The sequence below is a fragment of the Streptomyces rectiviolaceus genome, from assembly GCF_039533825.1.
Taxonomy (GTDB): Bacteria; Actinomycetota; Actinomycetes; order Streptomycetales; family Streptomycetaceae; genus Streptomyces; species Streptomyces rectiviolaceus.
The window spans coordinates 1-56,857 of record NZ_BAAAUG010000111.1; the positions used below are offsets into that span (position 1 = coordinate 1).

The window sequence follows — 56,857 nt, forward strand, 5'->3', positions numbered from 1 at the left end:
GTGCTCCCGCCGACGACCCCTGGGCGACCGGTGCGCCGGCCGGCGGCGGTCAGCAGCAGGGCGGCGGCGGTGGCTGGGGCGGAAGCTCCGGCGGCTCCGGCGGCTCTGGCTCTGGCGGCGGCTACTCGGACGAGCCCCCCTTCTAGGCCTCAGGGCCAAGGGTGGGCCGTTCCCACACTTCTTGATCACACAGGAGAAACACCATGGCGAAGCCGCCTGTGCGCAAGCCTAAGAAGAAGGTCTGCGCATTCTGCAAGGACAAGGTCACGTACGTGGACTACAAGGACACGAACATGCTGCGGAAGTTCATTTCCGACCGCGGCAAGATCCGTGCCCGCCGCGTGACCGGCAACTGCACGCAGCACCAGCGTGACGTCGCCACGGCCGTGAAGAACAGCCGTGAGATGGCGCTGCTGCCCTACACGTCCACCGCGCGATAAGGGAAGGGTGACCGACTAATGAAGATCATCCTCACCCACGAGGTCTCCGGCCTCGGTGCCGCCGGCGAGGTCGTAGACGTCAAGGACGGCTACGCCCGCAACTACCTGATCCCGCGGAACTTTGCGATCCGCTGGACCAAGGGTGGCGAAAAGGACGTCGAGCAGATCCGTCGTGCTCGCAAGATCCACGAGATCGCGACCATCGAGCAGGCCAACGAGGTCAAGGCCCAGCTCGAGGGCGTCAAGGTCCGTCTGGCCGTCCGCTCCGGCGACGCCGGTCGTCTCTTCGGTTCCGTCACCCCGGCTGACGTCGCTTCGGCGATCGCGGCCGCTGGTGGTCCGAAGATCGACAAGCGCCGTGTCGAGCTGGGCGCGCCGATCAAGACGCTGGGCGCCCACGCGACGTCCGTGCGTCTGCACCCCGAGGTTGCCGCCAAGGTCAACATCGAGGTCGTCTCCGCCTAAGCACTGCGCTTGGCAGGGCTGAAGCAACCGTTGGGCCGCACCCTCAGGGTGCGGCCCAACGTGTTTCACGGATGTGCTGCCGTACGGGGGCGCCGTGTTTCTCGGGACGCGTTGTTTCACGTGAAACCGGTGCGTGGGGATCAGCAGTCGGGATCAGCAGTCGGGATCAGCGGGTGGCGCCGGTGACGATCCAGTGGCCGGAGCGCATGCGCAGCCAGAGGGTCACCATGCGGACCGCCATCATCAGGGTCATCGCCCCCCAGACGGCAGTCAGGCCGCCGCCGAATACAGGCACGAGAAGCGCCACCGGAGCGAAGACCGCCAGCGTGGCCAGCATCGCCCAGGCCAGATACGGCCCGTCCCCCGCTCCCATCAGGACGCCGTCGAGGACGTAGACGATGCCGCAGATCGGCTGGGAGATGGCCACCACCACGAGTGCGGGCAGGGCGGCGTCCTGCACGACGGAGTCGCTGGTGAAGAGCGGGATGAACAGCGGCCGGGCGAGGACGACAAGCCCGCCGAGCACGACCCCCGAGGCGATGCCCCACTGCACCATGCGACGGCAGACGTCTCGCGCCCTCTGGGGATCGTTCGCCCCCAGATAGCGACCGATGATCGCCTGACCGGCGATGGCGATGGCGTCGAGTGCGAAGGCCAGCAGGCTCCACAGGGACAGGATGATCTGGTGGGCGGCCACATCGGCGTCGCCGAGGCGCGCGGCCACCGCGGTTGCGATCATCAGGATCGCCCGCAGCGAGAGCGTACGGACCAGGAGCGGTGCGCCCGCTTGGGCGCAGGCCTTGATACCGGCGGCGTCGGGGCGCAGTGAGGCGCCATGGCGTCGGGCGCCGCGTACGACGACGAAGAGGTACACGGCGGCCATCGCGCACTGGGCGATGACGGTGCCCCAGGCGGAGCCGGCGATGCCCAGGCCGGCGCCGTAGACGAGCCCTACGTTGAGGACGCCGTTGGCGATGAAGCCGCCGATCGCCACGTACAGCGGGGTCTTTGTGTCCTGCAGTCCGCGCAGGACGCCGGTGGAGGCGAGTACGACCAGCATGGGCGGGATGCCGAGCGAGGAGATGCGCAGATACGTGATCGCGTACGGCGCCGCGGTGTCCGATGCGCCGAAGAGCTCCACGAGCGCGGGTGCGGTGGGCAGGACGACGGCGACGACGGCGACGCCGAGAAGGAGGGCGAGCCAGATGCCGTCCATGCCTTGGCGGATGGCGGACTGGAGATCTCCGGCGCCGACCCGGCGGGCGACGGCTGCCGTGGTCGCGTAGGCGAGGAAGACGAAGACGCTCACGGCGGTCGTGAGGAGCGCCGAGGCGACGCCGAGACCGGCCAGTTGTGCGGTGCCGAGGTGGCCCACGATGGCGCTGTCGGCCATCACGAAGAGAGGCTCGGCGACGAGTGCGCCGAAGGCGGGAACGGCGAGGGCGATGATCTCTCGGTCATGCTGTCGCCGAGCGGCCTTGGTCGCCGCGGGAGCCTGTGTCATGGACACCAATCTAATCTTCCACAGGTAAGAGATGCAATGGAGTAGGGACCCTTACTCGGTCTCGAGTGGGACACTCTTCGGAACGCTGTTTGGCACGATCTTGGCCCGACTGGGGAAGTTTTTCTTCTGCACAGCCGGTGGATGGGAAAGTCGCAGGTCAGATCGTGTTTGCGGAGAGGGCTGAGTGCTTGTTCACAGGCCTGTCCACCGAGCCGTGCACAGGTTTGGCGGGGTTCTCCACAGCAACGCGCCCGTCATCCACACCGCCTGTGGATAACCAGATTGGCTGACGGTGGCCACGGGCCTACCGTGGTGCGGCGCCCCCCTCGTGATCCGGCCTCGGAAAGCCCGTAAATCCGACGCGTCAGAACCGGAGTTGGGCAGCTTATTTGTCAGTGTCGTGCCGTAAGAAGGAAAGGCACGGCTAGGTCCGCGCGGCGGACATGAGGGAGGTGGCCCGGTGAGTATTTCCGAGCCCTTGGACGACCCCTGGGCCGACAGCGGTCCCAGTGACCGTCTGCCCGCCTCCCGGCAGCGCCGTGACGGAGGCAGGGGCCGCGACGAGCAGCATGACCGCGGCCGTGAAGGCGGCGGCTGGGACGGCGGCGGAACCGCCTTCGAGCGCGTACCGCCGCAGGATCTCGACGCCGAACAGTCCGTGCTCGGCGGCATGCTGCTCTCCAAGGACGCCATCGCCGATGTCGTCGAGGTGCTCAAGGGCCACGATTTCTATCGGCCCGCACACGAGACGATCTACACGGCGATCCTCGACCTGTACGCCAAGGGCGAGCCGGCCGACCCGATCACCGCGGCGGCCGAGCTCACCAAGCGCGGCGAGATCACCAAGGTCGGCGGGGCCTCGTATCTGCACACGCTGGTGCAGACGGTGCCGACGGCTGCGAACGCCGAGTACTACGCGGAGATCGTCCACGAGCGGGCGGTCCTGCGTCGCCTCGTCGAGGCGGGCACGCGCATCACACAGATGGGATACGCGGCCGACGGCGACGTCGACGAGATCGTCAACAGCGCCCAGGCCGAGATCTACGCGGTCACCGAGCAGCGCACCAGCGAGGACTACCTCCCGCTCGGCGACATCATGGAGGGCGCGCTCGACGAGATCGAGGCGATCGGTTCGCGCAGCGGCGAGATGACCGGTGTGCCGACGGGCTTCACCGACTTCGACTCGCTGACGAACGGCCTGCACCCCGGCCAGATGATCGTCATCGCCGCCCGCCCCGCCATGGGTAAGTCCACGCTGGCGCTCGACTTCGCACGTGCCGCGTCCATCAAGCACAACCTCCCCAGCGTCATCTTCTCCCTGGAAATGGGACGCAACGAGATCGCGATGCGTCTGCTGTCCGCGGAGGCACGGGTGGCGCTGCACCACATGCGCTCCGGCACGATGACGGACGAGGACTGGACGCGGCTCGCGCGCCGGATGCCCGAGGTCTCGGCGGCTCCGCTCTACATCGACGACTCCCCGAACCTGTCGATGATGGAGATCCGCGCGAAGTGCCGCCGCCTCAAGCAGCGCGCAGACATCAAGATGGTGATCATCGACTATCTGCAGCTGATGCAGTCTGGTGGTTCCAAGCGTGCCGAGAGCCGCCAGCAGGAAGTCTCGGACATGTCGCGAAACCTGAAGCTGCTCGCCAAGGAGCTGGAGGTCCCGGTCATCGCGCTCTCGCAGCTGAACCGTGGTCCCGAGCAGCGCACGGACAAGAAGCCACAGGTCTCCGACCTGCGTGAATCCGGATCGATCGAGCAGGACGCGGACATGGTGATCCTGCTGCACCGCGAGGACGCGTACGAGAAGGAATCACCGCGCGCGGGCGAGGCGGACATCATCGTGGGCAAGCACCGTAACGGCCCGACGGCGACGATCACGGTCGCCTTCCAGGGGCACTACTCGCGCTTCGTGGACATGGCGCAGACCTGATCCGGCGCAGTCCTGATCCGGCGTAGTCCTGATCCGGCTCAGCCCGGCCGGAGGTTCGTGACCGGCAGGCCGTGCTCGGCGCGTAGGCGCGCGGCCACCAGCGAGCGGTGGCATGCCTCGGGATCGCGCTCGACGCAGAAAAGGGCAGTTGTCGAGTCGCTCGGAAGTCCGGCCACGAGCGCGCCGAGGTCGAACGGGGCGAGGATCTCACGGGTGTAGCGCTCGGCGTACTCGGGCGCCAGTGCGATGCGGTTGCGCTTGCCCACGCCCTGGCGGTCGTCCTCGCGGTACTGGAGCCGGCGCAGCTCGGTCGTCGGCGCCAGCTCCTTCACGTGCCGGTAACCGATGTCCGCCGAGGCGAGCGCGCGCTGGAGCCGCGCCGAGTTCGCCCAGGAGTAGTCGGGCCCCCGAACGCCGCGTCGCTGGCGGAGGTCGAGCAGCAGCCCCACACCCCCGTCGGCGAGCTCCGCAAGGAAGGCTTCGGCCGTGAAGCCGTAGACGCCGATCGTCGCGACGCGCCTCATCGCGTCCGCGTTCCGCTCGTCCGCACGCCGCCGAGCGGCGGTGGGCTCGGTCGCGCCGGCCCACCGCCGCCCCGCTACGGCGCGAGTGTCGGCTGGTCCGCGGCCCACAGCCACGACCCGTCCTGCTGGCGACGGGCGATCTCGACGGTCACGTCGCCGTTGGTCAGCGTGGCCGCGGTCATGGCCAAGTCGCCGGTCACCAGCGCCGGATGCTGCCTGCCCGGCGAGAGCACCGGCGCGGCCGCGACGAACTGCTCGTACACTTTGCGGATTTCCGCGTGTCCGGTCGCGAGGTTGCCCGGCGGGAACGCCAGCACGGCGTTCGGCTCGTACAACGCCACCAGCCCGTCGACGTCGCCCGCGTTGGCGCGCTCGATGAAGTACTTGCCCAGGTCGTTCGGCTCAGTGGCCGTCTTCTTGTTGGTCATGCGGGAAGCCTCGCAATGAATACGCGACACCCTGTGTCATGTATTCAGGTAGCGTTTTCCCGTGCGCGCCGACCGGTTGGTATCGCTGGTGCTGCTGCTTCGGCAGCACGGTCGACTGTCCGCGACCGCGCTCGCCCGCGAGCTGGAGGTGTCCACCCGCACCGTGCTGCGCGACATCGAGGCGCTGTCCGCAGCAGGCGTCCCCGTCTACGCCGAACGCGGTCGGAACGGCGGCTTCGCCCTGCTGCCCGGTTTCCAGAGCGAGCTCACCGGACTGAACCACGACGAGGCACTTGCCCTGCTGGTCGCCGGATCGCGGCGTGGCGCGCAGACGTTCGGCCTCGGCGCGGCGCTTGCTTCGGCCATGCGCAAGGTGGTTGACGCGCTGCCCGAAAGCCATCGGGCCACCGCGGCCGGCGCGGTTCAGCGATTGCTCATCGACCCGGAGACCGACCTCCTCGCACGTCGGCTGGTTGCCGAGGAGGTGCCTGACACCATCGTGGCCGAGGTCCGGCGTGCGGTGTTCGCCGGACACAAGCTGCGTATCCACTACGCGGCCCTGGACCAGACCCCGAAGTGGCGCACGGTGGACCCGATCGGCCTGGTGACTGTACGCGGCCAGGGCTACATGCTGGCCACGAGATCCGGCGCGGACCGTACCTACCGGCTGTCGCGCATCCTGGCCGCCGAGGAACTCGCCGAACCGGCACAGCGACCGGACCGGGTCGATCTGGACCGGGCCTGGCAGGAACGGAGCACGCAGTTTCGGACCGGCGGCGACCAAGTCGCCGTGCTGGTACGGGTGGACCCGACGCGGCGGCAGGAGCTGGTGGGCACCGCGCTGGCCGTCCTCGGCGAAGAGACCGACGCAGACGGTTGGCTGCGGCTGGAGGTGACCTTCCAAGATTCGAGACATGCCGAATGGGCGCTGTGGCAGCTCGCCACGAAGGCGGAAGCCCTGGCCCCGCAATGGTTGCGCAACTCCCTGCGCGACCGCGCCGCCGCGATCGCCACCCGCTACGGAGCGACGTCCTGAGAACGGACTCCCGGGCACTGGGCCAGCGCTCTCTGTTGCCGCATGCAGGGACGGCAGCGCGTCAGGGCAGGTGCCGCAAGGCCTCGCCGAGGGTTGCCATGCCCTCGGTGATGTCGGTGGCGGTGGGTGCGGCGTAGCCGAGCACCAGGCCAGGGCGCTGCGGTCGTTGGCTGTGCCAGGACAGGGGCTGGACCTTCACACCGCGGGCCAGGGCCGCCGCCGCGAGATCGGTGTCACGGAAGCCGGCGTCGAAGGTGATCGTCAGGTGCAGGCCCGCCGCGGCACCGTGCACGACGGCGTGCGGCAGATGGGTTCTGACGGCGGCGATCATCGCGTCCCGGTGGCGGCGGTGGCGTGCGCGCAGGAGGCGCAACTGGCGTTCCAGGGCGCCCGATTCCATCAGCTGAGCCAGGACGAGCTGCGGCAGTGCGGCGTTGCCGAGGTCGGCGAAGCGCTTGGCGGCGACCAGCGCGTCCCGGTACTTCGGCGGCGCGAGGACCCAGCCGATGCGCAGCGCCGGCGCGAGCAGCTTGGACACGCTCCCGGCGTAGCAGACGTGTTCGGCGAGCAGGGAGCGCAGAGCGGGGACCGGGGCGCGGTCGTAGCGGTGCTCGGCGTCGTAGTCGTCCTCGATGATCAGCCCGTTGCGCTCGGTGGCCCAGCGCATCAGGTCTCGCCGCCGTTCGCCGCCGAGGACCACCCCGGTCGGGAACTGGTGTGCCGGAGTCAGCAGGACCGCGGGGGCGTCCGTGGCACGCAGCTCGTCCACGCGGATGCCGTCGGCGTCGACCGGGACCGGCGGGGTGCCGAGCCCGCAGTTGCGCAGATGCTGGCGGGCGCCGAGTGAGCCGGGGTCCTCCACGGCCACGGCGCGGATGCCGTCGCCGTGCAGCACCTGGCCGAGCAGGGTGAGGGTCTGGGCGGTGCCCGCGACGATGACGACATCGCCCGGGTCGGCGCGGATTCCTCGGTTGCGGGCCAGCCAGTCGGCGACGGCCACGCGCAGGGCCGGGGCGCCGCGAGGGTCTCCGTATCCGAGGGCGGACGCCGACAGCTCTCCGAGTACGGCGCGTTCGGCGCGGAGCCACGCGGCGCGGGGGAACGCGGCGAGATCGGGCACGCCGGGCGAGAGATCGATCCGGGCGGGGGCCGCCCGCAGTGCGTCGAAAATGTCCGAGCCGGGCGGGGCGTCGAACAGGGCGCCCGGAGGCGGGGGAGGCATGGGAGGCAGGGGAGGTGGGTCCGCCGGCGTGGCGGGCCGGGCCTTCGCCGGGGCGGCGACCACCACGGTTCCGTTCCGCCCGCGCCCGGCGACGTGCCCGTCCTCGCTCAGGCGCTGGTAGGCCTCGGTGATCACACCGCGGGATACGCGGAGTTCGGCTGCCAGGACCCGGGTCGCCGGGAGCCTGCTGCCCACCGGCAGGTGGCCGTCGGCTATCGCGACGCGAAGGCGCCGGGCCAGCCAGTCCGCGCGTCCGCCGGACGGGGCGTCGTCGATGTTCAGCTGGAGGAAGTCGGCGCCGGACAGTGCTTCGTACGGTGTGGATCCGTGGGCCGGGGATCCTGTCCCGTGCGGTATGGACCGGTCAGTGGCGCGGTCATTGGACCTGTTCACCAGGCCATAGTGGCAGCAGGGTGAAGTCATGCAGACAGCCGCAGCCGCAGCCGCAGCCACCGACACCACCACAACGACACCGGATCCCCCCGCCCGACCGGCAGTTGAGTACGTCCACGGATACTCGCACCGTGAGGCCCGCAGGCTGGGGGACCAGGCGAACACCCTTGCCGAGCTGCTGCACGACGGCACGGTGTATCCGGCGGGGAGCCGGGTCCTGGAGGTCGGCTGCGGGGTCGGCGCCCAGACCGTCCACCTGGTCGACTCCAGCCCTGGGGCCCACTTCGTGGCCGTCGACCGGTCGGCGGACTCACTGGCGAAGGCCCAGGCCCGCGTCACGGCGCACGCGCCCGACGCGCACGTGCGGTGGCGCCGTGCCGACCTCTTCGCTCTCCCTTTCCCGGACGGCGAGTTCGACCACATCTTCGTGTGCTTCGTCCTGGAGCATCTGGCCGCGGCCCAGCGGGCACTCGCCGGACTGCGGCGTCTGCTGCGGCCCGGCGGGAGCATCACCGTCATCGAAGGGGACCACGGATCGGCGTTCTTCCATCCCGACAGCGCCTACGCCCGTGCCGCGATCGACTGCCTCGTCCGCCTCCAGGCCGACGGTGGTGGAAACGCCTTGGTCGGGCGGCAGTTGCAGCCGCTCCTCGCGCAGGCCGGATACGACGGCGTCAGGGTGCGGCCGTGCACCGTCTACGCGGACCGGACCCGTCCCGAGCTGGTCGAAGGCTTCACCCGCAGCACGTTCATCGCCATGATCGAATCCGTCAGGGACGACGCGCTGGCCGCGGCCCTCATCACCGAAACCGACTGGGACCGCGGGATCGCCGATCTGCGCAGGACCGCGGACGACGACGGGACTTTCCACTACACATTCTTCAAGGCCACGGGCACGCGCTCCGCATAGCGCCGCCGACCGCTGCCGATCGTCGCCGGCCGCCGCCAGTGGAATTCGCTCGACTCGCGGCTTCTCCGCGGGTGGACTAGGGCCATGACATCACCCCGTGAAGAGCTGCTGCCCACCACCCGCCGAGCCCTGCTGCACCGTGTCGCCACAGCTCAGGCGGAGGGACGGGCGCCCTCGCTCGTCGCCTCGGTGCTCAGGGACGGCGAGTTGGTGTGGACCGAGGGGCGTACCTGCGTCGAGGGGCACGCACCGGACGAGAACGTTCAGTACCGCATCGGCTCGATCACCAAGACTTTCACCGCCGTGCTGGTGATGCGGCTGCGCGACGAGGGCGCTCTTGATCTCTCCGACCCCCTGGAGAAGCACCTTCCGGGCACTGCGGCGGGCGACGTCACCATCGCCGAACTCCTCGCTCACACCAGTGGGCTGGCGGCCGAGACCCCCGGTGAGTGGTGGGAGCGTACGCCCGGGTCGCAGCGCCCCGAACTCGGGGACGTACTCGGCGAGCAGCCCTTCAAGCACCCCAACGGACGCCGATTCCACTACTCCAACCCCGGCTATACGTTGCTCGGTTCGCTGATCGAGGCGTTGCGGGGCGATTCCTGGGAAGCCGTGCTGCGCCGCGAGATCCTGGAGCCGCTGGGCCTGGACCGTACGAGTGCGCAGCCGCAGGCCCCGCACGCGGGTGGCTGGGCCGTCCATCCGTGGGCGGACGTGATGATGCCCGAACCCTCCGAGGACCTGGGCCTCATGGCTCCGGCCGGGCAGCTGTGGTCCACGACGGAGGATCTGGCGCGCTTCGCCGCTTTCCTCCTGGAGGGCGATGACCGGGTGCTGTCCGCCGATTCGGTACGGGAGATGCGGGCGCCGGCGTCGCCTCTGCCTCCGGGGGACTGGGACGTGACGTACGGCCTGGGAACGCAGCTGATCCGTGGGGAGGGGCGCACCTTTGTCGGGCACGGGGGATCGCTGCCGGGCTTCATGGCCGGGCTGTGGGCGAGCGCGGAGGACGGGCTGGTGGCGGTCACGCTGACCAACTGCACCTCCGGTCCTGCCGTGACAGCGCTGGCTCTCGACCTGCTGAAGATCGTGGCCGAGGCCGAGCCGCGCATTCCTGAGGCGTGGCGGCCCCTGCCGGAGCTGGACGGGGCTCTGCTGGAGCTTGCGGGGCCTTGGTACTGGGGGACGAGCACCTTCGTGCTGCGACCGCGGGCCGAGGGGGCGCTTGAGCTGTCGCCCCTGACGGGCTGGGGCCGCGGTTCGTGGTTCCGGCCGAACGGTGACGGCGCCTGGGCCGGGCTGGACGGCTACTTCGCCGGGGAGGCTCTGAGGGCGGTGCGGCGCCCCGACGGGTCGGTGAGCCATCTCGACCTGGGGTCGTTCTTCTTCACTCGGGAGCCGTACGAGGCGGGGACTCCGGTGCCGGGCGGGGTGGACCCGGAGGGATGGCGGGGGCTTCCTTTGTAGGAGCTTCGGAGGCTCGAACAGCGGTGGGGCGTCGTGTTTCACGTGAAACACGACGCCCACCGGTGCGACACATCAACGGCAGCGTCAGAGCTGCAGCTTGAAGCCCAAATGCGATGCCGTGAACCCGAGCCGCTCATAGAAGCGGCGCGCATCGGTGCGGGTGGCATCGGAGGTCAGCTGTACCAACTGGCAGCCCTGGCGCCGGGATTCATCCACAGCCCACTCGATGAAGCGGGTGCCGAGACCGCTGCCGCGCTCGTCGGCGTGGACGCGTACCCCCTCGATGATCGACCGTAGCGCTCCCTTCCGGGACAGGCCCGGAACGATGGTGAGCTGCAGTGTGCCGACGACGCGTCCCTCGCGCACGGCGACGACCTGGTGCTGGTTCGGGTCTCCGGCAAGGCGCTCGAACGCGGTGAGGTACGGAGTGAGGTCGTCCGGCGACTCGCGCGTGCTGCCCAGTGGGTCGTCGGCGAGCATCTCCACGATGGCGGGGATGTCGTCGGCGACCGCCGGGCGTATCTCAAGATCTCCCATGAGACGCAGCCTATGCAGCCACGGGCCTTTCGGGCGGGCCACTTGGCTCGCAGACGCCCTATGCCGGGACCCGCACCGCTTCCACGGCCCTGACCAGCGGTGCCAGCTCCGGGCTCAGCGCCGCTTCGTCGAGCGCCTCGCGCAGCGCGGCGTCATTGGTGGGACGCGCCTCGGCGAGGAGCGCGGCACCCGACTCGCTGACGTCCGTGTAGATGCCGCGGCGGTCGGTGGGGCACAGGTAGCGGGACAGCAGCCCGCGGTCCTCGAGCCGGGTGACCAGGCGCGTGGTGGCGCTCTGGCTGAGTACGACGGCGTCGGCGACCTGCTTCATCTGCAGATGGCCGCCCTCCCCGTCGTGCTGGCGGCTAAGGACATCGAGCAGGGAGTACTCGCGCACGCTGAGGTCGTGTCTGGCCTGCAGGGCGCGCTCGATGTGGGTCTCGATCTTCCCGTGGAGCAGGGAGAGCGCGCACCAGCCCTGCGCAAGGGCGGTCAGTGCGGGGTCCGTCGCTGTCATGGCTCTTGTTCCTCCGTCCCGGAGCTACTGAGGACCAGGATAGTCCACCGATGCAATATCCAGCGGTTGCAATTAACCCGCGTCTGCAACTATTGTGAACGCAAGCTAAGCGCACCTGCAACCGTCTTGGAAGGTAGAACCATGCCTCTCGCGCTATTGGCCCTCGCGATCGGGGCCTTCGGAATCGGGACCACAGAGTTCGTGATCATGGGACTGCTCCCTGAGGTCGCGGGTGACTTCGGCGTCTCCATCCCCACGGCCGGTCTCCTCGTGACCGGCTACGCACTCGGCGTCGTACTCGGCGCTCCCCTGATGACGGTCCTCGGCACCCGCATCTCGCGCAAGCGGATGCTGATGCTGCTCATGGGCCTGTTCATCGCGGGCAACCTGCTCTCCGCCGTGGCCCCGGTCTTCGGCGTCATGCTGGCGGGCCGTGTCGTCGCCTCGCTCGCCCACGGTGCCTTCTTCGGCATCGGCTCGGTCGTCGCAGCCGAACTGGTCGCACCGGAGAAGAAGGCCGGAGCCATCGCCATGATGTTCACGGGCCTGACCGTGGCCAACGTCGTCGGTGTGCCGCTCGGCACGCTCGTCGGGCAGACCCTCGGCTGGCGCATCACCTTCGCCATCGTCGCGGGCCTCGGCCTCATCGGTCTTGCCGGTATCGCCAAGCTCGTGCCGGACCTGCCCAAGCCCGAAGGCGTACGGCTGCGCCACGAGCTTGCCGCGTTCCGCAACGTGCAGGTGCTGCTCGCCATGGCGATGACGATCCTCGGCTTCGGCGGTGTCTTCGCGGCCGTCACCTACCTCGCGCCGATGATGACGGACGTCGCCGGCTACGCGGACTCCTCCGTGACCTGGCTTCTCGTCCTCTTCGGCCTCGGCATGGTCGCGGGCAACCTGATCGGCGGAAAGTTCGCTGACCGCGCCCTGATGCCGCTGCTCTACATCTCGCTGAGCGCCCTGGCCGTCGTGCTCGCACTGTTCACCCTCACCGCGCACAACAAGATCGCGGCAGCCGTGACCATCGCGCTGATCGGCGCCCTGGGCTTCGCCACCGTGCCGCCGCTGCAGAAGCGGGTGCTCGACCAGGCCTCCGGTGCGCCCACGCTCGCCTCGGCCATGAACATCGGCGCCTTCAACCTCGGCAACGCGCTCTCGGCCTGGCTCGGCGGCCTCGTCATCTCCGCCGGCCTCGGCTACACCGCCCCGAACTGGGTGGGCGCGGTACTCGCGGGCTCCGCGCTCGTCCTGGCCGTCGTCTCGGCCACGCTGGAGCGCCGCTCAGCCACTCCCAGCCCGGTCGTCGCGGGCGTGGCCCCCGTCGAGCAGGCGACTCCGGTCCACCACTGACTACCCCTAAGCCCCCCCCGCACAAGCACCACCGCACAAGGAGAACCCCATGAGCACCACCACCCCCGCCGTCGCCCCGCTGACCACGCAGGACGCCGAGGCACTCGTCACCGCGGCCCGCCGCGCGGCCGAGGCGGCCGATGTCACCGTCAGCGTCACCGTCCTCGACGCGGGCGGCCACCTGCTCGCCTTCCGGCGCGACGACCGGGCCGTGCTGATCTCCGGCGAGACCAGCACCCGCAAGGCGTACACGGCGCTTCAGCTCAACGCCCCGACCTCCGACCTCGTCGATCTGGTCAAGCCCGACGGCCCCTTCCACACCCTGCCCACCGCTCTCGACCGGCCGTTGCTCTTCATCGCCGGTGGCGTCCCGGTTCACCGTGACGGCCGTCTGATCGGCTCCATCGGCGTCGGCGGCGGAGCGCCCGAGCAGGACCACGGGTTCGCCACGGCGGCCGTCGAGGCCCTCGCGTAGTACGACACCGCTAGTACGACACCGCTAGTACGGCAGTACGGCACCGCGCGAGGTCATGACAGAGGCCCGCCCCCAAGTACCGGTAACCATCCGGTGTTTGGGGGCGGGCCTCAGCGCGCGGTCAATGCGGTCAGCCGGCCGCGACCGTCAGCGGCGCGAAGCGACGGGTCCAGTCGCCGGGCAGCTCGGGGATGCCGTACGTCATCACGGCGTTGAAGGCGATCGGTTCGAGGCCGCGCTCCTTCACCCAGGCGAGCAGCTCTTCATGGCGTACGTCGATATCGGTGCGCAGCGGCCGGTCCGAACCTTCGGCGAGCGAGGCGATCAGGGCTTTCGCCGTCTCCGTGTCCCGGGCGATCAGAGGGCCGATGACATGCGTGTCCATGTTCGGCCAGGCACTCGCGTAGCCGGTGATCGTGCCGTCCGCCTCCGCGACCCGCAGTTGGTCGACGAAGGCGGGAAGCCGGGTGAGCACGTGCGTGCGGTCGAGGCCGAAGACCTCGGTGTCGAGCCGGACGATCGCGGACAGGTCCTCCGCGGTCGCCGGCCGCGTGGCGACATCCGGCAGTGGGCCACCGGGGGTGAACCGGCCGCTGACCATCTCGGCGCGGCCGGTGGCCTTGAATCCGAGCTGCTCGTAGAGGGGGATGCCGCTCGGCGTCGCGTGAAGGGTGAGCGGGGTGGTGCCCGCACCTTCGACGACGTACTGCATCAGGCGGCGGCCGATGCCTTTGCGAGCGTGCCGCTCGGCGACGAGGACCATGCCGATCGCTCCGAGGCCGGGACGCTCGTGGGGGCCGTACTCGGTCACTACGCAGGCGGCGATGAGGCCGTCACCGTCAGGGTCGTCGATGCCGTATCCCGTGCCGGCGGAGAGCAGCAGCCCCCATTTATGGTCCTCGCGTGGCCAGCCACGATCCTGCGACAGGTCGGCGCAGGCGGTGACATCACGGAGGGTCAGCCGGCGGATGGGCAGTGTGGAGAGGGTAGGTGTCGACACTCGGCTCAGGCTGTCTGACGCATGTCCTCGGCGTCCACCGGTTTGTGGGCAGAAGCACGTCGGTTCTGCCCACGTTGCTTCCGGCCACGGCGGGTCAGGCCCCAGGGCTTGAGCACCGAGAGAACCGTCATGAAGAGGTAGGCGCTCAGGGAGACGATGGGACCGGCGATCAGATCGGTCGGATCCGTCACCGGGGCACCCGCGGACACGGTGGCGACCGTGTCGTTGATGCCCGGACGCAGCGCGAACGCCGACGCGGCCGTGGTGGCCAGTGTCAGCCAGAACTTCGTGTAGACCCAGCGGTGCTTGGCGAGCCCCCAAGGCGTTCCGAGGGACAGCAGCAGACCGCTCAGCAGTGTGAGCAGTGCGAGCGGCAGCACCAGCCAGTCCGCGAAGAGCTTCATGGAGCGGGCGGCGGCCTCGATGACCGAGGCGGAATCCGTGGTGATGGCCGCGAAGGCAAGCGCGAGCAGGCCGAGCGTGAGCCCGAGCCAGCCTGCGGCGGCGATGACATGGACGACGAGGGTGGCCCGGCGAGCGGGGCGGCTTAGTTTCACGTGAAACACGGTGCCGGGAGCGGCGGCTGAAGGCGTCTGACAGCGGGAGTAACCGTGGGTACTAGCCTCGGCGTACATGGCACGCCTTCACCTCTTCGACCTGGACGGAACGCTGCTGTACGGCACGGCGGCTCCCGTGGAGATCTCGCGCCAGCTCGGTCTCGACGCGGAGATCGCGGAGCTGGAACGGGATTTCGTTGCACGACGGATCGACTCGCCCCAGTACGCGGAGCGTGTGCACGCCCTGTGGGCAGAGCTCACGGACACGCAGGTGACGGCGGCCTTCGAGGGGGCGCCGTGGCTGATGGGGATCCGGGAAACCTGGGCCGAGATCCGGGAGAGCGGTGACTACTGCGCGGTGATCTCGCTGTCGCCGTCGTTCTTCGTGGAGCGGCTGCTCGCCTGGGGTGCGCATGCCGCGCACGGTTCGCGTTTCCCCTCCGTGCCGTTCACCGAGCCGGTGAATCCGAGGGGCATTCTCAACGCCGCGGCCAAGGTGAAGATCGCGAACCGGCTCTGTGAAGAGTTCGGGGTGGGGCGGTCCGATTGCATCGCTTATGGCGACTCGCTCTCGGACCTGGAGCTGTTCGGAGCGGTACCTGTTTCGGTCGCTGTCAATGCGGATCAGCGGCTGGTCGGGCTCGCTACCCACTCTTATGTCGGGCGGGATCTGCGTAAGGCGTATGAATTGGTGCGTGGCGCCGGGTAATTGGGGCAATTGGCGGGCGCGAGCCGCTGAATTCCCGGTGAAGGGCGGCGGGACTTGTGCGCCGGACGGCTGCCGGTATGGTCGAGTCCGGTTCGGGCCGGGTGCATCTCAGCGCACCCCTGGGGGGCACGGGCGGAAGTCAACGCAGCCTAACGGGGCGAAGAGATCGAAGACCTGAACTTTCCGTTACGCGACCGGCGTGACGGTGAGGGATGGGACGCTGCGGGTGAGATGACTGCGGGCAATGTCACATTTGCTACCTACTTGTCCGTAGGGTCCGGTAATCCGGTTCAATGTGGCCACATTGGCTGCCGAGGCAGAGCGGGGAAAGTAAGCGGCTTCCTACTGGGAAGTGCATGGACCGACTGAGAGATGTTCGAGGCGAGGCACAGCATGGACGCTCCGACCACCACGTCGGCGGGCAACGGCACTTCCGGCGACAGCGGCGGTGGAGGCGGCTGGTTCACCCCACGCAAGGCGCCGAAGCCGGCGGAGGGCGGCGAGCAGACACAGCCCGAGGGCAGTGAGCCCGAGGCGGCCGAAGGCCGTCGCGTGTCGGCCATACGTCCCGTGGGCAGGCCCGGTGCGGCTGCGTCCACGTCCGCTCCCGAGGCCCGGCCCACTCCGGAAGCTCGATCCGCTCCGGAGGCCCGACCTGCTCCAGAAGCCCGGCCCACGCCGGAACCCGAGCGCGCGGCCGAGGAACGAATACCGGCAGCCCGGCAAGCAGCGGAACCGGCGCCCACGCAGGTCGCGGCGCAGAGCGCCCCCCAGGCCCCGGCATCACACCCCGAGCCGCGCTCCGAGCGCGTACCGGAACCACGACAGCCCTCCCCCAAGGGTTCCCCGGACGCGATCCGCGTCCAGCGCACGATGGCCGAAATAGGCCCGGTCGCCGACAAGGTGACCTCGTACTTCTACGCGCTGCTCTTCACCAGGCACCCCGACCTGCGCCCCCTGTTCCCCGCCGCGATGGACACCCAGCGCGACCGGCTCCTCAAGGCGCTGCTGACCGCGGCCGAGCACATCGACCACACCGACGTGCTCACCGCGTATCTGAAGAACCTCGGCCGCGGACACCGCAAGTACGGCACCCAGCCCGAGCACTACCCGGCCGTCGGTGAGTGTCTGATCGGCTCGCTCAGCCGGTACGCGAGCGCGGTCTGGGACGAGGAGACCGAGGCCGCCTGGGTCCGGACGTACACGACGATCTCCCAGATCATGATCGACGCGGCTGCCGCGGATGAACTGCGCGCCCCCGCCTGGTGGTTCGCCGAGGTCGTCTCGCACGACCTCAGAACGCCTGACATCGCTGTCGTCACCGTCCGCCCCGACCAGCCCTACCCCTTCCTGGCAGGCCAGTACACGAGCCTGGAGACGCCCTGGTGGCCGCGGATCTGGCGGCACTACTCGTTCGCGTCGGCACCGCGCTCCGACGGACTGCTCTCGTTCCATGTGAAGGCCGTCCCCGCGGGCTGGGTCTCCAACGCCCTGGTGCACCACGCACGGCCGGGTGACGTCCTGCGTCTCGGCGCCCCCGCCGGATCGATGACCGTCGACCACACCACCGACAGCGGCTTGCTCTGTCTGGGCGGCGGCACCGGCATCGCCCCCATCAAGGCGCTCGTCGAGGACGTCGCCGAGCACGGGGAACGGCGCCCGGTCGAGGTCTTCTACGGCGCCCGCACCGACCACGACCTGTACGACATCGACACGATGATGCGCCTCCAGCAGACCCACCCGTGGCTATCGGTCCGCCCGGTCGTCGACGATCACGCGCAATTCCCGGACGCCGTGCGCGAGTACGGCCCCTGGAACGAGTACGACGCCTACCTCTCGGGCCCGCCGGGCATGATCCGCAGCGGCGTGGACGCGCTGCGGGACGTCGGCATCCCGGCCGGACGGATCCGCCACGACTCCGTCGAGGAACTGGTGGCGGCGGGCGACTGAGTCTCGCCCGGGCGGAAGCAGACCCGGATCAGCCCGGATCAGCCCGGATCACCCCAGATCAGGGGCGTGCATCGCGCGTACGCCCTCGATGTTGCCGTCCAGGTAGTGCCGCAGCGACAGCGGTACGAGATGGACCGAGGCGATGCCGACCCGGGTGAAGGGCACGTGGACGATCTCGTACTCGCCGCACGGCTCCTCCATCTCGGGGCCGTGCCGCAGTGAGATGTCCATGGACTCAAGGCGGCAGACGAAGAAGTGCTGCACTTTGACGCCGGTCGCGCCGCCGTCCTCGCCGATGTGCTCGACGGTGTCCACGAAACAGGGCACCACGTCGGAGATCTTGGCGCCGAGCTCCTCGTGCACCTCACGATGGAGCGCGTCGACGACGGTCGCGTCCTCCGGCTCCACGCCGCCACCGGGGGTGAGCCAGTAGGGATCGACGCCGGGCTTGGTCCGCTTGATCAGGATCAGGTCATTGCCATCGAGCAGGACGGCGCGGGCGGTGCGCTTGACCACGGGGCGAACGGTCATGGGAGGAATGTGGCCCGGACTGTTCCACGTGAAACATCGTGAACCAGCCGGAGTCCTGCTCAAGCCCAGTCGACGGCAGCGCGCAGCAGCCACTCGTGCGCCCGCGCGATGTGCGGCATCGCGAGCGTGCCGGTGCGTACGACGAGGAAATACGTGCGCAGCGGGGGCACCGCGGGGTCCAGCAGGGCCACGACCTCGCCACGCTTCAGAGCGGGCGCACAGAGATAGCGCGGCAGCACGGCGACCCCCGCCCCGGCGGCGACGCAGGCGAGCACCGCCCGTAAGTCCGGCACAATGACGGCGCCCGATGCGGCCGGACGGGTGTCGAAGACGGCGGCCCAGTAGCGGGCGACCAGCGGCAGCGACTCGTGCACCTCCACCACCGGCAGGTTCTCGAGCGCGGATGCGCCCTTGCGGCGCAGCTTGCCGGGGCCGATTCGAGCGGCCCAGCCCGGGCCCGCGACCAGGACGTGCTCCTCGTCGCAGAGCGGCGTCGCGGTGAGCAGTGCGCCGCGAGGCCGGGCCGTGGTGATCGCCAGGTCGTGGTGCCCGGCCGAGAGCCCTTCGAGGACCTCCTCCGCGTTGCCGAACGAGGCGCGCAGCGCGAAGCCCTGTCCGTCCTGCCCGGTCAGCGTGGTGAGAGCGGGTAACGCGCGGGCCGCGGTGAACTCCGGAGGCCCCGCGAGGTGGAGGGTGCGTACCGAAGAGTCCTCTTCGAGCCCCGTCTCGGCGATCTCCACCAGGGCGTCGAGATGCGGCGCCGCCTTGTGGGCGAGCTCGTCCCCGATGGTCGTGGGGGTCACACCACGAGCCTGGCGCAGGAACAGGGGGCGGCCCAACTGCCGCTCAAGGGTGCGTATCTGTGAGGTCACGGCGGGCTGTGAGAGACCGAGCAGGGCGGCCGCGCGCGTGAAGGAGCCGGACCGGTGCACGGTCACGAATGTGCGCAGCAGGGCCAGATCCACGGCGGCGCCCTCCCCTCCCGGCCCTCGGACCGCGCCCAACTATAAATATGTCGATAGGCCTCTGTCGCTACTGTGATTGGACACTGACACACAGTCAACTAGCCTTGTTGGCGCGGTTCTTCGCGCGCAGAACCGGGACGGTCCGAGCCACGAGGGGGGAGGCTCGGACCGTTCGTTGTGCGTAGCCCGGTACTAGCCGGAGACGGTCCGCGCGCACGCAGGGCCGTCAGTCCGAGGACTCGTCCAGCGCGCGCAGCACGTCCGCGACCAGGTCATCGGGGTCCTCGGATCCGGCGGAGAGGCGGATGAAGCCCTCCGCGACGGCGTCCCCGCCCCAGCGGCCACGCCGTTCCGCGGTGGAACGCACGCCACCAAAACTCGTCGCGTCGTCCACCAGACGCAGCGCGTCCAGGAAACGGTCGGCCTGCGCGCGTGAGGGCAGCGTGAAGGAGACCACGCACCCGAAGCGCCGCATCTGCTGCGAGGCGATCTTGTACGAGGGGTCGTCCGGCAGTCCCGGATAGCGAAGCCCGGTCACTTCGTCGCGGCCGCGCAGCGCTTCGGCCAGGGCCAGGGCGTTGGCGTTCTGGCGGTCGGCGCGCAGCTGGAGCGTGGCGAGCGAGCGATGCGCCAGCCAGGCCTCCATCGGCCCCGGGATCGCCCCGACGATCTTGCGCCAACGCCGCACGGAGGCGGTCAACTCGGCGTCGCGGCAGGCAACGTACCCGAGGAGGATGTCGCCGTGGCCGGTGAGCATCTTGGTGCCGCTGGCCACGGAGAAGTCCGCGCCGAGCTCAAGGGGGCGCTGGCCGAGCGGTGTGGCCAGGGTGTTGTCGACCGCCACCAGGGCTCCACGCGCGTGTGCCGCGTCGGCGAGGCGTCGCACGTCGCACACGTCGAGGCCCGGGTTCGACGGCGTCTCGATCCACAGCAGCTTGGCGCCGTCCAGGACGTCGAGCTGGGCGTCGCCGCCGGTGGGGGCGGTGCGCACCTCGATGCCGTACGCGGTGAGCTGCTCCCTGACCAGGGGCAGCGCCTGATAGCCGTCGTCCGGCAGGACCACCGTGTCACCGGCGCGCAGCTGCGAGAAGAGCACCGCCGAGATGGCGGCCATCCCGGAGGCGAAGACCAGGGTCTCGACGCCTGTTCCGGTGCCCCCGTCACTCCCCTCGCCCGGCGCCTCGCCCGACGTCTCGTCCGGCGCCTCGAGCTCGCCGATGGCCTGCTCGAGAAGCGTCCAGGTCGGGTTGTCGTCCCGTCCATAGGTGTACGGCCCGGTGGGGTCGCCCGGCAGGTGGAAGTGGGCGGCGAACACCGGGCCCGGGAGGGTCGGCTCGTGCTTCACGGGCTCGGGGAGGCCGGCCCGCACCGCTCTCGTGCCGTCGCCCATCCCGGTGCCCGCTCCCGCACCGGTACCTGCGCCAGTGCCTGCGGATATCGCTGCGGAGTCCGTCATGCCGCCCGCCTTTCCCTTGCTTCACGTACGGCGTCGAGCAGACCGTCGCTCGCCGCCTCCACCATTCTCAGGCACGTGTCGAACCCGTCGTCGTCCCCGTAGTACGGGTCGGGGACGTCCAGGTCGCCCAGTCCGGCGGCCACGGGGTCGTACGAGCGCAGCAGCCGCACCTTCTCCGCGTCGGCCGGTGTCGGCGCGAGGCGGCGCAGGGTCCGGTGGTGGCCGGAGTCCAGGGCGATCACCAGGTCGAGCCGGGAGAACCAGGAGACCTGGAAACGGCGCACCACGTGATCGCTCTCGTATCCGGCCGCCTCCAGGACGGAGAGGGTGCGCGGGTCGGCACCGTCCCCCTCGTGCCAGCCGTCGGTGCCCGCACTGTCGACCAGGACGATGCCGCCCAGCCCGGCCTCGTCGACCCGGGCGCGGAAGACGGATTCGGCCATGGGGGACCGGCAGATGTTGCCGGTGCAGACGAAGCACACGGAGAAGGCCATGGGGCGGGCTCAGTCCTTGTCGTCGGGCAGGACGACGTTCATCGCCCAGGACACGACCGAGATGATCAGGCCGCCCAGGACGGCGGTCCAGAACCCCTCGACGTGGAAGCTCACGTCGAACTTGTCGGCAAGCCACGAGGTCAGCAGCAGCATCAGCGCGTTGACCACGAGCGTGATCAGCCCGAGGGTCAGGATGAACAGCGGGAAGGTGAGCACCTTCACGATCGGCTTGACCAGGAAGTTCACCAGGCCGAAGAGCAGCGCGACGACGATCAGCGTGAGCGTCTTCTTGCCCGTGTTGTCGCCGGTCAGGGTGATCTTGTCGAGGAGCCACACGGCGACGGCCAGGGCCGCCGCGTTGGCGATCGTCTTGACTACGAAATTCTTCATGTGTCTGATCGTTGCAGACGGACGGCCAGAGCGGTCGGCTCGCGAGCTGGGGCAAGGGGCGTACGAGGACGATGAAGGCATTCCGGCTGGATGAACTGGAGACGGAGCGCGCCGCGAACGATGGCGCGTACCTGCAGTTTCTGCGCGAGCGGAACATGTCGGTCGGGCTGTACGCGCTCGACGCCGGCGAGTCCGACCCGCAGCAGCCTCACCAGCAGGACGAGGTGTACATGATCGTCAGCGGCCGGGCGTCGATCACGGTCGGTATGGAGACGACCCAAGTCGCGCGCGGCAGCGTCGTGTACGTGCCGGCCGGGGTCGCCCACAAGTTCCACCACATCAGCGAGGACCTGCGGGTGCTCGTCGTCTTCTCCCCGCCGGAGGGCTGACTTCTCAGGGCTTCGACCTCGGGGTTCCCTAGGGGACGGATCAGGGGAGGACAAGGGATGCGAGGCCCCCGTCGGGCCCTCCGCCGCCCTAGCATCGAATGCAAGAAGCAGGACAGATGCGGAGAGAGGTAAGGACGATGGCAGCGCAGGAGATCTTCTCGGGATTGCCGTGGTGGGTGAAGTGGATCGCGGTGCCGGTCATCGCCCTGGTCGTGTTCGGCGGTTTGATAGCGACCGTTGTGGGATTCGTGGTCGGCCTGTTGTTCAAGGCACTGATTTTCGTGGCACTGGTGGGTGGACTCATCTACGTCGTACGGAAGTTCATATCCGGGTCGACCTCTTCGCGCAGCGATTGGTGACTTCTCGCAACAGTTCGCTCGGGTGGGGGAAGTTTCCTGGTGCGGTGCCTTAGACCGGTGGCCAACGGTTAGAGTCCGAAAACCGACGCGGGGTGATCCCCGCGCGCGGGCGCACCGCGCTCCCACCCGTGTATCCCGGGCACGGGCGGAACCCCCACGCGTTTCGGGAGTGAACCTTGGCCACGGTTGACGCCACACACGCCGACATCTCGTCCAACGACCCCTCGCCCGGGGCATCGCCGACCGTCACGGCGTCAACTGCCGTCGCGCCGACCCTCATTGGCTCGGTGCAGCGGGCGATGCGGTTGCTGGAAGCGGCCTCCGCGCATCAGGAGGGCGCGCCCGCCAAGCAGTTGGCCCGAGAGGCCGGGCTCGCGCTGCCCACGGCGTATCACCTGCTGCGCACGCTGACGCACGAGGGCTATCTGCGCAGGGACAAGGGCGTGTTCGTGCTCGGCGAGGCGGCCGAGCGGCTGAGCGCGAGCGGGGCGCAGCAGAATCGTCGCGGCATGATCGGCGAGGCCCTGGCGCACTGGCGCGACGCCATCGGCGTGCCGGTGTATTTCGCCGTCTACCGCGAGGGCGAGATCGAGGTCGTGGCCGTCGCGGACACGCCGGGGAATCCGGCTGTGGAGGAGTGGGCCGACTTCCGCGAGACAGGACACGCCCATGCGATCGGGCAGTGTCTGCTCGCCCAACTCGACGACGAGCAGCGGCAGGACCACATCTCCCGGTATCCGGTGCAGTCGATCACTCGGTACTCGGTCCGTGATGACCGGAGTCTCATGCGCCGCCTGGACGGGATGGGCCGGATGAAGCCCGTGGTGGAGCGGCAGGAGTACGCGCTGGGGACGGTCTGCGCCGCTATTCCGATCACTGCGGGTAACACTGCGGCGACCATGGCGATTTCCGTTCCCTCCTATCAGGCAGATCGACTACTGCCCGCGGCAGAGCGGTTGCAGAATGAGATCGGAAAGCTACTAGGGACACTTGCTTTCTCTATCAGCATCTGAAAACTCACTCCTTGTGATCTGATGTGCACGTTAAGCAAGATGCCATGAGTGTCAGGGAGTTGGTTCCTGGCCAGTCGAGCTTTAGCGACGGGGTAGGCGGGCGATGCGCGAGTCGGTCCAGGCAGAGGTCATGATGAGCTTCCTAGTCTCCGAGGAGTTGTCGTTTCGCATCCCGGTGGAGCTGCGCTATGACACCGGTGATCCCTACGCCGTCCGGCTGACCTTCCATCTCCCCGGCGACGCCCCGGTGACCTGGGCCTTCGGGCGCGAGCTGCTGGTCGACGGGGTGGGCGGGGCGTGCGGCGACGGGGATGTGCACATCGCACCCACCGATCCCGAGCTGCTCGACGAGGTGCTCATCAGGCTTCAGGTCGGTGGGGACCACGCGCTGTTCCGGGTCGGGATCCCGCCCCTGCTCGCCTTCCTGGACCGTACGGACAAGCTGGTTCCGCTGGGGCAGGAGCGGGCGCTCGCCGACTTCGAGACGCACCTGGACGAAGCGTTGGACCGGATCCTCGCCGAGGAGCAGAGCGCGGGTTGACCTCCGCGAGCCAAGGGGCACAGCCGTACGGCAGATTGGTGCATTTCGTGGCATCGGCCGCTCAGGCCTTGCGGCGTCGGCCCTTTCCGCCACGGCTCTGCTTGGCGGCCGGGGTGGCGCCGCTTCCCGGGTGGCCCGCGCCCGGGCGGCCCGTGCTTGCCGTCCGGCCCGCAGGGGTCGCCCGGTCGGCCGAGACCACCAGGGCCGCGAGCGCGGTCGTCACCGGCACCGAGGCGACAAGGCCGATCGAGCCGACCAGGGTGCGCACGATCTCCTCGGCCACCAGCTCGCTGTTGGCCACCGTGCCCACGCTGCTCTGTGCGATCGAGAAGAGCAGCAGCAGGGGCAGCGCGGCGCCCGCGTAGGCCAGGACCAGGGTGTTGACGACCGAGGCGATGTGGTCGCGGCCGATGCGGATGGCCGCGCCGTACAGACCGCGCCAGCCCATCGTGGGGTTGGCCTGGTGCAGTTCCCAGACCGCGGAGGTCTGCGTGACCGTCACGTCGTCGAGCACGCCGAGCGAGCCGATGATGACGCCGGCGAGCAGCAGACCGCTCATGTCGATGTCCGGATAGAGGCCGTGGATCAGGCCGGTGTTGTCGTCCGTGTTGCCGGTCAGCGAGGCCCAGCCGATGAAGAGCGAGCCGAGCAGCCCGATGAGGAGCAGCGAGATCAGCGTGCCGAGGACCGCGACCGACGTACGCGCCGTGAGGCCGTGGCACAGATAGAGCGCGATCAGCATGATGGCGCTGGCCCCGATCACCGCCACGACCAGCGGGTTCGAGCCCTGCAGGATCGCGGGCAGGATGAAGAACGTCAGGACCAGGAAGCTCAACGCCAGGGCGATCAGGGCCATGAGGCCGCGCAGCCGTCCCACCACGACGACGGCGAGCGCGAAGATCCCGGCGAGCAGCGCCATGGGGAACTTCCGGTTCACATCGATGACCGAGTACTGCAGCGCCTCGGGTGCCGTGGGCTCGTAGGCGACCACCACCTGCTGGTCCTGCTTCAACTGTCGCGGTGAGTCCGGCTGGACGATCTCGGTGAACGTGCGGCCCTTGTCCTTGCCGCTGGTCACCTCGACCGTCGCCTTCCCGCAGGTGCCCTTCGCGCGGGACTGCGCGGACTGCCCCTCGGCGGTGGAGGTGTCGCCGTTCGGCGGGGTCTGCGAGGCGTTCACTTCCTTGCAGGGAAGCTCCTGCACCTTCGTCACCTCGGCCGACTGGGTCTGCCGGTCGAAGCCGACGCCGGTGCGCTCGTGGCCCGGTGCGCCACCGGGCCAGAACACCGCGAGCCCCACGACCACGGCCGTGGCGAAAGGAATCAGCACGGCGGCGATGACCTTGCGCAGATGCTTGGAAACGGGCGCGGCCGGACCGTGGCTGTGGGAGTGCCCGTGCGGGTCCGGAGGCACGTTCGGGACGGGCGGCTGGGACGGCGGCTCTGTGGTGGTCACTGCCCGATCATCGCAAGAACGGAGGGGGCCCTCTGTTCAGCGCGCCCGATAGGACGCTAGCGTGGAGCCACCTTTGCAATCGCGGGAGCTCGGAGCACCGGGCTGAGAGGGCGCTGACCTCCGTACGAAGCGGCACAAAAAGTGCACGAGCCGTACGGAATTCGCTGCGTCGACCGCCGAACCTGTTACCGGGTAATGCCGGCGTAGGGAGTAGGTCTCATGACCACAGCGGACGCACGCACGCCTGCCTCCAGCAGCGACGAGAACGACGCGCACGACGAGAACGTCGAGGGCACAGTCGCCGCGGAGGCCGGGAAGTCCATCGGCTGGCACAAGGCGTACGTCGAGGGCTCACGCCCCGACCTGCGGGTGCCGGTCCGACAGGTGCACCTCACCAACGGCAAGGCCGTGACCCTGTACGACACTTCGGGGCCGTACACCGACGAGTCCATCGACACCGACGTCCGCAGGGGTCTCGCACCCCTGCGCGAGAACTGGATCATCGCCCGCGGCGACACCGAGGAGTACACGGGCCGCCCGCCCCGTCCCGAGGACGACGGCATCAAGCACACCTCGCCGCGCGGAGGCCTGAAGAACCTCGACGCGGTCTTCCCCGGCCGTCCGCGTCAGCCGCGCCGGGGCCGTGGGGGCCAGGCGGTGACGCAGCTCGCGTACGCCCGCCGCGGCGAGATCACGCCGGAGATGGAGTTCATCGGGATCCGCGAGAACCTCGACCCCGAGGTCGTGCGCGCGGAGGTCGCCGCGGGCCGCGCGGTCATCCCCGCCAACGTCAACCACCCGGAGATCGAGCCGATGATCATCGGCAAGAAGTTCCTGGTGAAGGTCAACGCCAACATCGGCAACTCCGCGGTCACCTCCTCCATCGAGGAGGAGGTGGACAAGATGACCTGGGCGACCAAGTGGGGCGCCGACACGGTCATGGACCTGTCCACCGGGCGCAACATCCACACCACCCGCGAGTGGGTCCTGCGCAACTCCCCCGTCCCCATCGGGACCGTGCCGCTCTACCAGGCCCTGGAGAAGGTCGACGGCCAGGCCGAGGCGCTGACCTGGGAGATCTACAAGGACACGGTCATCGAGCAGGCCGAGCAGGGCGTGGACTACATGACGGTGCACGCGGGCGTGCGCCTTCCGTACGTTCCGCTGACCGCCAACCGCAAGACCGGCATCGTCTCGCGCGGCGGCTCGATCATGGCGGCCTGGTGTCTCGCGCACCACAAGGAGAGCTTCCTCTACGAGAACTTCGAGGAGCTCTGCGAGATCCTCGCGTCGTACGACGTGACGTACTCCCTCGGCGACGGTCTGCGCCCCGGGTCGATCGCGGACGCCAACGACGAGGCGCAGTTCGCCGAGTTGCGCACCCTCGGGGAACTCAACACGATCGCCAAGCGTCATAACGTACAGACCATGATCGAGGGCCCGGGACACGTCCCGATGCACAAGATCAAGGAGAACATCGACCTTCAGCAGGAGATCTGCGAGGAGGCGCCGTTCTACACGCTCGGCCCGCTGACCACGGACATCGCGCCCGCGTACGACCACATCACCTCCGGCATCGGCGCCGCGATGATCGGCTGGTGGGGCACGGCGATGCTCTGCTACGTCACGCCCAAGGAGCACCTGGGCCTGCCCAACCGCGACGACGTGAAGACCGGTGTCATCACGTACAAGATCGCGGCCCACGCGGCGGACCTCGCCAAGGGGCACCCGGGCGCGCAGGACTGGGACGACGCGCTCTCGGACGCGCGCTTCGAGTTCCGCTGGGAGGACCAGTTCAACCTGGCCCTCGACCCGGTCACGGCCCGGGAGTTCCACGACGAGACGCTGCCGGCGGAGCCCGCGAAGACGGCGCACTTCTGCTCGATGTGCGGGCCGAAGTTCTGCAGCATGAAGATCTCGCACGACATCCGGCGTGAGCACGGCGGTACGCAGGAGGAGATCGCGGCGGGCATGGACCAGAAGTCCAAGGAGTTCGCGGCAGCCGGAAACCGCGTGTACCTCCCCATCGCCGACTGACCGGCGCTACCGCGCGGCTTGGCGCTACGGCGCGGCTCGAAGGTGCGGCGCGGCGCTTCGGGCGGACGGTCACGGCCGTCCGCCCGAAGCCGCGCGTACTACTCCGGCTTGTGGTCCGGTCCGCCGAAGTCCGGGCTCGAGAAGTCCGGGCTCGAGTAGCTCGGGCGCGGTCCCGCCGCCGGGCCGCCGTCCGGGCTGCTGAATCCCGGCCTGTTGTAGCCGAGTTGGGGCATGCGGCTGTGCGGGTCCGCCGACGGCGTACGCGCCGCGTGCGCCGCCCCCGGATCCGCGAGCGCCTCCCGGAGGAACGGCAGGACGCCGCGCTCCAGGAGTGCCTCGCCCCAGGCTTCCCTGGCGCGAACCACCTCCTCGTTCTGCTCGCCGTACAGCCCGGCCTGCAGCGAGGTGGAGCCGTTGCGCAGGGCGGTCAGGAGCAGACCGATCGCGGCGATCAGGATGGCCCCTGCGGTGAGCGCGCCGAACAGCCACCCCGCGGTGAGCAGGGTTTCCGCGAAGGCGGGCTCGGGGTTGAGCATCTTCAGGATGTAGCCGACGAGCAGGAAGATCGCGGCGGCCGCCCCGGCGAGGACCGGTGCGAGCACCGCGACGACGGCGATGGCCCCCGCCCCAGAAGCCTGGGTGGTGACCTCCCCCATCGTGGTGGCGAGACCGAGGCCGCCGGAGCCGGCTTCCGCCGAACCCTCGGAGCTCCGCTCCCGGATCGATGGTGCGGCAGATCCGCTTTCGCGCAGTTCTTCGCGGACCTTCACATAGTGCGTGTACTCGGTCGTGGCGGCGGCAGTGATCAGCGCAGTGGCGTTCAGAGCCATGGTGCGCAGCTGCTCGGGATTGAGCCGTTCGCCCACTGCGGCGAGATCAGGACGATTTGGTGCGGTGCGCAGCGCCTCATCGAGGATCCGCTCGTACTCGGGGCGGTCCTCATTGAGCAGGTGTGGAGCGCTGTTCATGTGCATCCCCCGATGCTCCGTAGGGCTTGGGGCTCGCATGGCTACGAGCCGTCGGGCAGAAACGGAGGGGAGCCTGCTACGGATAAGCCGATGGTAGAGCCGTGACGGCACGCGGTGACAGGGGGTTTCCAGAAATAGGCCCCTGGGCCAGCGTGATCGTGTAGGGGTGCACCTGCCCAGCGAACGCTCAGTTATCCAGGGGAAGTTGGCAGACCAGCAGCTTTCCGGCCATGGTCACGCCGCCGTCCATGGCGATGGCAAGGCCGCCTGCGTAGATGTGCGGTCCCTCGATGACGGGACCGCCGCCGTCCGAGTCGTCCTCGGAGCCGACGTCGCCGAGCAGATACGGGATGGGGCTGTGGCCATGCACGACGCGGTGGCCGCCGTACATGTCGAGGAGTTCACGTACGGCGGAGGGGCCCGACTCGTCGCGGAAGGCGAAGCGCTTGGTGAACTTCCGGAAGAGGTCCCAGCATTCGTCGGCGTCGTTGCGCGTGAGGGTCTCGCGGACCGTGTCGTTCACGGCTTCGATCGAGTCGCCGTAATCCAGATAGGCGGTTGTGTCGGAGTGCATCAGGAGATGCCCGTCCTCCGCCTCGATCGCGTCGAGGCGGGCCATCCACTGCAGATGGTGGTCTTCGAGGCGCTCCATGTCGGTCTTCTGGCCGCCGTTCAGGAGCCAGGCTGCCTGGAAGGTGGCCGTTCCGGCACCCGAGTTGACCGGGGTGTCGCCGAACCGCTTCGCGCCGAGCAGGAGCAGCTCGTGGTTGCCCATCAGGGCCTTGCAGTAGCCGCCCGCGGCCGCCGCCTGCGCGGACAGGCGCATCACGAGGTCGATGACGCCGATGCCGTCCGGGCCGCGGTCGGTGAAGTCGCCGAGGAACCACAGGCGTGCGTTGCCCGCGGACCAGTCGCCATCGGCGTCGATGAGGCCCTGCTCCTGGAGCGCCGCGAGCAGCTCGTCGAGATAGCCGTGCACGTCGCCCACCACGAACAGCGGGCCGTGCTCGTCGGACGCCGGCGCCTGTGGAGGCTCGGGCATGGCCTGCACCTCCACTTGCACGGTGTCACCGCGGTTGATCACGGGCAGGTCGCGCTGGGTGGGGGTGTAGCCCTCGTCCGGCGTTCCGGGGATGTCCCCCGAGACGCCCGGACCCGCCACACCCGCCGAACCCCCCTGGACCGGACCGGTCTCATGGACGTACGCCGGAACGCGGAAGTCGCGCAACGTCGCCGTCCGCACATCGGGTCCCTGACCGGCCCCCTGAGTCATCGACCCCTCCACCACCATTGCGCCGCATCTGCACCGAGATCGGACTGCCTGGTCGCAGCGGCCCGCGGTGTCGTCCGCCCATCATAGGAATGCGGCTCGCGCTGTGTGGTGCACCAGGGGTGGTGAATCAGTGCTGAACCCCAGTTCACCGAGGTTTTCTCCCGAATTGGGTAGGGGTTTCCCCACAGATCACCACGGGGCCGTGCCGGGCAGTGCCGGTTGACGGGGGTTCTCCCCGCCGAGCGGCCCGCTCAACCGGGTCCGGCCGAGCGGGGTGGGCTGACCGTCGTACGCGGTGGACGTCGCTCGGACGAGGTGCGCACGATCAGCTCCGTCGGTATCACCTGCTCGACGGGCCGGCCCGAATCCAGGCCTTCGATGGCGTCGATCAGGAGCTGGACCACGGCCGTGCCGATGCGCCGCGGTTTGAGCGAGAGCGTGGTGATGGGCGGTTCGGTGCTGGCGTAGACCGTGGACTCGCTGCAGCACACGAGCAGCAGGTCGTCCGGCACCCGCAGCCCGTAACGGCGGGCGGCCGCGAGGAGGTCGGTGCCGTTCGGGTCGAAGAGGCCGTAGACGGCGTCGGGCCGGTCCGGTCTGGCGAGCAGCCGGTCGGCCGCGACCGCGCCGGCACAAGGGTCGTGGGCCGGGTAGGACTCGTACACCGGGTCCTGTCCGACGCGCTCGCACCAGCGCAGATAGGCGGTCGTGGACAGGTGGGTGTACGTGTCCGTGGTGGTCCCTGTGAGCAGCCCGATCCGGCGGGCTCCGGCCGCCGCGAGGTGATCGAGGATCTCGAGGACCGCCGCCTCATGGTCGTTGTCGACCCAGGCGGTGACCGGGAGGGACCCGGCCGGGCGGCCGTCGGACACCACGGGTAGGCCCTGGCGGACCAGCTCGCTGACGACGGGATCGTGGTCGGACGGATCGACGACGACGGTGCCGTCGAGCGCGACGTTCGACCACACGTCGACCGGGCTGCGCCGGGAGGTGGCGGGCAGGATGACAAGGGCGTAGCCGCGGGCCAGCGCGGCCGAGGTCGCGGCTCTGGCCATCTCCGCGAAGTACGCGAATTCGGTGAAGGTGAAAGGTTCATCCCCGTAGGTCGTCACGGTCAGGCCGATCAGGCCCGACTTGCCGGTACGGAGCGTTCGGGCCGCCGCGGAGGGGCGATACCCCAGCCGTTCGGCGACCTCTCGGACATGGCGTCGGGTGGCGTCCGGGAGCCGCCCCTTGCCGTTGAGGGCGTCGGACACTGTCGTGATGGAGACACCGGCGGCGGCGGCGACGTCTCTGATGCCCGCTCGGCTCTGCCGGTTGCCCCGGCGGGCGGTCTCCGCTCGGCTCACCTGGTGGTTCCCTGCTGCTGTCATGGCGAGCCGATAGTAGGGCTCATGGGGGTGGGTAGTGCGGACGCATATTCACTCGTTGACAGGCACGTTTCTGCATGGCGTAACTGGGTCAACGACCTTGGATTGCAAGGGAGTTGGGGGGCTCTGGGGCGGACGGTCCCTTGTCGTCGCGCACAGGCCTGCCAAATGAGCGATGTTTCGAAGAGGTCTCAACTCACCTTCACGGGTGATGCGCGCCACGGAGTGAGCCACCGGCGCGTTCCACGGCGGGTAGCGCTCCCCCCTCTTTGCGCGCCCGGCGGAGCTCGTCGGCGCTTGTCTGAGGCGGATACCCCTGACCCATTCGCAGCAGAGCTGAATCCTCATAAGGTGAGGAGTATTGAAGTCAGGTGTTCAGGTGTGCAGGTGTTCAAGAGGAGGACTGCGGTGAGCGAGACGAGCCCGAGGCTGCGTGCCGAGCTGGAGGGTATCCCCACCTACAAGCCGGGGAAGCCCGCCGCGGCCGATGGGCCGGCGGCCTACAAGCTGTCCTCGAACGAGAACCCCTACCCGCCTCTGCCGGGCGTCATGGAGAGCGTGCTCGCCGCCGCGGGTGCGTTCAACCGCTACCCGGACATGGCGTGCACCGGCCTGATGAGCGAGCTCGCCGACCGCTTCGGGGTGCCGGTGTCGCACGTGGCGACGGGCACCGGTTCCGTCGGCGTCGCCCAGCAGCTGCTTCAGGCCACGTCGGGCCCGGGGGACGAGGTCATCTACGCCTGGCGGTCCTTCGAGGCGTACCCGATCATCACGCAGGTGAGCGGTGCCACGTCGGTGAAGGTGCCGCTGACGTCGGGGGACGTCCACGACCTGGACGCGATGGCCGACGCCATTACCGACCGGACGCGGCTGATCTTCGTCTGCAACCCGAACAACCCGACCGGCACGGTGGTGCGCAGGGCCGAGCTCGAGCGGTTCCTGGACCGGGTGCCGAGCGATGTCCTGGTGGTGCTCGACGAGGCCTACCGCGAGTTCATCCGTGATGTCGAGGTGCCGGACGGCGTCGAGCTCTACCGCGACCGTCCGAACGTCGCCGTGCTGCGTACGTTCTCCAAGGCGTACGGCCTCGCGGGCCTGCGCGTGGGCTTCGCGATCGCCCACGAGCCGGTGGCGGCCGCGCTGCGCAAGACGGCGGTGCCCTTCGGGGTGAGCCAGCTCGCGCAGGACGCGGCGGTGGCCTCGCTGCGGGCCGAGGACGAACTGATGGGCCGCGTCGGCTCGTTGGTCGGCGAGCGCACACGGGTGGTCGAGACGCTGCGCGGGCAGGGCTGGACGGTGCCCGAGACGCAGGCGAACTTCGTGTGGCTGCGGCTCGGGGAGCGTACGACCGACTTCGCTGCGGCGTGCGAGAAGGCCGGCGTGGTCGTACGGCCGTTCGCGGGCGAGGGGATGCGGGTCACGATCGGGGAGACCGAGGCCAACGACATCTTCCTGCAGGCGGCGGCGGCGTTCCGCAAGGAGCTGTAGGTCAGCAGGTCTGTAGGTCTGTAGGTCTGTAGGGCTGTAGACAGCGGTGTGACGACGAGGGGCCGGGGACGTTGTCCTCGGCCCCTTCGCCGTGTCCGTGTCCGTGTGAGGTTCCCGTCAGTAAGGGGGGACCCCCTGTTGGTGCTCGGAAGCGGTACGACATAATGCTTGTGAATGTGAACGCGTTCACAAGCGTGTCCTGGTTGATCCCCAGGTCAGTGGGATTAAAAGGGCAAACTGCCGATGTGATCACGGCCGTAAGGAGAAGTCGACGTGGATCTGGCTCTGGCGCCCGAGACATTGGCGCGATGGCAGTTCGGCATCACCACCGTCTATCACTTCCTGTTCGTCCCTCTGACGATCTCCTTGGCCGCCCTCACGGCGATCCTGGAGACGGCCTGGGTGCGCACGGGCAAGGAGCACTACCTCAGGGCGACCAAGTTCTGGGGAAAGCTGTTCCTGATCAACATCGCGATGGGTGTCGTCACCGGCATCGTCCAGGAGTTCCAGTTCGGCATGAACTGGTCCGACTACTCGCGCTTCGTCGGTGACGTCTTCGGGGCGCCGCTCGCCTTCGAGGCGCTCATCGCCTTCTTCTTCGAGTCGACCTTCATCGGCCTGTGGATCTTCGGCTGGGACAAGCTCCCGAAGAAGCTGCACTGCGCCACGATCTGGATCGTCTCCGCCGGAACCATCGCGTCGGCGTACTTCATCATCGCGGCCAACGCCTTCATGCAGCACCCGGTCGGCTACAAGATCGTGGAGCGGGACGGCACCAAGCGCGCGGAGCTCACCGACTTCTCGAAGGTGCTCTTCCAGGAGACGACGCTGGTCAACTTCTTCCACGTCATCTCGGCCGCCGTCCTGGTCGGCGGCGCCTTCATGACCGGCATCGCGATCTTCCACCTGCGCAAGAAGCAGCACATCCGCACCATGCGGATGTCGATGCGGCTCGGCCTGGTCACCGCGTTCGTCGGCACCCTGCTCACCGTGGTCAGCGCCGACACCCTCGGCAAGGTCATGTACGAGCAGCAGCCGATGAAGATGTCGGCCGCCGAGGCCCTGTGGGAGTCGGAGAAGCCGGCGCCGTTCTCGCTCTTCGCGTACGGCGATGTGTCCAAGGGGCACAACGACGTGGCCATCGAGATCCCCGGGATACTGTCCTTCCTCGCCAAGAACAACTTCAGCGCCGAGATTCCCGGCATCAACGACCTCAACAAGGAGGCGCAGGAGAAGTTCGGGCCCGGTGACTACCGACCCAACATCCCCACCGCCTACTGGTCCTACCGCTGGATGATCGGCTTCGGCGGGGTCTCGATGGCCCTGTGCACCGCCGGACTCTGGCTCACGCGCAAGAAGTTCTGGCTCGCGCCGGAGCACCGCACGGGCGCGGACGACGTGCCGAAGCTCATGCTCACCAAGAACAAGGAGCTGACGCCGAAGCTCGGCAACTGGTGGTGGCGGCTCTCCCAGTGGACGCTGATCTTCCCTCTCATCGGCACCGCCTGGGGCTGGATCTTCACCGAGACCGGGCGTCAGCCCTGGGTGGTCTACGGCGTCCTGAAGACCAGGGACGCGGTCTCGCCGGGGGTCTCGCAGGGCGAGGTGATCACCTCGCTGGTCGTGTTCACCGCGATCTACGCGATCCTCGCAGTGATCGAGGTGAAGCTGCTGCTCAAGTACATCAAGCAGGGCCCGCCCGAGCTCACCGAGGCCGACCTCAATCCGCCCACCAAGATCGGCGGTCCGGGAGCCGGATCGGGCTCGGACAGTGACGAAGACGCCGACCGGCCCATGGCCTTCTCGTACTGAGGGAGTTGATCGACATGGAACTTCACGACGTCTGGTTCGTGCTGATCGCAGTCCTGTGGATCGGCTACTTCTTCCTGGAGGGCTTCGACTTCGGGATCGGCATTCTCACCAAGCTGCTCGCCCGTGACAGGACCGAGAAGCGGGTGCTCATCAACACCATCGGTCCCGTCTGGGACGGCAACGAGGTGTGGCTGCTCACGGCAGGTGGCGCGACCTTCGCCGCCTTCCCCGAGTGGTACGCGACGCTCTTCTCCGGCTTCTACCTACCGCTCCTGATCATCCTGCTCTGCCTGATCGTGCGCGGTGTCGCCTTCGAGTACCGGGCGAAGCGGCCCGAGGAGAAGTGGCAGCGCAACTGGGAACAGGCGATCTTCTGGACCTCGCTGATCCCGGCGGTGATGTGGGGCGTGGCCTTCGCCAACATCACGCGCGGCGTGAAGATCGACGCCCACAAGGAGTACGTGGGCAACTTCTGGGACCTCCTGAACCCGTACGCGATCCTGGGCGGCCTGGTCACCCTGGCGCTGTTCACCTTCCACGGCGCGGTCTTCGCCTCGCTCAAGACGGTGGGGGACATCCGGGTGCGGGCGCGGAAGCTGGCGCTCGGGCTCGGCCTGGCGGCCGCTGTCCTGGCGCTCGGGTTCCTGCTCTGGACGCAGGCGGACAACGGCGACGGCAAGAGCCTGGTCGCGATGATCGTGGCCGTGGTCGCGCTGGGCGGCGCCATCGGGGCGATCAAGATGGGGCGCGAGGGCTGGTCCTTCGCGCTGTCGGGCATCACGATCGCGGCGGCTTTCGCGATGATCTTCCTGACGCTCTTCCCGAACGTCATGCCGTCGTCGCTGAACGAGGAGTGGAACCTCACGGTCACCAACGCCTCGTCGAGTCCCTACACCCTGAAGATCATGACCTGGTGCGCCGGCATCGCGACGCCGATCGTGCTGCTCTACCAGTCGTGGACCTACTGGGTGTTCCGCAAGCGGATCGGGACGCAGCACATCGCGGATTCCGCGCACTGAGTTCTTCGCCCGCTGATCTCCTCGGTCGCTGATCTCTTCGGAGGGTGTGTTTCACGTGAAACCAATCGACCCGCGTCTGCTCCGGTACGCCCGTGCCACTCGGTTCTTCCTGGCCGCGGTGGTGGTCCTCGGCGTCGCCGGGGCGGGCTTGGTCGTCGCCCAGGCGATGCTCATCGCCGAGATCGTGGTCGGTGCCTTCCAGAAGGGGCTCGCCCTCGGTGACCTGGGGACGCCGCTCGTCCTGCTCGCGGTGGTCGCGGCGGGGCGGGCACTGGTCGCCTGGCTGACCGAGCTCGCAGCCCATCGGGCGAGTGCGGCGGTGAAGTCGGAGCTGCGGGGGCGGCTGCTCGACCGGGCGGGGCAGTTGGGTCCCGGCTGGCTGAGCGGCCAGCGGACGGGCTCGCTCGTCTCGCTGGCCACGCGGGGCGTGGACGCCCTGGACGACTACTTCTCGCGCTATCTGCCGCAGTTGGGGCTCGCGGTGGTGGTGCCGGTGGCGGTGCTCGCGAGGATCGTCACCGAGGACTGGGTGTCGGCGGCGATCATCGTCGTCACCCTGCCGTTGATCCCGGTCTTCATGATCTTGATCGGCATGGCGACACAGAGCCGGATGGACCGTCAGTGGCGGCTCCTCTCCCGCCTTTCGGGGCACTTCCTGGACGTGGTGGCGGGGCTGCCGACCCTGAAGGTGTTCGGGCGCGCGAAGGCGCAGGCCGAGTCGATTCGGCAGATCACGGGCGAGTACCGGCAGGCGACGATGCGGACGTTGCGCATCGCTTTCCTGTCGTCGTTCGCGCTCGAACTCCTCGCGACGCTGTCCGTGGCGCTGGTCGCGGTGACGATCGGCATGCGGCTCGTCCACGGCGACATGGATCTTTACGTGGGTCTGGTGATCCTGATCCTCGCGCCCGAGGCCTATCTGCCGCTGCGTCAGGTCGGTGCGCAGTACCACGCGGCAGCGGAGGGGCTCTCCGCGGCCGAGGAGATCTTCGAGGTCCTGGAGGCTCCGGTGCGGGCCGCCGGGGAGGCGGCGGCGCCTTCGGGGACGCTGAGCGTGGAGGGCGTGACGGTCCGGTATCCGGGGCGGGCCTCGGACGCGGTCTCCGGGGTGTCGTTCGCCGTGGAGCCCGGCGAGACCGTGGCTCTGGTCGGGCCCAGCGGGGTGGGCAAGTCGACCCTCCTGGACGTGATCCTCGGGTTCGTCGAGCCTGCCGAGGGGCGGGTGTGCGTCGGGGGCGTCGACCTTTCCGAGGTCGCGCCGGAGCGGTGGCGGGAGCGGATCGCCTGGGTGCCGCAGCGGCCGCACTTGTACGCGGGGTCCATCGCGGAGAACGTGCGGCTCGCGCGGCCGGACGCGGACGATGCTTCCGTGCGGGACGCGTTGACGGCGGCGGGGGCCTGGGACTTCGTCTCCGCGCTGCCGGGCGGTGTGCGGACGCTGCTCGGGGAGGACGGGGCAGGACTGTCCGCCGGGCAGCGGCAGCGGCTCGCTCTGGCGCGGGCGTTCCTGGCCGACCGGCCTGTGGTGCTGCTCGACGAGCCGACCGCGGCTCTGGACGGGGAGACCGAGGAGGGGGTCGTCGAGGCGGTCCGGCGGTTGGCCGTGGGGCGGACCGTGCTGCTGGTCGTGCATCGGCCCGCGTTGCTCGGGGTCGCCGACAGGGTCGTACGGCTGGACGCCCACGCTGACGAGGTCCAGCTCCCTGGGTACGCCGTAAAGGTGCCGGGGCCCGCGGGGGCGGTGGTGCGTGGCGCCGCTGCCGACGATTCACTCGGTGGCCCGGTCGTGCCGGGCGAGCGCCTGGATGAGTACGAGACGTCCCACCCGAAGGGCGGGGTTCTGGCCCGGGTGCGGGGCGCCGCACAGGCACGGAAGGGCAAGCTCGCGCTCGCCCTCCTGCTGGGCGCTCTCGCGATCGGCAGCTCCGTAGGGCTGATGGCCACTTCGGGGTGGCTGATCAGCCGGGCGTCCGAGCAGCCTCCGGTGATGTACCTGATGGTCGCCGTGACGGCGACCCGCGCCTTCGGCATGGGCCGCGCCGTCTTCCGCTACGCGGAGCGCCTCGTCTCGCACGACGCCGTCCTGCGCATGCTGGCCGACACCCGCGTGGCCGTCTACCGGCGCCTGGAGCGCCTCGCCCCGGCCGGGCTCAGGAAGACCCGCCGCGGCGACCTCCTCTCCCGCCTGGTCGCCGATGTGGACGCCCTGCAGGACTACTGGCTGCGCTGGCTCCTGCCCGCGTCGGCCGCCGCCGCGGTGGGCGCCGGAGCCGTCGGCTTCACCGCCTGGCTGCTGCCCGAGGCGGGCGCGGTCCTCGCCGTCGGCCTGCTCCTCGCCGGAGTGGGCGTACCGCTCCTCTCCGGAGCCGTCGCCCGCCGCGCGGAGCGGAAGCTGGCCCCCGCGCGCGGGGTGCTCGCCACCCGCGTGGCCGATCTCCTCAGCGGCACCGCCGAGTTGACGGTCGCCGGCGCGCTGACGCGGCGTACGGCCAAGGCGAAGGAAGCCGATGCCGAGCTGACCCGGATCGCGTCCAGGACCGCCACGGCCACCGCGCTCGGCGACGGACTCGGCGCGCTCGCCTCCGGCCTCACCGTGGCCGCCGCCGCTCTCGTCGGCGTACAGGCGGTGCATGACGGGCGCCTCAGCGGCGTCGCGCTCGCCGTCGTCGTCCTCACCCCGCTCGCCGCCTTCGAGGCGGTCCTCGGTCTGCCGCTCGCCGTGCAGTACCGCCAGCGCGTCAGGAAGAGCGCCGAGCGGGTCTACGAGGTCCTCGACGCCCCCGAACCCGTACCCGAGCCCGCTGTCCCCGCACAGCGCCCGCAGACGGCCTTCCCGCTCCGTGTCGAGGGGCTGCACGCCCGGCACGAGGGGCAGGACAGGGACGCGCTCGCGGGCGTCAGCCTGACGCTGGAGCGCGGACGCCGCGTCGCGGTGGTCGGCGCGTCGGGCTCCGGCAAGACGACGCTCGCCCAGGTGCTGCTGCGCTTCCTGGGAGCGAGCGAGGGAACGTACAGCCTGGGCGGCACGGACGCGGCCACGCTGGACGGCGACACCGTGCGCGAACTCGTCGGGCTCTGCGCGCAGGACGCGCACATCTTCGACAGCTCCGTACGCGAGAACCTGCTCATCGCACGGAAGGGCGCAGGCGACGACGAACTGCGCCGCGCCCTCACGCGGGCCCGGCTCCAGGAGTGGACCGACTCGCTCCCCGAAGGGCTCGACACCCCGGTCGGCGAGCACGGTGCCCGTCTCTCCGGAGGCCAGCGGCAGCGCATCGCCCTGGCCCGCGCGCTGCTCGCCGACTTCCCCGTCCTCGTCCTGGACGAGCCGGCCGAACACCTCGACCTGCCGACCGCCGACGCCCTCACGGACGATCTGCTCGCCGCCACCGAGGGGCGTACGACGCTGCTCATCACGCACCGGCTCGCCGGGCTCGACGCGGTGGACGAGGTGATCGTTCTGGACGCGGGCCAGGTGGTGCAGCGCGGTGCGTACGCGGACCTCGTGGTGGTGGACGGGCCGCTGCGGCGCATGCTGGAGCGGGAACGGGCGGCGGACCTGCTGATGACGGCCGCCGGGTAGGCGTGTGTGGTTTCCCGCCCGCTGGGCTCAGGCCCCGACTTTCCTCGCCAAATAGGACTAACTACTCTCAAAGGCATGTCAGCCCCCTCGGCCTCCGCCGCCTCTCCGCAACCCGACGGCACATCGGACCCGGTCGAGGTGGCGAAGAAGGCGACCCGCGGCCTCCAGGGGCTCTCCCCCGAGCTGACGGCGCGCGTGCCACAGCTGCTGGAGGCGATGCGCTCCGTAGGTGCCGGGCTGGAACTGCACACCACGCTGGACCGCATCTGCGAGACGGCGGCCGAGCTCGCGGACGCCCACTACGCGGCGATCGGCGTCGTCTCCGAAGACGGCAAGGGGCTCTCCGACTTCGTCTACTTCGGCATCGGCGAGGAAACCGCTGAGCGGATCGGGCGCCTGCCCGACGGACACAAGGGGCTGCTCGGCGCCCTCATCCACCAGCCGGAGACCCTGCGTCTCGCGGACCTGTCGGCCGACCCGCGCTCGTGCGGCTTCCCGGCGCATCACCCGCCGATGCGGACCTTCCTCGGCGTCCCCATCCGCGTTCAGGGCGAGATCTTCGGCAACCTCTATCTGACCGAGAAGCGGGGCGGCGCCGAATTCAACGAGTACGACGTGCACATGGTCCGCGTGCTCGCGACGGAGGCAGGCATCGCCATCGGCAACGCGCGCCTCTACGAAGCCGCCACGCAGCGCGAACGCTGGATCGACGGCTCCGTGGCGGTCACCACGGCGCTGCTCTCGGGGAGCGACGCGGAGGAGGCGCTCGCCGTCGTGGCCGAACAGGCCCGCCATCTCGCCGACTCGGCCGCCGGGATCGTGCTCCTGCCCGACGACGAGGGCGGCATGGAGATCGTCGCCGTCTCCTCGGACGAACCCTCCGGGATGCTCGGCGTGGTCATCCCGCCGGAGAGCCGGATCATCACCGATCTGCTCGCCGGGGACTCCGTGTTCCTCGACGACGCGGCCACGGATCCGCGCGTGATGACCGATCTCGCCCGCGGCTACGGCCCCGTCATGATGCTGCCGTTGCAGAGCGACGGCCGCGTCATGGGGACGCTCGTCACGCCACGCGCGCGTGGCGCACGGCCGTTCACCGAGACCGAGCGGACCCTCGCCACCCAGTTCGCCTCGCAGGCCGCCCTCGCGCTGATGATGGCCGAGGCGCAGCGCGACCGCGAACGGCTCGCGGTGTACGAGGACCGCGACCGGATCGCACGGGACCTGCACGACCTCGTTATCCAGCGCCTGTTCGCCACCGGGATGATGCTGGAGAGCGCCCAGCGCAGGTCCGTCGTGCCCGAGGTGCAGACGGGTGTGGGCAAGGCCGTCGACGAGCTGGACGTGACGATCCAGGAGATCCGTACGGCGATCTTCGCCCTGCAGCAGGGCCCGGCCGAGGCTCCTTCCGGGCTGCGTACGCGGGTCCTTCGCGAGATCAACATGGCCGCGGTGCCCCTCGGCTTCAAGCCCTCGCACCACTTCGTCGGGCCCGTCGACACGATGGTCGGCGAGCTCACCGGCAAGAACCTCATCGCGGCGCTGCGCGAGGCGCTGTCCAACGCGTTCCGGCACGCGCGGGCCGACCGCATCGACGTCGTCGTGGACGGGACGGTGTCCCTCCCCGACGGGCAGCGGGGCGTACGCCTGACGGTCTCGGACGACGGGGTCGGCATCGCGGAGGGCGGCCGGCGCAGCGGCCTGAAGAACCTCAAGAGGCGTGCGGAGTCGCTCGGCGGCGACAGTTGGTACGGGGCCGGCATCGGGGAGGACGGTGGCGGTACGACGGTGGTGTGGCAGGCGCCGTACTGAACCGGCCTCTACGGGGCGGGCGTTAATGAACCGGCCTCCCCGGGGAGCCCTGTTCGGCCGTACGGCAGTGGGCTGTTCGGGGCATCAGGTGCCCCGGGTGTACGAATCGGGCAGGCCCCGGTGACGGCCGCAGGGCAACGATCCGTGCCATGCGCTTGAGCCACCGCGGTCCTCACCACCCGCTCTTCACCGTGTCGGTACTGCTGTGCGCGCTCCTGTGCCCCACGCCCGCCGATGCCTCGGAAGCGCCGGACACGAGCGCTGAAGTGGCGCGCCTCTACGAGGAGGCCTCCGCGGCGACGGTGCGCTACGAAGAGGGCCGGCGCGCGGCGGAAGTGCAACGCGCGAAGGTCCAGGAACTGGGCCGACTCCTCACCCAGGAGCAGCACGCGGTCGATGTGCTGCACGCGGACCTCGGCCGGATGGCCAGCGCCCAGTACCGCAGCGGTGGTGGCCTGTCCCGGACCGCCCAACTCCTGCTCGCCGACAGCCCGGAAGAGCTGATGCGCGGTCAGCGGCTGCTGGGGCAGGCGGATCTCGCCGTCACCCACGCCGTCAGCAAGACCCAGCGCGCCGCGGCCAGGCTCGCGGACGCCAAGCGCACGGCGGACCGCGCCAAGACCACCCTGGACCGGCGCAACGCGCGCCTCGCGAGGCTGAGGCGCGGGATCGAGAGCAAGCTGGAGTCGGCGCAGTGGACCCTGCAGGGCGAGGCCGACCGGTCCGTCGCGGCCGGGCAGTGCAGGGGCGCCGTACGCCTGGATCAGCCGAGAACGGACTCCACGCGCGCGTGGGTGCCGCCCGTGGAGACGTACGAACTGTCGGCGGGCTTCGACAGCGCCGGTGCGCGCTGGTCGGGTCGGCACACCGGGCAGGACTTCGCGGTCGGCATCGGGGCTCCGGTGCAGGCGGTCGGCGCGGGCCGGGTGGTGTCCGTGTCGTGCGGGGGAGGCTTCGGCATCGAGGTCGTGGTGGAGCACGAGGGCGGCTACTACACGCAGTACGCGCATCTGGCCGCCGTCACCGTCGACCAGGGCGAACGCGTGGACCCCGGGCAGTGGCTCGGGCAGGCGGGCACGACCGGCAACTCGACCGGGCCGCACCTGCACTTCGAGGTGCGGCTCACGCCGCATCTGGGGTCCGCGGTGGATCCCGGAACGTGGCTGGCCGAGCGGGGAGTGCAGCTCTAGGGCTGGTCGTCCCGCTGCTCGCCCAGGATCTGCTCGATGACGATCGCGACGCCGTCCTCGTTGTTGGCGACCGTGTGCCCCGAAGCCGCGGCGAGCACGTCCGGGTGCGCGTTGCCCATCGCGTACGACGTGCCCGCCCAGGTGAGCATCTCGATGTCGTTCGGCATGTCCCCGAAGGCGACGACCTCCGCGGGCGTGATGCCGCGCTCGGCGCAGCACAGCTCCAGGGTGCTGGCCTTGGAGACGCCGGGGCCGCTGATCTCGAGCAGTGCGCTCGGGCTCGAGCGGGTGATCTCGACCTGGCCGCGCACGGCCGCGCGGGCCATGACGAGGAAGTCGTCGGGCGCGATCTCGGGGTGGAAGGCGAGGACCTTGAGGATGGGCTGGGTCGCGTTGTCGGAGTCCTCGGCGAGGAGTTTCTCCGCGGGGGCGATGCTCTCCCCGGGCTCCAGGTGCAGGGGCGGGTACGTCGGTTCGTGGTGCAGTCCGCCGGTCCGCTCGATCGCGAAGGACGTGCCGGGGGCCGCCGCGCGCAGCAGGCGGACGACGTCCAGCGCGTCCTCGCGCCGCAGCTCCCGCACCTTCACGAAGCGATGGCCGCCCGAGCCGTCGTGCAGGTCGACCACGGCGGCGCCGTTGCCGCAGATGGCGAGGCCGTGGCCGTGGACGTGCTCGCTGACGACGTCCATCCAGCGGGCCGGGCGGCCGGTCACGAAGAAGACCTCGATCCCGGCCCGCTCGGCGGCCGCGAGCGCGGCGACGGTGCGGTCGGACACGGACTTGTCGTCACGCAGCAGAGTGCCGTCCAGGTCCGTGGCGATCAGCCGGGCCTTGGGCCGGTGGGGGACGGAGGCGGCCGGGGTCATGGGCCGTGGGGTAGCTGAGGTCACGCCACCGATTGTCCCGCACTTGCGTGCACGGGCGTGCGGTGGGGCGCACATCTGAGTGCCCTCATGCCCCTGCTGTGCTGCCTCCCAACTGGACCAGAGCCTCCGTGGCGATGCGCTCGAAGACCTTCTCGTCGGCCGCGAAATCCGTCCCCGGCAGCGGCCAGTGCAGAACGATCTCGTTGAAGCCCAGCTCAGCGTGGTTGCCGGCGAAGTCCACGAAGGCGTCGAAGGAGTCCAGGGGGCGGTCCGGGGTGAAACCGGTGAGCAGGACCTTGTCGAGCTCGGCGACGTCGCGGCCGATCGCGTCGCAGGCCGTGGCCAGCTTCTCGGCCTGGCCGCGGATGGCTTGAAGTGACTGCTGCGGGGTGCCGTTCTCGAAGAGCTTCGGGTCGCCCGTGGTCACCCACGCCTGCCCGTGGCGCGCGGCGAGCTTCAGGCCGCGCGGTCCGGTGGCGGCCACCGCGAAGGGCAGCCGGGGGCGCTGGACGCAGCCAGGGATGTTCCGCACCTCGGATGCCGAGTAGTGCTCGCCCTCGTACGAAACGACGTCTTCGGTAAGAAGGCGGTCGAGCAGCGGCAGGAACTCGCCGAAGTGGTCCGCTCGCGCGCGCGGGGTCCAGGGCTCCTCGCCGGTCTTGAGCAGCGCGGTGGCGTCGAAGCCGTTGCCGCCCGCGCCGATGCCGAGGGTGATCCGGCCGTCGGACACATCGTCCAGCGTGATCAGGTCCTTGGCGAGGGTCACCGGGTGCCGGAAGTTCGGCGAGGTGACCAGGGTGCCCAGGCGCAGCCGGTCGGTGGCCGCCGCGGCGGCGGTCAGGGTCGGCACCGCGCCGAACCAGGGGCCGTCGCGGAAGGTCCGCCAGGAGAGGTGGTCATAGGTGTACGCGGTGTGGAAGCCCAGCTCCTCGGCCCGCTGCCAACGCTCCTTGCCGCCCTCGTGCCAGCGGCGGACAGGCAGGATCACGGTGCTCAGACGCAAACTCATGTATCAGAGCGTATGCCCCGCGGGACGGTCCGGCTTTCAGCGGAACCTGCTGCTCAGCCAGGGGGTGAGGACGATCACGGGGATGTACTCCTTGTGCGTCTTGTCGTCGTCGTTGTTGGAGGGGGGTTCTCTATTCATCCATTCAGCCTCGCTCCGAAGCGTTCTCCCCGCACTTGATTTTCGTCCACCGACTTTTCATCCACCACTTTTCGTCCACAGGTTTGATCCACAGCCAAGTCCAGTTATCCACAGGGGAATTGGCGATTCTGTGGACAACACACAAGCTATTTAGGCTGTTTGGTCAACAGATCCACTATTACGGTCACTTGCGGCAAGTGCGTCCAATGTCCTGGCCTGTACTTCCCGTTCGGTGGCCGCGGAGATGAACGCGGCCGCGTTCTCCCGGCCAACGAGCCCTTCTACGGCCTGCATTGTCGAAGCCGGGAGCGCCACGGGGAACGGCTCATTCGTACGTTGGGCCGGTTGCCCCGACGCGAGGTGCTGCTGGAGGTGCCGGGTGGCGAACAGGCGCATGGCGCGAGCAAGTTCGGCGTCGACAGACTGCTGGGCGAGCGGCCTCAGGCGCCGGACGAGAGCGGCAGCCTCCGCCGCGTCCGCCTCGCTCGGCGGGTGATGGCCGAGATAACGCGCGAAGACGTGCTCGGTCGTGAACTCCAGGAAACGGGAGGCTATGTGCTCGACCTGCCCCCTTAACTCCCTCAGGTGGCCCGAGATTGCGGACAGTGGAACACCGGCGGCATGCAACTCCACTGCGACCGCCAGCTCTTGAGGGCTTGGCACCAGGAATTCGTCGTCCCGGCCCGGCATGGGCTCAAGGACGCCGAGCGCGATCGCGTCGGCCACCGCCGCCTCGTCCGGCTCGCCGCCGAACGCAGCGTCAAGCTCCGCCCGGGTCATCCGGTCGGCCTTCTCGTCCGTCCATGGTCCTTCGACCTCGGCGGCGAGCCCCAGGACGCCGCCGAGCCCCCGGCCCGCGTCCCAGGCCTCGAGCAACTCCTTGATGGAGGCCAGGGTGTAGCCCCTGTCGAGCAGATCGGCGATCTGTCTCAACCGGGCCAGATGCGCGTCGCCGTACACATTGGCCCGGCCGCGCCGCTCCGGCCGGGGGAGCAGGCCGCGGTCCTGGTAGGCACGGATCGTGCGGACCGTGGCGCCGCTGTGGTGCGCCAGGTCCTCGATGCGGTACTCCACCGGCCTGTGCCCGCTGCCGTGGTGATCCACCGGCCTCTGTGCCGCGCCCGACTGCTCGTCCACGCTCCCCGCCTCCGTAAACCCTCGTGCTAGGCGATGGCCGCTCGGCCGACCGCAGCGGCCGCGGCCCGTGCCGCGGGTGACTCCGCCAGATATGCGACGGCCCTGCGCAGCGAGCCTTCCTGCGAGGGATGGTACGACCGCCGCAGATAGCGGGGTATGGCCGTACCGAGCTCCCGCCACGTGGGCAGCAGACCTTTCCTCACCGCCTTGTTGTGCTCGGCCAGGGAGTAGCGAAGGCGCCCCGCGAGCTCAGGGTCCCTGCGCATCAGATAGGCGGTGCCCCAGACCCACAGGTACAGCATCACGGGCGCGGTGACCGTCATGCCCGCGATGCGGCGGGCATAGCGGGGCAGTCCTTCGCCGCCGCAGTGCTGGTACATGTCGAAGGCGACCGAGCGGTGCTCGACCTCCTCCGCGCCGTGCCAGCGCAGCAGGTCGAGCATGACCTCGTCGGCGTCCGCGTGGTCCAGGCCCTCGGCGTGCAGCACCCAGTTCCCCAGGACCGCCGTGAACTGCTCGATCGCCGCGACGACCGCGAGACGGAAGCGCAGCCACTCCTGCGTCGGTATCGGAGCCCCCAACGGCGGCTTCTCACCGAGGAGTTTCTCGAAGAGGAGGTCGACGTACTTGGTGAACTCGGCGGTGTCGAGCCGCTGCGCCGCCAGGTGGTCGAGCACGTGCGCATGCTGAACGCTGTGCGTGGCCTCCTGGCCCATGAACCCCTTGACGTCCTTGAGCAGCACCGGATCGGTGACCAGGGGCAGGCCTTCCTTGAAGACCCTCACGAACCACCGCTCCCCCGCCGGGAGAAGCAGATGCAGCACGTTGATGACGTGGGTGGCGGTGGGCTCGTCCGGTATCCAGTGCAGCGGGGTCCGTTCCCAGTCGAACGAGACCCGGCGCGGAACGATCGTGTAGTGCTCCTCGGTGTTCGTGTCGGTGCTTTTCTCCGTGCTCACAGCGGCGGCTCCAATCGGGCTATCGCACGCAGGGCCTTGGGCGTGAAGCGGGACATGAGGTGGGCGCCGCGGGCCTCCGGGGTGACCGGCACGACGGCCTGGTTCTTGACGACCGCGCGCAGGATCGCGTCCGCGACCTTCTCCGGCGGGTAGTTCCGCAGGCCGTACAGGCGCGAGGTCTTCTTCTGGCGGCGCTTCTCCTCTTCGGCATCGACCCCGGTGAAGTGCGTGGTCGCCGTGATGTTCGTGTTCACGAAGCCCGGGCATATCGCGGAGACCCCGATGCCCTGGCCCGCCAGCTCCGCGCGCAGGCACTCGCTGAGCATCAGGACCGCCGCCTTGGACGTGCTGTAGGCGGGCAGGGCCTTGGAGGGCTGATACGCCGCCGCGGAAGCGGTGTTGACGATGTGGCCGCCCTGGCCGCGCTCGGCCATCTGCTTGCCGAAGAGCCGGCAGCCGTGGATCACGCCCCACAGATTGACGTCGAGGACCTTCTTCCAGTCCTCGGCGCTCGTGTCGAGGAACGAGCCGGAGAGGCCGATGCCCGCGTTGTTCACCAGGACATCGACGATGCCGTACTCCCTGGCGACCTTCTCGGCTAGCTTCTCCATGGCCTGCTCGTCGGCGACGTCGACCGTCTCGCCCCAGGCCTGGGGGGCGCCGATCAGGCGGGACATCTCCGCCGTGCGCGCCGCGCCCTCCGCGTCCCGGTCGACGGCCACGACGCGCGCGCCCGCCTCGGCGAACGCGAAGGCGGTGGCCCGGCCGATGCCGCTGCCCGCGCCTGTGACCAGGACCAGCTGGCCGCCGAAGCGATCGGCGTGCTTCCCCGTGGCCACACTGTCGTTGGTGGGCACGCCGTCCTCGTTCGTCGTGACGAAGTCGGTGATCCATGCGGCCAGTTGATCGGGCCGGGTGCGGGGCACCCAGTGCTTGGCGGGGATGCTGCGGCGCACCAATTCCGGAGCCCACAGCTCCAGTTCGTCGTAGAGCCGCTCCGACAGGAAGATGTCGCCGGACGGCGTGATGAGCTGCACGGGCGCGTGCGCGTAGGCGTCGGCGCGGGGCCTGCGCAGCCGCGCGCGGACGTTGTCGCGGTAGAGCCACGCTCCGTGCGCGGCGTCCGACGGCAGTGACGCCGTCGGGTAGTCGCCCGCCGGCACCTTCTCCACGCGCTCGAGGATCTTCGGCCACCGCTTGCCGAGCGGTCCACGCCAGGCGAGCTCGGGGAGCACCGGCGTGTGCAGCATGTACACGTACCAGGACTTGGCGCCCTGGCCGAGGAGCTGGCCGACCTTGCGCGGTGTGGGCCGGGTCATCCGCTTCTTGATCCAGTGCCCGAAGTGGTCGAGCGAGGGCCCCGACATCGAGGTGAAGGACGCGATGCGCCCCTCGGTGCGCTTGACCGTGACGAACTCCCAGGCCTGCACCGAACCCCAGTCGTGCCCGACCAGATGCACCGGCTTGTCCGGGCTCACCGCATCGGCGACGGCCACGAAGTCATCGGTCAGCTTCTCCAGCGTGAAGCCGCCGCGCAGTGGCTGCGGAGCCGTCGACCTGCCATGGCCGCGCACGTCGTAGAGCACGACGTGGAAGCGGTCGGCGAGACGCTCGGCGACCTGTGACCACACTTCCTTGGAGTCCGGATAACCGTGCACGAGCAGGACCGTGGGCTGCGTCGGGTCGCCGAGCTCGGCGACGCACAGCTCCACTCCACCCGTACGCACCCAGCGCTCGCGGGCGTCCTTGATCCCCTTGGTGTTTCCTTCCGTGGTCATGCGGCGGCCCTCTCCTCAGCCCAGCGCCGCACATGCGGCAGATCGTCATCCAGCCAGAACGCGCTCTGCTCGGGATCCTTGGAGTCGGTGACGACCAGGATCTCCTCGAACTTCGCGCCCGTACCCCTGAATCCGAGGTGCGGTTCGACCGCCCAGAGCCCCGGCTGGGGCGGGTGGTCGGAGAATTTGTACGGCGACCACAGCGGGGACCAGCCGTCCCGGTGGCCGTGGAGGGCGTCGCTCGCCAGGCCCTTGAGGGACTGGGTGCCGAAGCCGAAGACATGCGGCGACCGGCGGCGCTCCTTGACCCGGTCGATCTTGTGCGCGATGACGCCGAAGGGATACGCGCGATGGCGGTTGGCGTAGCCCTGGCGGACCATGAGCCGGTCCACGTCCTCATAGATCTCGCGCAGCGGGCGGCGCTCACGCACCTCGCGCAGCAGCAGCTCGCGGTGCGCCTCCAGGTCGGCGAGCAGCTTGTCGTGCACGGGATTGAGCCCGAGGCAGCCCGAGTAGCCGATGTCCGCCGTGTATCCCTTGTGGACCGGAGCCATGTCGAGGATGAAGGGCATCCCCGGCTCAAGCCGGCGGTTGGTGGGGAAGAACTGCAGGGGTATGCGGAAGTTCACGAACGCCGTGCGGTCCCCGAACCAGGCGTAGGGCAGGTGGAACCAGTCCCGCACACCCCGCTCACGCAGCCACTCGCGCTGCATCCGCGCCGCCTCGCGCTCGGTCACACCCGGCTTGAGCTGCGCCGCGACCGCCTCCGCGCATTCATACGCGAGGGTCTGCACTTCCCTGAACCCCCGCAGTTCCGCGGAGAGTTCACCTGCCACTGCTGAGGTCATGCCACCGTCCGTCCCGTGTCCGGTCCATCGCAGTACGCGTCCGTAACTTGACACTGATGAATGTGACAATGCTCAGCGGCTACGTCAATAGGTGTGCGTGAGCCGGGCCCGACTCCGGGGGAACCTGCGGGGTATCCCCCAGGGGGCGACCTCCGGACGACCCTTACGGGCCCGTAATACCCGAGAGTGACGCGAGGACAGGACCCTGGTCTGACGCTTGATGTGGCCTGCGCCACTACCTTCGAAAACGTGACTGTGATCGCGACCGAAAGCCTGAGCAAGCGGTTCCCGAGGGTGACCGCGCTTGACCGGCTCTCCATGGACATCGGGCCCGGTGTAACCGGACTCGTCGGAGCCAATGGAGCCGGCAAGTCCACTCTGATCAAGATCCTGCTGGGTCTGTCCCCCGCCACGGAGGGCACCGCTGCTGTGCTCGGCCTCGACGTCGCCACCAGCGGCGGCCAGATCCGTGAGCGCGTCGGCTATATGCCCGAGCACGACTGCCTGCCGCCCGATGTGTCGGCCACCGAATTCGTCGTCCACATGGCGCGCATGTCGGGGCTGCCCCCGACGGCGGCCCGTGAGCGCACCGCGGACACCCTGCGGCACGTCGGCCTGTACGAGGAGCGGTACCGCCCCATCGGGGGTTACTCGACGGGGATGAAGCAGCGCGTGAAGCTCGCGCAGGCCCTCGTCCACGACCCCGACCTGGTCTTCCTGGACGAGCCGACCAACGGCCTCGATCCTGTGGGCCGTGACGAGATGCTGGGCCTCATTCGTCGCGTCCACACGGACTTCGGCATCTCCGTCCTGGTCACCTCGCACCTGCTCGGCGAACTGGAGCGCACCTGCGACCACGTCGTCGTCATCGACGGCGGCAAGCTCCTGCGGTCCAGCTCCACCACCGACTTCACCCAGACCACCACGACGCTGGCCGTCGAGGTGACGGACACCGACGAACACCCCGACGGCACAAGGGTGTTCCGCGAGGCACTGCGGGGACGCGGGGTCTCCACCCACGAGGGAAGCGGCCTGCCCGGCGCGGGGCACACCGTGCTGCTCGAAGCGGACGGCGACGAGACATACGACCTGGTCCGCGACCTCGTCGCGGACCTCGGACTCGGCCTGGTCCGGATGGAACAGCGCAGGCACCACATCGCCGAGGTGTTCCAGTCCGAGCAGACGGAGCAGACCGAGAAGTCCGATCGGCCCGGACAGTCTCAGCAGTCCGACCAGGAAGCGCGGAAGGAGGCGGTCCGTCATGGCGGTTGAGCAGCCCCCGGCACACGCCGGTGAACAGACCCGGATCCACAACATCGGCTATCGCAACTACGACGGCCCGCGCCTGGGCCGCGCCTACGCCCGTCGCTCGCTCTTCTCACAGAGCCTGCGCGGGGCGTACGGCCTCGGCCGCTCGGCCAAGTCCAAGGTCCTCCCCATGATCCTCTTCGCGGTGATGTGCGTCCCCGCCGCGATCATGGTGGCGGTCGCCGTGACCACCAAGGCGAACGACCTCCCCCTCGACTACACCCGCTACGCGATCGTGCTGCAGGCCGTCATCAGTCTCTACCTCGCCGCCCAGGCCCCCCAGACGGTCTCGCGCGACCTGCGCTTCAAGACCGTTCCCCTCTACTTCTCCCGCCCCATCGAGCACAGCGACTACGTACGCGCCAAGTTCGCGGCGATGGCCTCGGCCCTCTTCGTCCTCACGGCCGCACCGCTCCTCGTCCTCTACGTAGGGGCGCTGCTCGCCAAGCTCGACTTCGCGGACCAGACGAAGGGCTTCGCCCAGGGGCTCGTCTCCGTGGCGCTGCTCTCGCTCCTCTTCTCCGGCATCGCGCTCGTCATCTCGGCGATCACGCCCCGCCGCGGCTTCGGGATCGCCGCCGTCATCGCCGTACTGACCATCAGCTACGGCGCGGTGTCCACGGTCCAGGCCATCGCCTACGAACAGGGCAGCACCGACGCCATCGCCTGGCTCGGCCTCTTCTCGCCGATCACGCTCATCGACGGCGTACAGACCGCCTTCCTCGGCGCGACCTCCGCCTTCCCCGGCGGGGAAGGCCCCTCGTCCGGCACGGGCGTGGTCTACGTGATCGTCGTCCTCGCCCTCATCGCGGGCTGCTACGGCGCGATGATGCGCCGCTACCGAAAGGTCGGGCTGTGAGCACCATCAACATCGACCACACCAGCCGCTGGTTCGGGAACGTGGTGGCGGTCAACGACATCACGATGAACGTAGGCCCGGGTGTCACCGGCCTCCTCGGCCCGAACGGGGCGGGCAAGTCCACCCTCATCAACATGATGGGCGGCTTCCTCGCCCCCTCCACCGGCAGCGTCACCCTCGACGCCAAGCCGATCTGGCGCAACGAACAGATCTACAAGGACATCGGCATCGTCCCCGAGCGCGAGGCGATGTACGACTTCCTCACCGGACGCGAATTCGTCGTCGCCAACGCCGAGTTGCACGGCCTGGACGAGCGGGCAGCCCACAAGGCCCTCGCCACGGTCGAGATGGAGTACGCGCAGGACCGCAAGATCTCGACGTACAGCAAGGGCATGCGCCAGCGCGTGAAGATGGCGTCCGCCCTCGTCCACGAACCGTCGGTGCTGCTGCTCGACGAACCGTTCAACGGCATGGACCCCCGCCAGCGCATGCAGCTGATGGACCTGCTTCGGCGCATGGGGGACGAGGGCCGCACGGTCCTGTTCTCCTCGCACATCCTCGAAGAGGTCGAGCAACTCGCCTCGCACATCGAGGTGATCGTGGCCGGACGGCACGCGGCGAGCGGCGACTTCCGCAAGATCCGCCGCCTGATGACCGACCGCCCGCACCGCTACCTGGTGCGTTCCAGCGACGACCGCGCCCTGGCCGCCGCCCTGATCGCAGACCCGTCGACGGCAGGAATCGAAGTCGACCTCAAGGAAGGCGCCCTGCGCATCCAAGCCATCGACTTCGGGCGCTTCACCGCCCTGTTGCCACGCATCGCCCGCGATCACGACATCCGGCTCCTCACGGTCTCGCCATCGGACGAGTCCCTCGAGTCGGTCTTTTCCTATCTCGTCGCGGCCTGAAGGGAGCCATCGTGTACGACCCCACTGTCGCCCGGCTCACCTACCGGGCCCTGCTCGGCCGCCGCCGGGCTCTGATCCTCTTCGCCCTGCCCGTCCTGCTGATCGTCATCTCCGCCGCGGTCCGCGGATTCAGCGGCGCCGACGACCAGGTCGCCGTCGACCTCCTCGGCGGCTTCGCGCTCGCCACGATGGTGCCGATCATCGGCGTCATCGCGGGCACCGGAGCCATCGGCCCGGAGATCGACGACGGCTCCGTCGTCTATCTCCTCTCCAAGCCGGTCAAGCGCCCCACGATCATCATCACCAAGCTCACCGTCGCCATCGCCGTGACCATGGCGTTCTCAGCGATCCCGACCTTCATCGCGGGCATGATCCTGAACGGCAACGGCCAGCAGATCGCGGTGGCCTACACCATCGCCGCCCTGGTCGCCTCGATCGCGTACGCCGCGCTCTTCCTGCTCCTGGGCACCATCACCCGGCACGCGGTGATCTTCGGGCTCGTCTACGCCCTCGTGTGGGAAGCGCTCTTCGGGTCGCTGGTCTCAGGGGCGCGCACCCTCAGCGTCCAGCAGTGGTCGCTCGCCGTCGCCCAGAAGACCGCGGGCGGCGACCTGGTCACCTCGGACGTCGGACTGCCGGTCGCCACGGTGCTCCTTGTCGGCGTCACGGTCCTCGCCACCTGGTACGCGGGACAGAAGCTGCGGTCGCTGACGCTGGCCGGGGAGGAGTGATTAATTCAGTGGCGGGCAAGTCGGGGCGCGGGCACAGTAGTTGTGTCACCGCGCCACGACCCTGGCGCCCGCTTACTGGGAGAGGAGCCGACGTGTCCATCAGTAGTCCGTCGAGTTCCCAGCAGGGCAGCCCGCGGCAGGCTTAGGAGTAGTTACTCACTCCGTAGAGCCCCGCCCACGGGGGAATTGCCCGGGGCGGCCGCTTCGAGCGCGCACTTCGCTGCGCGGGCCGCCCACCCGGAGGATTGGCCGAGTGGTAAGGCAGCGGCTTGCTAAGCCGTCGTCGGGACCGAAATCCCGCGCGCGTTCGATCCGCGCATCCTCCGCAAGACGTTGCACCGGGCCGAGGCCCGCCGACAGGCGGCCTCAGGCTCTCAGGCCCTCAGGCCAGGAACCGCTCGAGCACCACCGCGATGCCGTCGTCCTCGTTCGACGTCGTCACCTCGTCGGCCACCGTCTTGAGTTCCTCATGGGCGTTGGCCATCGCCACGCCATGTGCCGCCCAGCCGAACATCGGGATGTCGTTGGGCATGTCGCCGAAGGCGATCGTGTCCGCGGCCTTCGCGCCCAGGCGGCGAGCCGCGAGGGACAGGCCGGTCGCCTTGGAGAGGCCGAGGGGGAGCAGCTCGACGATGCCTTCACCGGCCATCGTCACGCCGACCAGGCCACCCGCAACCTGACGCGCCACCGAGGCCAGCTCGTCGTCGCTCAGGCCAGGGTGCTGGACGTACACCTTGTTCAGCGGAGCCGCCCACAGCTCGGCGACATCCGTGAACGGGACGGCGGGCAGCGGGCCCTCCTGCACCACGTACCCAGGACCCACGATCACCTCGCCGTCGATGCCGTCACGGCTCGCGGCAAGCGCCAGCGGGCCGATCTCCGCCTCTATCTTGGCGAGGGCAATACCGGCCAGCTGCCGGTCGAGCGTGACCGACGTGAGGAGCCGGTGCTCGCCCGCGTGGTAGACCTGCGCGCCCTGCCCGCACACCGCCAGGCCGTCATAGCCCAGGTCGTCGAGGATGTGCCGGGTCCAGGGCACGGCACGGCCGGTGACGATGATGTGCGCGGCGCCCGCCGCGGTGGCCGCGGTGAGCGCGTCGCGCGTGCGCGCCGAGACCGTGTCGTCGGAGCGCAGGAGCGTTCCGTCGAGGTCGGTCGCGACGAGCTTGTACGGGAAGGACGGCGTGGCAGGAGCAGGGTGACTCACTTGTTGATGGGCTCCAAGATCTCTCGTCCCCCCAGGTACGGACGCAGTACCTCGGGCACCCACACGGAGCCGTCGGCCTGCTGGTGGTTCTCCAGGAGGGCGACGATCGTGCGCGGGACGGCGCAGAGCGTGCCGTTCAGCGTCGCGAGCGGCTGCGTCACCTTCTTGCCGTCGCTCTCGTCGCGCATCCGGATCGACAGGCGGCGGGACTGGAAGGTGTCGCAGTTCGACGCGGAGGTCAGCTCGCGGTACTTGCCCTGCGTCGGGATCCACGCCTCGCAGTCGAACTTCCGCGACGCCGACGAGCCCAGGTCACCCGTGGCCACGTCGATCACCTGGAACGGCAGACCGAGGCCGGTCAGCCACTGCTTCTCCCACTCCAGGAGCCGCTTGTGCTCGTTCTCCGCGTCCGCCGGGTCGACGTACGAGAACATCTCGACCTTGTCGAACTGGTGCACGCGGAAGATGCCGCGGGTGTCCTTGCCGTACGTGCCGGCCTCGCGGCGGAAGCAGGGCGAGAAGCCCGCGTACCGCAGGGGTAGCTTGTCGGCGTCGATGATCTCGTCCATGTGGTAACCGGCGAGCGCGACCTCGGAGGTGCCGACCAGGTAGTAGTCGTCCTTCTCCAGGTGGTAGACGTTCTCGGCGGCCTGGCCGAGGAAGCCCGTGCCCTCCATGGCGCGCGGGCGGACCAGGGCGGGCGTCAGCATCGGGATGAACCCGGCCTCCGTCGCCTGTGCGATCGCCGCGTTCACCAGGGCGAGTTCGAGCAGTGCGCCGACGCCCGTGAGGTAGTAGAAGCGCGAGCCGGAGACCTTCGCGCCGCGCTCGACGTCGATGGCGCCGAGCATCTCGCCGAGCTCCAGGTGGTCCTTGGGCTCGAAGCCCTCGGCCGCGAAGTCGCGCGGGGTGCCGATCGTGTCGAGGACGACGAAGTCCTCCTCGCCGCCGACCGGGACGTCCGGGTGGACGAGGTTGCCCAGCTGACCCAGTAGGCGCTTGGTCTCCTCGTCGGCCTCGTCCTGTGCGGCGTTGGCCGCCTTGACGGCGGCGGAGAGCTCGCCGGCCTTCTTCAGGAGCTCGGCCTTCTCGTCACCCGAGGCCTTGGGGATGAGCTTGCCGAGCGCCTTCTGCTCGGAACGGAGCTCGTCGAAGCGGAGCCCGGACGACCTGCGCCGCTCGTCGGCGGAGAGCAGGGCGTCGACGAGCGCGACGTCCTCTCCACGGGCGCGCTGGGAGGCGCGAACACGGTCGGGGTCCTCACGGAGCAGGCGAAGGTCAATCACCTCACCAGGCTACCGTCGAGCGGTTCCGGCTCACGACTCGATATTCCGGTCTGTAGCGTTATGACCGATTTGCCGGAATAGGAATTCCTGAAATCGGCTCGACGGAAATGAGTCAGCGGCAGTCGTCAGGCAGTGATCCGTTGATCGTCGAGCAGTTGCCGCATCTTGCTCCGGACTCCCGGCTTCCGGGTCAATGAAAAGGGTGCCATTCCCCGATATGGGGCAGAGGGGACTCGCTCGCTTGACCCGATCTCCTTGTGCGGAAAGGGACTTGGGGCCCCGGTTGTCCACAGGGATATCCCCTCCCGAAAAGTCATCCACAGGCTGTGCGAAAGATCTGTGGATGCCGGAAGAGATCGTTCCGAATGCCGCATGCGAGACGAAGGATTCCCGTCCCAAACCACCCTCACACCCACTTTCGAGTGGAAATGGTTCGCTCCAAAGAGTTGATCAATGGAAAAGGGTGGACGAGGGGTGACGTGCTCGACTGTGGACGGACTTGTGGGTTGTAGACCGATTTGTCGACCATGTCGTGCTTCGTTGTCGACTTGTCCCCAGGTCGAGAACGAAGCCTGTGGATAACTTTGTGGACAACGTAAATCAGCAGGTAAGACCGCTCAGAACCGGCCGTCCTGGCACTGCGTCAGCCAGTCCGACGCCGCAAGGAACTCGCCATCGGTCGTCCCGGGCCGCAGCGGCCTGAGGTCACCGGGCGTCACTCCCGCCCGCGGATACGACCCGAGGAAGCGCACCTGCGGGCAGATGCGCTTGAGGCCCATCAGCGCCTCGCCCACGCGGCGGTCCGTGATGTGCCCTTCGGCGTCCATGGAGAAGCAGTAGTTGCCGATGCGCTGGCCGGTGGGCCGCGATTCGATCCGCATCAGGTTGACCCCGCGCACGGCGAACTCCTGGAGCAGTTCGAGCAGGGCGCCGGGATGGTCGTCGCCGAGCCAGATGACCACCGAGGTCTTGTCCGCGCCGGTCGGCGCCGCGGGCCGGGCCGGGCGGCCGACCAGGACGAAGCGGGTCTCGGCGGTCGCCGCGTCGTGGATCTCGCTGACCAGCGGCTGAAGGCCGTACGTCGCCGCAGCGAACTCGCCCGCGAAGGCCGCGTCGAAGCGTCCCTCCTGGACCAGGCGCGCGCCGTCCGCGTTCGAGGCCGCGGACTCCCACAGGGCGTCCGGGAGGTTCGCGGCGAGCCAGTTGCGGACCTGGGGCTGGGCCACGGGGTGGCCGGTCACCGTCTTGATGTCCTTGAGCTGCGTGCCGGGCCGCACGAGCAGCGCGAAGGCGATCGGCAGGACGACCTCGCGGTAGATCATCAGGGGCTCGCCCTTGGCGAGCTCGTCGACGGTGGTCGTCACGCCGCCCTCGACCGAGTTCTCGATCGGCACGAGCGCGGCCGCCGCGTCGCCGGTCCTGACCGCGTCCAGCGCGGCCGGTACGGACACCATCGGGACGAGCTCCCTGGTGGCCGCTTCCGGGAGCGTGCGGAGGGCGGCCTCGGTGAAGGTGCCCTCGGGGCCGAGATAGGTGTAGCGCATCGCCGACATACCGTCACCCTAATGGCCCGTCCATGGCATGGCTCACGCGTCTCACGAAGCGGCGCCCGCCCCACGCACGGACGAAAGCGCCCGCCCCACGCACGGACGAAAGGGGGACGCCTACGGACGCCCTACGCCTCCAGCAGCCGCTGCCCCACGTACTCGCCCTTCGCCGCCCCGCCCGGCACCGCGAAGAGCCCGCTCGCCTCGTGCCGGATGAACTCCGACAGCGCGTCCCCCCGGTCGAGCTTGCGCTGCACCGGCACGAAGCCGCGGAGCGGGTCGGCCTGCCAGCACACGAAGAGCAGGCCCGCGTCCGGCTCCCCGCCCTTGTCGAAGCCGTCGTGGTACGAGAACGGGCGGCGCAGCATCGCGGAGCCGCCGTTCTGGTCCGGTCGTGTGATGCGGGCGTGGGCGTTGAGGGCGATGACGTACTTGCCGTCCTTGCCCGCCTTCTCCAGCTTCGGCTCGGTGGTCTCCGTGCCGCCGGTCAGCGGCGAGCCGTCCGACTTGTGGCGCCCGATGACCGCCTCCTGATCCCCCAGGCCGAGCTTCTCCCAGTCGTCGAGGAGCATCCGGATTCGGCGTACGACGACATACGAGCCGCCTGCCATCCATGACGGGTCCCTCGTGGCTCCTGTGGCGGGCACATAGATCCGCTGGTCGAAGTCGTCCTCCGACGGCTTCGGGTTGTTCGTGCCGTCGATCTG

The 56,857-nt window shown here is 69.3% G+C and carries 52 protein-coding genes, 1 tRNA gene and 1 pseudogene (1 of these 54 cut by a window edge); 27 read left to right on the top strand and 27 right to left on the bottom strand.

Features of this window, described 5'->3' with window-relative positions; genetic code table 11:
• The 3 genes and pseudogenes from ABD378_RS27940 to rplI all read left to right on the top strand — a co-directional run.
• Positions 1-146: pseudogene (locus tag ABD378_RS27940) on the top strand (single-stranded DNA-binding protein); the annotation flags it as partial.
• A gap of 57 nt (positions 147-203) precedes the next feature.
• Entirely contained in the window at positions 204-440 is a 237-nt protein-coding gene (gene rpsR, locus ABD378_RS27945; protein WP_003949403.1) for a 30S ribosomal protein S18, read from the top strand.
• Between the two features lie 18 nt (positions 441-458).
• On the top strand, positions 459-905 hold the full coding sequence (rplI, locus tag ABD378_RS27950) for a 50S ribosomal protein L9 (RefSeq protein ID WP_344525035.1): 447 nt from the start codon (positions 459-461) through the stop codon (positions 903-905).
• 166 nt (positions 906-1,071) lie between these two features.
• Here rplI and ABD378_RS27955 read toward each other — a convergent pair whose 3' ends face one another.
• Positions 1,072-2,409, bottom strand: coding sequence for an MATE family efflux transporter (locus ABD378_RS27955; protein WP_344525037.1), 1,338 nt, complete (start codon positions 2,407-2,409; stop codon positions 1,072-1,074).
• 460 nt (positions 2,410-2,869) lie between these two features.
• Here ABD378_RS27955 and dnaB point away from each other — a divergent pair, with 460 nt between their 5' ends.
• Complete coding sequence (gene dnaB / locus ABD378_RS27960; protein WP_344525039.1) at positions 2,870-4,348, top strand: replicative DNA helicase; 1,479 nt, start codon at positions 2,870-2,872, stop codon at positions 4,346-4,348.
• A 38-nt stretch (positions 4,349-4,386) separates the two neighbouring features.
• Here dnaB and ABD378_RS27965 read toward each other — a convergent pair whose 3' ends face one another.
• Together ABD378_RS27965 and ABD378_RS27970 are read right to left on the bottom strand one after the other, a co-directional pair.
• Positions 4,387-4,872 carry a DUF488 domain-containing protein gene (locus tag ABD378_RS27965; RefSeq protein ID WP_344525041.1) on the bottom strand — a complete coding sequence of 162 codons (486 nt, stop codon included), beginning with the start codon at positions 4,870-4,872 and terminating at the stop codon, positions 4,387-4,389.
• Between the two features lie 74 nt (positions 4,873-4,946).
• Positions 4,947-5,300 carry a YybH family protein gene (locus ABD378_RS27970; RefSeq protein ID WP_344525043.1) on the bottom strand — a complete coding sequence of 118 codons (354 nt, stop codon included), beginning with the start codon at positions 5,298-5,300 and terminating at the stop codon, positions 4,947-4,949.
• 61 nt (positions 5,301-5,361) lie between these two features.
• On the opposite strand from ABD378_RS27970, the gene ABD378_RS27975 reads away from it, so the two are divergent.
• Complete coding sequence (locus tag ABD378_RS27975) at positions 5,362-6,336, top strand: helix-turn-helix transcriptional regulator (RefSeq protein WP_344525045.1); 975 nt, start codon at positions 5,362-5,364, stop codon at positions 6,334-6,336.
• 61 nt (positions 6,337-6,397) lie between these two features.
• On the opposite strand, the gene pdxR is transcribed toward ABD378_RS27975, so the two are convergent.
• A complete protein-coding gene (gene pdxR, locus ABD378_RS27980) occupies positions 6,398-7,951 on the bottom strand; it encodes a MocR-like pyridoxine biosynthesis transcription factor PdxR (protein ID WP_386544563.1) in 1,554 nt (517 codons plus the stop codon).
• Positions 7,952-7,979: 28 nt separating this feature from the next.
• Here pdxR and ABD378_RS27985 point away from each other — a divergent pair, with 28 nt between their 5' ends.
• Together ABD378_RS27985 and ABD378_RS27990 are read left to right on the top strand one after the other, a co-directional pair.
• A complete protein-coding gene (locus ABD378_RS27985) occupies positions 7,980-8,861 on the top strand; it encodes a methyltransferase domain-containing protein (protein WP_344525047.1) in 882 nt (293 codons plus the stop codon).
• A gap of 84 nt (positions 8,862-8,945) precedes the next feature.
• Positions 8,946-10,328 carry a serine hydrolase domain-containing protein gene (locus tag ABD378_RS27990; RefSeq protein ID WP_344525049.1) on the top strand — a complete coding sequence of 461 codons (1,383 nt, stop codon included), beginning with the start codon at positions 8,946-8,948 and terminating at the stop codon, positions 10,326-10,328.
• An 84-nt stretch (positions 10,329-10,412) separates the two neighbouring features.
• On the opposite strand, the gene ABD378_RS27995 is transcribed toward ABD378_RS27990, so the two are convergent.
• Positions 10,413-10,865 carry a GNAT family N-acetyltransferase gene (locus tag ABD378_RS27995; RefSeq protein ID WP_344525051.1) on the bottom strand — a complete coding sequence of 151 codons (453 nt, stop codon included), beginning with the start codon at positions 10,863-10,865 and terminating at the stop codon, positions 10,413-10,415.
• 58 nt (positions 10,866-10,923) lie between these two features.
• Positions 10,924-11,382, bottom strand: a complete 459-nt coding sequence (locus ABD378_RS28000) for a MarR family winged helix-turn-helix transcriptional regulator (RefSeq protein ID WP_344525053.1) — start codon at positions 11,380-11,382, stop codon at positions 10,924-10,926.
• Between the two features lie 141 nt (positions 11,383-11,523).
• Between ABD378_RS28000 and ABD378_RS28005 the strand changes: the two genes are divergently transcribed.
• A complete protein-coding gene (locus tag ABD378_RS28005) occupies positions 11,524-12,732 on the top strand; it encodes an MFS transporter (protein ID WP_344525055.1) in 1,209 nt (402 codons plus the stop codon).
• Positions 12,733-12,781: 49 nt separating this feature from the next.
• A complete protein-coding gene (locus tag ABD378_RS28010) occupies positions 12,782-13,207 on the top strand; it encodes a GlcG/HbpS family heme-binding protein (RefSeq protein WP_344525057.1) in 426 nt (141 codons plus the stop codon).
• A 130-nt stretch (positions 13,208-13,337) separates the two neighbouring features.
• Here the strand turns inward: ABD378_RS28010 and ABD378_RS28015 are convergent, their stop codons facing one another.
• Positions 13,338-14,207, bottom strand: coding sequence for a GNAT family N-acetyltransferase (locus ABD378_RS28015; RefSeq protein WP_344525059.1), 870 nt, complete (start codon positions 14,205-14,207; stop codon positions 13,338-13,340).
• Between the two features lie 5 nt (positions 14,208-14,212).
• On the bottom strand, positions 14,213-14,764 hold the full coding sequence (locus ABD378_RS28020; RefSeq protein WP_344525061.1) for a DUF2269 domain-containing protein: 552 nt from the start codon (positions 14,762-14,764) through the stop codon (positions 14,213-14,215).
• Positions 14,765-14,840: 76 nt separating this feature from the next.
• On the opposite strand from ABD378_RS28020, the gene ABD378_RS28025 reads away from it, so the two are divergent.
• Together ABD378_RS28025 and ABD378_RS28030 are read left to right on the top strand one after the other, a co-directional pair.
• The gene (locus ABD378_RS28025; protein ID WP_344525063.1) at positions 14,841-15,473 is read left to right on the top strand and encodes an HAD family hydrolase; all 633 of its coding nucleotides are present in this window, start codon (positions 14,841-14,843) and stop codon (positions 15,471-15,473) included.
• A gap of 393 nt (positions 15,474-15,866) precedes the next feature.
• Positions 15,867-17,423 (top strand): globin domain-containing protein, encoded by a 1,557-nt coding sequence (locus ABD378_RS28030; RefSeq protein ID WP_344525065.1) that lies wholly within the window; start codon positions 15,867-15,869, stop codon positions 17,421-17,423.
• Between the two features lie 48 nt (positions 17,424-17,471).
• Here the strand turns inward: ABD378_RS28030 and ABD378_RS28035 are convergent, their stop codons facing one another.
• From ABD378_RS28035 to ABD378_RS28055, 5 genes are all read right to left on the bottom strand, one after another.
• Positions 17,472-17,954 (bottom strand): NUDIX domain-containing protein, encoded by a 483-nt coding sequence (locus ABD378_RS28035; RefSeq protein ID WP_344525067.1) that lies wholly within the window; start codon positions 17,952-17,954, stop codon positions 17,472-17,474.
• 59 nt (positions 17,955-18,013) lie between these two features.
• Complete coding sequence (locus tag ABD378_RS28040; protein ID WP_344525069.1) at positions 18,014-18,919, bottom strand: LysR family transcriptional regulator; 906 nt, start codon at positions 18,917-18,919, stop codon at positions 18,014-18,016.
• A 226-nt stretch (positions 18,920-19,145) separates the two neighbouring features.
• A complete protein-coding gene (locus ABD378_RS28045) occupies positions 19,146-20,375 on the bottom strand; it encodes a cystathionine gamma-lyase (RefSeq protein ID WP_344525071.1) in 1,230 nt (409 codons plus the stop codon).
• Positions 20,372-20,869, bottom strand: a complete 498-nt coding sequence (locus ABD378_RS28050; RefSeq protein WP_344525073.1) for a low molecular weight protein-tyrosine-phosphatase — start codon at positions 20,867-20,869, stop codon at positions 20,372-20,374. The genes ABD378_RS28045 and ABD378_RS28050 overlap by 4 nt, the downstream gene beginning before the upstream one ends.
• Before the next feature lie 9 nt (positions 20,870-20,878).
• On the bottom strand, positions 20,879-21,259 hold the full coding sequence (locus ABD378_RS28055; protein ID WP_344525075.1) for a phage holin family protein: 381 nt from the start codon (positions 21,257-21,259) through the stop codon (positions 20,879-20,881).
• Between the two features lie 71 nt (positions 21,260-21,330).
• On the opposite strand from ABD378_RS28055, the gene ABD378_RS28060 reads away from it, so the two are divergent.
• From ABD378_RS28060 to ABD378_RS28075, 4 genes are all read left to right on the top strand, one after another.
• A complete protein-coding gene (locus ABD378_RS28060) occupies positions 21,331-21,648 on the top strand; it encodes a cupin domain-containing protein (RefSeq protein WP_160506069.1) in 318 nt (105 codons plus the stop codon).
• Positions 21,649-21,785: 137 nt separating this feature from the next.
• Positions 21,786-22,007 (top strand): DUF5326 family protein, encoded by a 222-nt coding sequence (locus ABD378_RS28065; RefSeq protein ID WP_160506068.1) that lies wholly within the window; start codon positions 21,786-21,788, stop codon positions 22,005-22,007.
• Between the two features lie 287 nt (positions 22,008-22,294).
• On the top strand, positions 22,295-23,020 hold the full coding sequence (locus ABD378_RS28070; protein ID WP_344525141.1) for an IclR family transcriptional regulator: 726 nt from the start codon (positions 22,295-22,297) through the stop codon (positions 23,018-23,020).
• A gap of 103 nt (positions 23,021-23,123) precedes the next feature.
• Complete coding sequence (locus ABD378_RS28075; RefSeq protein ID WP_344525078.1) at positions 23,124-23,561, top strand: SsgA family sporulation/cell division regulator; 438 nt, start codon at positions 23,124-23,126, stop codon at positions 23,559-23,561.
• 61 nt (positions 23,562-23,622) lie between these two features.
• Here ABD378_RS28075 and ABD378_RS28080 read toward each other — a convergent pair whose 3' ends face one another.
• Positions 23,623-25,017 carry a YibE/F family protein gene (locus tag ABD378_RS28080; protein ID WP_344525080.1) on the bottom strand — a complete coding sequence of 465 codons (1,395 nt, stop codon included), beginning with the start codon at positions 25,015-25,017 and terminating at the stop codon, positions 23,623-23,625.
• Between the two features lie 219 nt (positions 25,018-25,236).
• On the opposite strand from ABD378_RS28080, the gene thiC reads away from it, so the two are divergent.
• A complete protein-coding gene (gene thiC, locus ABD378_RS28085; RefSeq protein WP_344525082.1) occupies positions 25,237-27,054 on the top strand; it encodes a phosphomethylpyrimidine synthase ThiC in 1,818 nt (605 codons plus the stop codon).
• Between the two features lie 98 nt (positions 27,055-27,152).
• On the opposite strand, the gene ABD378_RS28090 is transcribed toward thiC, so the two are convergent.
• The 3 genes from ABD378_RS28090 to ABD378_RS28100 form a co-directional block, all read right to left on the bottom strand.
• A complete protein-coding gene (locus ABD378_RS28090; RefSeq protein ID WP_344525084.1) occupies positions 27,153-28,028 on the bottom strand; it encodes a hypothetical protein in 876 nt (291 codons plus the stop codon).
• A gap of 181 nt (positions 28,029-28,209) precedes the next feature.
• Complete coding sequence (locus ABD378_RS28095) at positions 28,210-29,310, bottom strand: metallophosphoesterase (protein WP_425583869.1); 1,101 nt, start codon at positions 29,308-29,310, stop codon at positions 28,210-28,212.
• A gap of 236 nt (positions 29,311-29,546) precedes the next feature.
• Entirely contained in the window at positions 29,547-30,668 is a 1,122-nt protein-coding gene (locus ABD378_RS28100; protein WP_344525088.1) for a LacI family DNA-binding transcriptional regulator, read from the bottom strand.
• A gap of 405 nt (positions 30,669-31,073) precedes the next feature.
• On the opposite strand from ABD378_RS28100, the gene hisC reads away from it, so the two are divergent.
• The 6 genes from hisC to ABD378_RS28130 all read left to right on the top strand — a co-directional run bounded on the left by hisC (position 31,074) and on the right by ABD378_RS28130 (position 41,569).
• Entirely contained in the window at positions 31,074-32,153 is a 1,080-nt protein-coding gene (gene hisC, locus ABD378_RS28105) for a histidinol-phosphate transaminase (RefSeq protein WP_344525090.1), read from the top strand.
• A gap of 273 nt (positions 32,154-32,426) precedes the next feature.
• Positions 32,427-33,965, top strand: a complete 1,539-nt coding sequence (locus ABD378_RS28110; protein WP_344525092.1) for a cytochrome ubiquinol oxidase subunit I — start codon at positions 32,427-32,429, stop codon at positions 33,963-33,965.
• Between the two features lie 14 nt (positions 33,966-33,979).
• Positions 33,980-34,984, top strand: a complete 1,005-nt coding sequence (cydB, locus tag ABD378_RS28115; protein WP_344525094.1) for a cytochrome d ubiquinol oxidase subunit II — start codon at positions 33,980-33,982, stop codon at positions 34,982-34,984.
• 55 nt (positions 34,985-35,039) lie between these two features.
• Positions 35,040-38,567 (top strand): thiol reductant ABC exporter subunit CydD, encoded by a 3,528-nt coding sequence (gene cydD, locus ABD378_RS28120; protein ID WP_344525096.1) that lies wholly within the window; start codon positions 35,040-35,042, stop codon positions 38,565-38,567.
• Positions 38,568-38,642: 75 nt separating this feature from the next.
• Positions 38,643-40,379, top strand: a complete 1,737-nt coding sequence (locus ABD378_RS28125) for a GAF domain-containing sensor histidine kinase (RefSeq protein ID WP_344525098.1) — start codon at positions 38,643-38,645, stop codon at positions 40,377-40,379.
• Positions 40,380-40,528: 149 nt separating this feature from the next.
• Entirely contained in the window at positions 40,529-41,569 is a 1,041-nt protein-coding gene (locus tag ABD378_RS28130) for a murein hydrolase activator EnvC family protein (RefSeq protein ID WP_344525100.1), read from the top strand.
• On the opposite strand, the gene ABD378_RS28135 is transcribed toward ABD378_RS28130, so the two are convergent.
• The 6 genes from ABD378_RS28135 to ABD378_RS28160 form a co-directional block, all read right to left on the bottom strand.
• A complete protein-coding gene (locus ABD378_RS28135; protein ID WP_344525102.1) occupies positions 41,566-42,459 on the bottom strand; it encodes a Cof-type HAD-IIB family hydrolase in 894 nt (297 codons plus the stop codon). The two genes, ABD378_RS28130 and ABD378_RS28135, sit on opposite strands and share 4 nt — an antisense overlap.
• A gap of 61 nt (positions 42,460-42,520) precedes the next feature.
• A complete protein-coding gene (locus tag ABD378_RS28140; RefSeq protein WP_344525104.1) occupies positions 42,521-43,444 on the bottom strand; it encodes an LLM class flavin-dependent oxidoreductase in 924 nt (307 codons plus the stop codon).
• Positions 43,445-43,732: 288 nt separating this feature from the next.
• On the bottom strand, positions 43,733-44,686 hold the full coding sequence (locus tag ABD378_RS28145) for a MerR family transcriptional regulator (RefSeq protein WP_344525143.1): 954 nt from the start codon (positions 44,684-44,686) through the stop codon (positions 43,733-43,735).
• Between the two features lie 59 nt (positions 44,687-44,745).
• Positions 44,746-45,678, bottom strand: coding sequence for a metal-dependent hydrolase (locus tag ABD378_RS28150; protein ID WP_344525106.1), 933 nt, complete (start codon positions 45,676-45,678; stop codon positions 44,746-44,748).
• Positions 45,675-47,456, bottom strand: a complete 1,782-nt coding sequence (locus ABD378_RS28155) for an SDR family oxidoreductase (RefSeq protein WP_344525108.1) — start codon at positions 47,454-47,456, stop codon at positions 45,675-45,677. Before ABD378_RS28155 ends, ABD378_RS28150 begins: the two co-directional genes overlap by 4 nt.
• On the bottom strand, positions 47,453-48,304 hold the full coding sequence (locus tag ABD378_RS28160; RefSeq protein ID WP_344525110.1) for a M24 family metallopeptidase: 852 nt from the start codon (positions 48,302-48,304) through the stop codon (positions 47,453-47,455). Before ABD378_RS28160 ends, ABD378_RS28155 begins: the two co-directional genes overlap by 4 nt.
• Positions 48,305-48,553: 249 nt before the next feature.
• Here ABD378_RS28160 and ABD378_RS28165 point away from each other — a divergent pair, with 249 nt between their 5' ends.
• The 5 genes from ABD378_RS28165 to ABD378_RS28185 all read left to right on the top strand — a co-directional run bounded on the left by ABD378_RS28165 (position 48,554) and on the right by ABD378_RS28185 (position 52,436).
• Positions 48,554-49,576 (top strand): ABC transporter ATP-binding protein, encoded by a 1,023-nt coding sequence (locus ABD378_RS28165; protein WP_344525112.1) that lies wholly within the window; start codon positions 48,554-48,556, stop codon positions 49,574-49,576.
• A complete protein-coding gene (locus ABD378_RS28170; protein ID WP_344525114.1) occupies positions 49,566-50,471 on the top strand; it encodes an ABC transporter permease in 906 nt (301 codons plus the stop codon). Before ABD378_RS28165 ends, ABD378_RS28170 begins: the two co-directional genes overlap by 11 nt.
• Positions 50,468-51,379, top strand: a complete 912-nt coding sequence (locus tag ABD378_RS28175; protein ID WP_249588953.1) for an ABC transporter ATP-binding protein — start codon at positions 50,468-50,470, stop codon at positions 51,377-51,379. Before ABD378_RS28170 ends, ABD378_RS28175 begins: the two co-directional genes overlap by 4 nt.
• Positions 51,380-51,390: 11 nt before the next feature.
• The gene (locus ABD378_RS28180) at positions 51,391-52,110 is read left to right on the top strand and encodes an ABC transporter permease (RefSeq protein ID WP_344525117.1); all 720 of its coding nucleotides are present in this window, start codon (positions 51,391-51,393) and stop codon (positions 52,108-52,110) included.
• 239 nt (positions 52,111-52,349) lie between these two features.
• A tRNA-Ser gene (locus ABD378_RS28185) sits at positions 52,350-52,436 on the top strand.
• A gap of 56 nt (positions 52,437-52,492) precedes the next feature.
• On the opposite strand, the gene ABD378_RS28190 is transcribed toward ABD378_RS28185, so the two are convergent.
• From ABD378_RS28190 to efeB, 4 genes are all read right to left on the bottom strand, one after another.
• A complete protein-coding gene (locus tag ABD378_RS28190) occupies positions 52,493-53,317 on the bottom strand; it encodes an HAD family hydrolase (protein WP_344525119.1) in 825 nt (274 codons plus the stop codon).
• Positions 53,314-54,603 (bottom strand): serine--tRNA ligase, encoded by a 1,290-nt coding sequence (gene serS, locus ABD378_RS28195; protein WP_344525121.1) that lies wholly within the window; start codon positions 54,601-54,603, stop codon positions 53,314-53,316. The genes ABD378_RS28190 and serS overlap by 4 nt, the downstream gene beginning before the upstream one ends.
• A gap of 617 nt (positions 54,604-55,220) precedes the next feature.
• A complete protein-coding gene (pheA, locus tag ABD378_RS28200; protein WP_344525123.1) occupies positions 55,221-56,156 on the bottom strand; it encodes a prephenate dehydratase in 936 nt (311 codons plus the stop codon).
• 122 nt (positions 56,157-56,278) lie between these two features.
• Positions 56,279-56,857, bottom strand: partial view of an iron uptake transporter deferrochelatase/peroxidase subunit gene (efeB, locus tag ABD378_RS28205; protein WP_344525125.1) — the 3' end only. 669 nt of this gene lie beyond the right edge of the window; the window shows 579 of its 1,248 coding nt (coding positions 670-1,248); the start codon falls outside the window, past its right edge — the gene reads right to left on this strand; the stop codon is at positions 56,279-56,281.

What these genes read in the sequence shown, in the direction of transcription:
- rpsR (WP_003949403.1), top strand. Translation starts at nt 204, where the DNA reads ATGGCGAAGCCGCCTGTGCGCAAGCCTAAGAAGAAGGTCTGCGCATTC.
- rplI (WP_344525035.1), top strand. Translation starts at nt 459, where the DNA reads ATGAAGATCATCCTCACCCACGAGGTCTCCGGCCTCGGTGCCGCCGGC.
- ABD378_RS27955 (WP_344525037.1), bottom strand. Translation starts at nt 2,409, where the DNA reads ATGACACAGGCTCCCGCGGCGACCAAGGCCGCTCGGCGACAGCATGAC.
- ABD378_RS27965 (WP_344525041.1), bottom strand. Translation starts at nt 4,872, where the DNA reads ATGAGGCGCGTCGCGACGATCGGCGTCTACGGCTTCACGGCCGAAGCC.
- ABD378_RS27970 (WP_344525043.1), bottom strand. Translation starts at nt 5,300, where the DNA reads ATGACCAACAAGAAGACGGCCACTGAGCCGAACGACCTGGGCAAGTAC.
- ABD378_RS27985 (WP_344525047.1), top strand. Translation starts at nt 7,980, where the DNA reads ATGCAGACAGCCGCAGCCGCAGCCGCAGCCACCGACACCACCACAACG.
- ABD378_RS27990 (WP_344525049.1), top strand. Translation starts at nt 8,946, where the DNA reads ATGACATCACCCCGTGAAGAGCTGCTGCCCACCACCCGCCGAGCCCTG.
- ABD378_RS27995 (WP_344525051.1), bottom strand. Translation starts at nt 10,865, where the DNA reads ATGGGAGATCTTGAGATACGCCCGGCGGTCGCCGACGACATCCCCGCC.
- ABD378_RS28000 (WP_344525053.1), bottom strand. Translation starts at nt 11,382, where the DNA reads ATGACAGCGACGGACCCCGCACTGACCGCCCTTGCGCAGGGCTGGTGC.
- ABD378_RS28005 (WP_344525055.1), top strand. Translation starts at nt 11,524, where the DNA reads ATGCCTCTCGCGCTATTGGCCCTCGCGATCGGGGCCTTCGGAATCGGG.
- ABD378_RS28010 (WP_344525057.1), top strand. Translation starts at nt 12,782, where the DNA reads ATGAGCACCACCACCCCCGCCGTCGCCCCGCTGACCACGCAGGACGCC.
- ABD378_RS28025 (WP_344525063.1), top strand. Translation starts at nt 14,841, where the DNA reads ATGGCACGCCTTCACCTCTTCGACCTGGACGGAACGCTGCTGTACGGC.
- ABD378_RS28030 (WP_344525065.1), top strand. Translation starts at nt 15,867, where the DNA reads ATGGACGCTCCGACCACCACGTCGGCGGGCAACGGCACTTCCGGCGAC.
- ABD378_RS28035 (WP_344525067.1), bottom strand. Translation starts at nt 17,954, where the DNA reads ATGACCGTTCGCCCCGTGGTCAAGCGCACCGCCCGCGCCGTCCTGCTC.
- ABD378_RS28045 (WP_344525071.1), bottom strand. Translation starts at nt 20,375, where the DNA reads ATGACGGACTCCGCAGCGATATCCGCAGGCACTGGCGCAGGTACCGGT.
- ABD378_RS28050 (WP_344525073.1), bottom strand. Translation starts at nt 20,869, where the DNA reads ATGGCCTTCTCCGTGTGCTTCGTCTGCACCGGCAACATCTGCCGGTCC.
- ABD378_RS28055 (WP_344525075.1), bottom strand. Translation starts at nt 21,259, where the DNA reads ATGAAGAATTTCGTAGTCAAGACGATCGCCAACGCGGCGGCCCTGGCC.
- ABD378_RS28060 (WP_160506069.1), top strand. Translation starts at nt 21,331, where the DNA reads ATGAAGGCATTCCGGCTGGATGAACTGGAGACGGAGCGCGCCGCGAAC.
- ABD378_RS28065 (WP_160506068.1), top strand. Translation starts at nt 21,786, where the DNA reads ATGGCAGCGCAGGAGATCTTCTCGGGATTGCCGTGGTGGGTGAAGTGG.
- ABD378_RS28075 (WP_344525078.1), top strand. Translation starts at nt 23,124, where the DNA reads ATGCGCGAGTCGGTCCAGGCAGAGGTCATGATGAGCTTCCTAGTCTCC.
- thiC (WP_344525082.1), top strand. Translation starts at nt 25,237, where the DNA reads ATGACCACAGCGGACGCACGCACGCCTGCCTCCAGCAGCGACGAGAAC.
- ABD378_RS28090 (WP_344525084.1), bottom strand. Translation starts at nt 28,028, where the DNA reads ATGCACATGAACAGCGCTCCACACCTGCTCAATGAGGACCGCCCCGAG.
- ABD378_RS28100 (WP_344525088.1), bottom strand. Translation starts at nt 30,668, where the DNA reads ATGACAGCAGCAGGGAACCACCAGGTGAGCCGAGCGGAGACCGCCCGC.
- cydB (WP_344525094.1), top strand. Translation starts at nt 33,980, where the DNA reads ATGGAACTTCACGACGTCTGGTTCGTGCTGATCGCAGTCCTGTGGATC.
- ABD378_RS28125 (WP_344525098.1), top strand. Translation starts at nt 38,643, where the DNA reads ATGTCAGCCCCCTCGGCCTCCGCCGCCTCTCCGCAACCCGACGGCACA.
- ABD378_RS28130 (WP_344525100.1), top strand. Translation starts at nt 40,529, where the DNA reads ATGCGCTTGAGCCACCGCGGTCCTCACCACCCGCTCTTCACCGTGTCG.
- ABD378_RS28140 (WP_344525104.1), bottom strand. Translation starts at nt 43,444, where the DNA reads ATGAGTTTGCGTCTGAGCACCGTGATCCTGCCTGTCCGCCGCTGGCAC.
- ABD378_RS28155 (WP_344525108.1), bottom strand. Translation starts at nt 47,456, where the DNA reads ATGACCACGGAAGGAAACACCAAGGGGATCAAGGACGCCCGCGAGCGC.
- ABD378_RS28160 (WP_344525110.1), bottom strand. Translation starts at nt 48,304, where the DNA reads ATGACCTCAGCAGTGGCAGGTGAACTCTCCGCGGAACTGCGGGGGTTC.
- ABD378_RS28170 (WP_344525114.1), top strand. Translation starts at nt 49,566, where the DNA reads ATGGCGGTTGAGCAGCCCCCGGCACACGCCGGTGAACAGACCCGGATC.
- pheA (WP_344525123.1), bottom strand. Translation starts at nt 56,156, where the DNA reads ATGTCGGCGATGCGCTACACCTATCTCGGCCCCGAGGGCACCTTCACC.